Annotated in this window: 46 protein-coding genes (2 of these 46 only partly in view); 23 read left to right on the forward strand and 23 right to left on the reverse strand. The window is 69.2% G+C overall.

The annotated features are described in order from the left end of the window. The 6 genes from AC1Q9M_RS14285 to argH form a co-directional block, all read right to left on the reverse strand. Window positions 1–180, reverse strand: the 5' portion of a protein-coding gene (locus AC1Q9M_RS14285) for a Bug family tripartite tricarboxylate transporter substrate binding protein (protein ID WP_382321503.1). It extends 807 nt beyond the left edge of the window; 180 of the gene's 987 nt are visible here — the first part of the coding sequence; it begins with the start codon at window positions 178–180; its stop codon lies beyond the left edge, outside the window. Between the two features lie 34 nt (window positions 181–214). Next, the gene (locus AC1Q9M_RS14290; RefSeq protein WP_444687257.1) at window positions 215–1,369 is read right to left on the reverse strand and encodes a mandelate racemase/muconate lactonizing enzyme family protein; all 1,155 of its coding nucleotides are present in this window, start codon (window positions 1,367–1,369) and stop codon (window positions 215–217) included. A gap of 127 nt (window positions 1,370–1,496) precedes the next feature. Next, window positions 1,497–2,387 carry a LysR substrate-binding domain-containing protein gene (locus AC1Q9M_RS14295; protein WP_382155049.1) on the reverse strand — a complete coding sequence of 297 codons (891 nt, stop codon included), beginning with the start codon at window positions 2,385–2,387 and terminating at the stop codon, window positions 1,497–1,499. Beyond that, window positions 2,371–4,521 (reverse strand): penicillin-binding protein 1C, encoded by a 2,151-nt coding sequence (gene pbpC / locus AC1Q9M_RS14300; RefSeq protein WP_492434457.1) that lies wholly within the window; start codon window positions 4,519–4,521, stop codon window positions 2,371–2,373. The genes AC1Q9M_RS14295 and pbpC overlap by 17 nt, the downstream gene beginning before the upstream one ends. A 2-nt stretch (window positions 4,522–4,523) precedes the next feature. Continuing rightward, a complete protein-coding gene (locus AC1Q9M_RS14305; protein WP_492434363.1) occupies window positions 4,524–10,472 on the reverse strand; it encodes an alpha-2-macroglobulin family protein in 5,949 nt (1,982 codons plus the stop codon). 67 nt (window positions 10,473–10,539) lie between these two features. Further along, complete coding sequence (argH, locus tag AC1Q9M_RS14310) at window positions 10,540–11,991, reverse strand: argininosuccinate lyase (protein ID WP_492434365.1); 1,452 nt, start codon at window positions 11,989–11,991, stop codon at window positions 10,540–10,542. Between the two features lie 147 nt (window positions 11,992–12,138). Between argH and AC1Q9M_RS14315 the strand changes: the two genes are divergently transcribed. Together AC1Q9M_RS14315 and AC1Q9M_RS14320 are read left to right on the forward strand one after the other, a co-directional pair. Continuing rightward, window positions 12,139–13,200, forward strand: a complete 1,062-nt coding sequence (locus tag AC1Q9M_RS14315) for a sensor histidine kinase (protein ID WP_382155057.1) — start codon at window positions 12,139–12,141, stop codon at window positions 13,198–13,200. A 48-nt stretch (window positions 13,201–13,248) separates the two neighbouring features. Next, window positions 13,249–13,989 carry a LytR/AlgR family response regulator transcription factor gene (locus tag AC1Q9M_RS14320; RefSeq protein ID WP_291121688.1) on the forward strand — a complete coding sequence of 247 codons (741 nt, stop codon included), beginning with the start codon at window positions 13,249–13,251 and terminating at the stop codon, window positions 13,987–13,989. 305 nt (window positions 13,990–14,294) lie between these two features. On the opposite strand, the gene recJ is transcribed toward AC1Q9M_RS14320, so the two are convergent. Next, on the reverse strand, window positions 14,295–16,031 hold the full coding sequence (recJ, locus tag AC1Q9M_RS14325) for a single-stranded-DNA-specific exonuclease RecJ (RefSeq protein WP_444687254.1): 1,737 nt from the start codon (window positions 16,029–16,031) through the stop codon (window positions 14,295–14,297). After that, the gene (locus AC1Q9M_RS14330; protein WP_492434367.1) at window positions 16,028–17,023 is read right to left on the reverse strand and encodes a phosphoglycerate mutase; all 996 of its coding nucleotides are present in this window, start codon (window positions 17,021–17,023) and stop codon (window positions 16,028–16,030) included. The genes recJ and AC1Q9M_RS14330 overlap by 4 nt, the downstream gene beginning before the upstream one ends. A 52-nt stretch (window positions 17,024–17,075) precedes the next feature. On the opposite strand from AC1Q9M_RS14330, the gene AC1Q9M_RS14335 reads away from it, so the two are divergent. Then, window positions 17,076–18,332 (forward strand): lipoprotein-releasing ABC transporter permease subunit, encoded by a 1,257-nt coding sequence (locus AC1Q9M_RS14335; RefSeq protein WP_492434369.1) that lies wholly within the window; start codon window positions 17,076–17,078, stop codon window positions 18,330–18,332. Further along, a complete protein-coding gene (lolD, locus tag AC1Q9M_RS14340; protein WP_382321488.1) occupies window positions 18,325–18,999 on the forward strand; it encodes a lipoprotein-releasing ABC transporter ATP-binding protein LolD in 675 nt (224 codons plus the stop codon). Before AC1Q9M_RS14335 ends, lolD begins: the two co-directional genes overlap by 8 nt. Here the strand turns inward: lolD and AC1Q9M_RS14345 are convergent. Beyond that, complete coding sequence (locus AC1Q9M_RS14345; RefSeq protein WP_382321485.1) at window positions 18,996–19,421, reverse strand: META domain-containing protein; 426 nt, start codon at window positions 19,419–19,421, stop codon at window positions 18,996–18,998. The two genes, lolD and AC1Q9M_RS14345, sit on opposite strands and share 4 nt — an antisense overlap. Before the next feature lie 80 nt (window positions 19,422–19,501). On the opposite strand from AC1Q9M_RS14345, the gene AC1Q9M_RS14350 reads away from it, so the two are divergent. The 9 genes from AC1Q9M_RS14350 to AC1Q9M_RS14390 all read left to right on the forward strand — a co-directional run bounded on the left by AC1Q9M_RS14350 (window position 19,502) and on the right by AC1Q9M_RS14390 (window position 29,905). Continuing rightward, window positions 19,502–20,335, forward strand: coding sequence for a TatD family hydrolase (locus AC1Q9M_RS14350; protein WP_444687252.1), 834 nt, complete (start codon window positions 19,502–19,504; stop codon window positions 20,333–20,335). Continuing rightward, a complete protein-coding gene (locus tag AC1Q9M_RS14355; protein WP_382321480.1) occupies window positions 20,332–20,829 on the forward strand; it encodes a DNA-deoxyinosine glycosylase in 498 nt (165 codons plus the stop codon). Before AC1Q9M_RS14350 ends, AC1Q9M_RS14355 begins: the two co-directional genes overlap by 4 nt. Before the next feature lie 393 nt (window positions 20,830–21,222). After that, on the forward strand, window positions 21,223–22,005 hold the full coding sequence (locus AC1Q9M_RS14360; RefSeq protein ID WP_382321478.1) for a spermine/spermidine synthase domain-containing protein: 783 nt from the start codon (window positions 21,223–21,225) through the stop codon (window positions 22,003–22,005). A 7-nt stretch (window positions 22,006–22,012) separates the two neighbouring features. Then, a complete protein-coding gene (tfpB, locus tag AC1Q9M_RS14365) occupies window positions 22,013–23,830 on the forward strand; it encodes a type IV pilus assembly ATPase TfpB (RefSeq protein ID WP_492434373.1) in 1,818 nt (605 codons plus the stop codon). Between the two features lie 25 nt (window positions 23,831–23,855). Continuing rightward, the gene (locus AC1Q9M_RS14370; RefSeq protein ID WP_382321476.1) at window positions 23,856–24,362 is read left to right on the forward strand and encodes a hypothetical protein; all 507 of its coding nucleotides are present in this window, start codon (window positions 23,856–23,858) and stop codon (window positions 24,360–24,362) included. Window positions 24,363–24,383: 21 nt separating this feature from the next. After that, entirely contained in the window at window positions 24,384–25,949 is a 1,566-nt protein-coding gene (locus AC1Q9M_RS14375) for a tripartite tricarboxylate transporter permease (RefSeq protein ID WP_492434375.1), read from the forward strand. Between the two features lie 72 nt (window positions 25,950–26,021). Further along, window positions 26,022–26,960: a DMT family transporter gene (locus AC1Q9M_RS14380; RefSeq protein ID WP_382328351.1), complete on the forward strand. Its 939-nt coding sequence runs from the start codon at window positions 26,022–26,024 to the stop codon at window positions 26,958–26,960. A 15-nt stretch (window positions 26,961–26,975) separates the two neighbouring features. After that, window positions 26,976–27,773 carry an SDR family oxidoreductase gene (locus AC1Q9M_RS14385; RefSeq protein ID WP_444687247.1) on the forward strand — a complete coding sequence of 266 codons (798 nt, stop codon included), beginning with the start codon at window positions 26,976–26,978 and terminating at the stop codon, window positions 27,771–27,773. A 203-nt stretch (window positions 27,774–27,976) separates the two neighbouring features. Continuing rightward, window positions 27,977–29,905, forward strand: a complete 1,929-nt coding sequence (locus AC1Q9M_RS14390) for a methyl-accepting chemotaxis protein (RefSeq protein ID WP_382321474.1) — start codon at window positions 27,977–27,979, stop codon at window positions 29,903–29,905. Here AC1Q9M_RS14390 and AC1Q9M_RS14395 read toward each other — a convergent pair whose 3' ends face one another. Next, window positions 29,906–30,847, reverse strand: a complete 942-nt coding sequence (locus AC1Q9M_RS14395; RefSeq protein ID WP_444687246.1) for a DMT family transporter — start codon at window positions 30,845–30,847, stop codon at window positions 29,906–29,908. 121 nt (window positions 30,848–30,968) lie between these two features. On the opposite strand from AC1Q9M_RS14395, the gene AC1Q9M_RS14400 reads away from it, so the two are divergent. After that, entirely contained in the window at window positions 30,969–31,964 is a 996-nt protein-coding gene (locus AC1Q9M_RS14400) for a quinone oxidoreductase family protein (protein ID WP_382321472.1), read from the forward strand. 27 nt (window positions 31,965–31,991) lie between these two features. On the opposite strand, the gene AC1Q9M_RS14405 is transcribed toward AC1Q9M_RS14400, so the two are convergent. From AC1Q9M_RS14405 to AC1Q9M_RS14425, 5 genes are all read right to left on the reverse strand, one after another. Then, entirely contained in the window at window positions 31,992–33,140 is a 1,149-nt protein-coding gene (locus AC1Q9M_RS14405) for an aminotransferase class V-fold PLP-dependent enzyme (RefSeq protein ID WP_382321470.1), read from the reverse strand. Between the two features lie 76 nt (window positions 33,141–33,216). Further along, complete coding sequence (locus AC1Q9M_RS14410) at window positions 33,217–34,881, reverse strand: Na/Pi cotransporter family protein (RefSeq protein WP_382155108.1); 1,665 nt, start codon at window positions 34,879–34,881, stop codon at window positions 33,217–33,219. Window positions 34,882–34,951: 70 nt separating this feature from the next. Then, entirely contained in the window at window positions 34,952–35,464 is a 513-nt protein-coding gene (lspA, locus tag AC1Q9M_RS14415; protein WP_492434378.1) for a signal peptidase II, read from the reverse strand. After that, window positions 35,464–38,325 (reverse strand): isoleucine--tRNA ligase, encoded by a 2,862-nt coding sequence (gene ileS, locus AC1Q9M_RS14420; protein WP_444687244.1) that lies wholly within the window; start codon window positions 38,323–38,325, stop codon window positions 35,464–35,466. The genes lspA and ileS overlap by 1 nt, the downstream gene beginning before the upstream one ends. A 121-nt stretch (window positions 38,326–38,446) precedes the next feature. Beyond that, on the reverse strand, window positions 38,447–39,511 hold the full coding sequence (locus AC1Q9M_RS14425; protein WP_444687243.1) for a bifunctional riboflavin kinase/FAD synthetase: 1,065 nt from the start codon (window positions 39,509–39,511) through the stop codon (window positions 38,447–38,449). A gap of 204 nt (window positions 39,512–39,715) precedes the next feature. On the opposite strand from AC1Q9M_RS14425, the gene AC1Q9M_RS14430 reads away from it, so the two are divergent. After that, window positions 39,716–40,273 (forward strand): HNH endonuclease, encoded by a 558-nt coding sequence (locus AC1Q9M_RS14430; protein WP_382155149.1) that lies wholly within the window; start codon window positions 39,716–39,718, stop codon window positions 40,271–40,273. A gap of 89 nt (window positions 40,274–40,362) precedes the next feature. On the opposite strand, the gene AC1Q9M_RS14435 is transcribed toward AC1Q9M_RS14430, so the two are convergent. The 4 genes from AC1Q9M_RS14435 to AC1Q9M_RS14450 form a co-directional block, all read right to left on the reverse strand. After that, window positions 40,363–41,739, reverse strand: a complete 1,377-nt coding sequence (locus AC1Q9M_RS14435) for an alpha/beta fold hydrolase (RefSeq protein ID WP_382321463.1) — start codon at window positions 41,737–41,739, stop codon at window positions 40,363–40,365. A gap of 67 nt (window positions 41,740–41,806) precedes the next feature. Then, complete coding sequence (locus AC1Q9M_RS14440; RefSeq protein ID WP_444687241.1) at window positions 41,807–42,922, reverse strand: acyl-CoA dehydrogenase family protein; 1,116 nt, start codon at window positions 42,920–42,922, stop codon at window positions 41,807–41,809. 10 nt (window positions 42,923–42,932) lie between these two features. Next, entirely contained in the window at window positions 42,933–44,114 is a 1,182-nt protein-coding gene (locus AC1Q9M_RS14445; RefSeq protein ID WP_492434382.1) for an acyl-CoA dehydrogenase family protein, read from the reverse strand. Window positions 44,115–44,193: 79 nt separating this feature from the next. Next, window positions 44,194–44,925 (reverse strand): YceH family protein, encoded by a 732-nt coding sequence (locus AC1Q9M_RS14450; protein ID WP_492434384.1) that lies wholly within the window; start codon window positions 44,923–44,925, stop codon window positions 44,194–44,196. Window positions 44,926–44,939: 14 nt separating this feature from the next. Between AC1Q9M_RS14450 and purN the strand changes: the two genes are divergently transcribed. Further along, window positions 44,940–45,533: a phosphoribosylglycinamide formyltransferase gene (purN, locus tag AC1Q9M_RS14455; RefSeq protein ID WP_382321456.1), complete on the forward strand. Its 594-nt coding sequence runs from the start codon at window positions 44,940–44,942 to the stop codon at window positions 45,531–45,533. Here purN and AC1Q9M_RS14460 read toward each other — a convergent pair whose 3' ends face one another. Then, window positions 45,534–47,153, reverse strand: coding sequence for a peptide chain release factor 3 (locus tag AC1Q9M_RS14460; RefSeq protein WP_382155176.1), 1,620 nt, complete (start codon window positions 47,151–47,153; stop codon window positions 45,534–45,536). It abuts the gene before it with no gap. Window positions 47,154–47,187: 34 nt separating this feature from the next. Between AC1Q9M_RS14460 and AC1Q9M_RS14465 the strand changes: the two genes are divergently transcribed. Both AC1Q9M_RS14465 and AC1Q9M_RS14470 read left to right on the forward strand, forming a co-directional pair. Next, complete coding sequence (locus AC1Q9M_RS14465) at window positions 47,188–48,456, forward strand: RsmB/NOP family class I SAM-dependent RNA methyltransferase (RefSeq protein ID WP_492434386.1); 1,269 nt, start codon at window positions 47,188–47,190, stop codon at window positions 48,454–48,456. 167 nt (window positions 48,457–48,623) lie between these two features. Beyond that, entirely contained in the window at window positions 48,624–49,850 is a 1,227-nt protein-coding gene (locus tag AC1Q9M_RS14470) for a DesA family fatty acid desaturase (RefSeq protein WP_382155182.1), read from the forward strand. A gap of 148 nt (window positions 49,851–49,998) precedes the next feature. On the opposite strand, the gene rpmG is transcribed toward AC1Q9M_RS14470, so the two are convergent. From rpmG to trxB, 3 genes are all read right to left on the reverse strand, one after another. Beyond that, on the reverse strand, window positions 49,999–50,169 hold the full coding sequence (rpmG, locus tag AC1Q9M_RS14475; RefSeq protein ID WP_056269543.1) for a 50S ribosomal protein L33: 171 nt from the start codon (window positions 50,167–50,169) through the stop codon (window positions 49,999–50,001). A 12-nt stretch (window positions 50,170–50,181) separates the two neighbouring features. Next, window positions 50,182–50,415, reverse strand: a complete 234-nt coding sequence (gene rpmB, locus AC1Q9M_RS14480) for a 50S ribosomal protein L28 (protein WP_056269541.1) — start codon at window positions 50,413–50,415, stop codon at window positions 50,182–50,184. A 202-nt stretch (window positions 50,416–50,617) separates the two neighbouring features. Further along, complete coding sequence (trxB, locus tag AC1Q9M_RS14485; RefSeq protein WP_444687237.1) at window positions 50,618–51,565, reverse strand: thioredoxin-disulfide reductase; 948 nt, start codon at window positions 51,563–51,565, stop codon at window positions 50,618–50,620. A gap of 155 nt (window positions 51,566–51,720) precedes the next feature. On the opposite strand from trxB, the gene AC1Q9M_RS14490 reads away from it, so the two are divergent. The 5 genes from AC1Q9M_RS14490 to AC1Q9M_RS14510 all read left to right on the forward strand — a co-directional run. After that, window positions 51,721–52,395 (forward strand): Crp/Fnr family transcriptional regulator, encoded by a 675-nt coding sequence (locus AC1Q9M_RS14490; protein WP_382321449.1) that lies wholly within the window; start codon window positions 51,721–51,723, stop codon window positions 52,393–52,395. A gap of 80 nt (window positions 52,396–52,475) precedes the next feature. Beyond that, window positions 52,476–54,833 carry a DNA translocase FtsK gene (locus AC1Q9M_RS14495; RefSeq protein ID WP_444687236.1) on the forward strand — a complete coding sequence of 786 codons (2,358 nt, stop codon included), beginning with the start codon at window positions 52,476–52,478 and terminating at the stop codon, window positions 54,831–54,833. Window positions 54,834–54,883: 50 nt separating this feature from the next. Next, window positions 54,884–55,519, forward strand: coding sequence for an outer membrane lipoprotein periplasmic chaperone LolA (lolA, locus tag AC1Q9M_RS14500; protein WP_382163881.1), 636 nt, complete (start codon window positions 54,884–54,886; stop codon window positions 55,517–55,519). Between the two features lie 10 nt (window positions 55,520–55,529). Then, window positions 55,530–56,822: a replication-associated recombination protein A gene (locus AC1Q9M_RS14505; protein WP_382321445.1), complete on the forward strand. Its 1,293-nt coding sequence runs from the start codon at window positions 55,530–55,532 to the stop codon at window positions 56,820–56,822. Between the two features lie 233 nt (window positions 56,823–57,055). After that, window positions 57,056–57,217 carry the start of a branched-chain amino acid ABC transporter permease gene (locus AC1Q9M_RS14510; protein ID WP_382155195.1) on the forward strand. The gene runs 768 nt beyond the window's last position, so the window shows 162 of its 930 coding nt (coding positions 1–162); its start codon is at window positions 57,056–57,058; the stop codon falls past the right edge of the window.

Below are 57,217 nucleotides of genomic sequence, written 5' to 3' on the forward strand. Positions count from 1 at the left end.
GCGCGGCGCGATCAGCCGCGCCATGGCATCGACGCCGCCGCCCGCCGAGTAGCCGACCAGCAGGCGCACCGGCTTGCTGGGCCAGGCCTGCGCCCAGGCGCTGGTGCCGAGGGTCGCGGCCAGGGCCAGGACCAGCGCGGAGCGCCGGCCCAGGGAGAAGCGGTTGTTGAGGTTCTGCATGTCTTGTCTCCGTTTTTATCGTGGGGAATCTTTTTCAGGCCTTGCCGGCACCGCGCGAGCCCGGGCGCCTGGCGAGTTCCGCCAGCCGCTCGGGGTTGGGCTTGAAGCCCAGGCCCGGTGTCTCGGGCAGGCGCAGCACGCCGCGCTCGGGTTTGGGCAGGTCGTCGAAGACCAGCTCGCAGCACTGCACGGCCACCGAGTGGTATTCCACCAGCGAGCCGTTGGCCAGGCCGGCGTGCAGGTGCATGTTGTGGTGCGGCCAGGCGCCGCCGTTGGCGAAGCGCGTGTTGAAGGCCGCTGCCATGCCCGCGATGCGGCTGCACTGCGTGAAGCCGCCGCTGATGCAGGCGTTGGGCTGCACCACGTCCACCGCCTGCGCGACCAGCATGTCGCGAAAGCGCGAGGCCAGGCCTTCGTTCTGTCCGGCGGCCAGCGGGATGGACGTCTTGGCGCGCAGGCGCGCGAGGTTGGGAATGTCGTTCTGCGACACCGGCTCCTCGAAGAAGCTGATGTCGTAGGGCTCCACCTTCCTGGCCAGCGACAGCGCGTGGAAGTAGTCCAGGCTGCAGTTGGCGTCGATGTAGATCTGCACGTCCGGCCCCACCGCCTCGCGCACCGCGCGGATGCGCTGCACGTCTTCGGCGATCACCTGGTCCAGCGGGCGGGGCTCGTCGCGCCGCTGCAGCGCGTGGTGGCCCACCGTCATCTTCAGGCGCGAGAAGCCCCGGCCCACCCACTCGCGCGCAGCGGCGGCGAGCTCGTCGCGGTCGAAGAAGTTGAAGCCGAAGGTGGCGTACACCGGCACCTCGGCGCGCGCGCCGCCGAGCAGGCGCCAGCAGGGCTCGCCCAGCGCCTGGCCCTTGATGTCCCACAGCGCGAGGTCGATGGCGGCGATGGCGTGGCTGGCGTAACCCGACTGGCCGCGCGGCGTGAGCAGCCAGTAGAGGCGCTCCCAGACCTGCTCGTGGCGCATCGGATCCATGCCCACCAGGTGGTGCGCGGCGATGTCGTTGACGATGCTGCCGATCACCTCTTCCTCGGTGATGGCGGTCATGCCGGTGCCGATGAGGCCGGTGTCGGTTTCGATGGTGACGAGGCAGACCGAGAGGCTGGTGGTCTGGCTGCGGCTGGGGGATTGCACGGTGACGGGCAGGTTCAGCGGCGTGGCGCTGACGCGGGCGATTTTCATGAAGTCTCCGGCGCGGCCGGGGCGGCGGCGCTTGTGTTGTGGGGTCTGGGGGCCAGTGTAGGAACGGCCCCGCGTGGGCCGCAATGGCGTGCGGCAAAGGCCGCTTTCGCGTTTCGCGAAAGCCCGATCAGCGGGAGGTCAGTGCGCGGATCAGCGTGAGCGCGGCCGGTGCCGGCGGCGCGTCGGTGCGGGTGGCGATGTGGTGGGTGCGCCGCGCCCAGGGGTCGGACAGCGGCACCGCCGCCAGCGGCAGGTGCGCCAGCTGGGGCGCGATCGCCTCCAGCGGCAGCACGCCCACGCCCAGGCCGGCGGCCACCATGCGGCACACGGCGTCGAAGCCGCGCATGCGCATGCGCACGTGCAGCGGCTGGCCCGCGTCGGCGGCCGAGGCGAGCAGGCGGTTGGACAGGGCGGTGCCGTCGGTGAGCGTGATGAAGGGCTCGTCCAGCGCGTCGGCCAGCCGCAGCCGGCGGCGCGTCGCCAGGCGGTGCGAGCGCGGCGTGAGCAGCACCAGGGTGTCGCTGAAGAAGGGCGTGAAGGCCAGGCCGGCGGGCGGCACGGGCAGGTCCACCACGCCGAAGTCGGCGCGGCCTTCGATCAGCGCGAGCGGGATCTCGGGGCTGCCGCGCTCCTCCAGGTCGATGCGGATCAGCGGGTGCGCCTTCATGAACTGCGCCAGCCGCTGCGGCAGCACCTCGAGCAGGGCCGAGGTGTTGGCCAGCACGCGCACATGGCCTTGCAGGCCCTCGCTGTAGCCGCGCAGGTGCTGGGCCAGCCGGTCGGCGTCGGTCAGCAGCGCGCGGCTGCGCTGCACCAGCATCTGGCCCGCCGGCGTGAGCTGCACGCCGCGCGACGAGCGCTCGAACACGCGGAAGCCCAGCGACTCCTCGAGCGCCGTGATGCGCGAGCTGGCGGCGGCCACCGCCAGCTGCAGGCGTTCGCTGGCGGCGCTGATGGAGCCGAGGTCGGCCGCCGCCACCACGACGCGCAGGGTGCTCAGGTCAATGGCTTCTTGCATGCTCTTTCACTCCCGCGCCGCGCACCTCGAAACGCACCTCGTCCAGCACCGTGCCGCGCGCATCGGTGAGTTGCATCACATGCCGGCCCGGCCAGGGCAGCCACTGCAGCCGGGTGCCCTGGCCCAGGGGCTTGCCGTCCAGGCGCCAGCGGCCGCCCGCGCCACTGGCCACGAAGCTCAGGCGCTGGCGGTTGGGCGGGATGTCCGGGTCCAGGGCGACGATGGTGCCCGGAGCCGGGCTGCGGATGCGCAGCGCGCTGCCCGGCGCCCTCGCCGGGGCCGGCGTGTCCATCGCGAAGCGGGCCTGCTCGGTGCCGGCGAGGAACCATTCGCTGCGCGCCGCTTCCAGCGGCCGCGCGCCATCCGTGCCTTCGAACGAGGCGCGCGCCTGCACCAGGCCGGCCGGTGGCCGCGGCGCGCGGCTGGGCGTGTGGGCGTGCAGGTGCTGCATGACGGTGGCCCAGACGGGTGCCGCGCCGCTGGTGCCACTCACATCCCACATCGGCGCGCCGCTGGCGTTGCCCACCCACACGCCGACGGTGAAGCGCTCGGACCAGCCCACCGCCCAGTTGTCGCGCATGTCCTTGCTGGTGCCGGTCTTCACGGCGGCCCAGAAGCGCGTGGCCAGGATGCTGTCCGTGCCGAAGGTGCGCGCGCGCGCGTTGCTGTCGCTCAGGATGTCGCCCACGATGAAGGCGGCGCGCGGGTCGATGGCCGGCGCGGCCTGCGGCGGCGAACCCACGGGGCCGTGGCGCCCGCCGTTGGCCAGCGTGCGGAAGGCGTTCGTCAGCGCGAGCAGCGGCACCTCGGCGCTGCCAAGGGCCAGGCTGTAGCCGTAGTAGCCGGCGGGCTCGCGCAGGGGCAGGCCGAGCGCGCCAAGCTGGTGGTGAAACGCGTCGGGCGAGACCATGACCAGCGCGCGCACCGCCGGCACGTTGAGCGACGAGGCCAGCGCGGTGCGCGCGGACACCCAGCCTTTGAAGCGGCGGTCGTAGTTCTGCGGGATGTAGAGGCCGCTGGTGGTGGGGATGGCGGCGGGCGAGTCCTCCAGCAGGGACGCGGCCGTCATGCGCCGCTCGGCGATGGCCTGGGCGTAGAGGAAGGGCTTGAGCGTGGAGCCGGGCTGGCGCGGCGCCGTCACGCCGTCCACCTCCGACGCGGCGCTCAGCTCGCCCGAGGAGCCGACCCAGGCCAGCACCTCGCCGCTGGCGTTGTCGAGCACGACCAGCGCACCGTCCTGCACGTGGCGGCCCTTGAGCTCGCGCAGGTGGCGCTGCAGCGTCTGCACGGCGAAGCGCTGCAGCGGGGCGGACACGGTGGAGCGCACCGTCTGCGCGGGCCCGGCCGCCAGCACGCGCCGGGCGTGGTGGGGCGCGATGCCTTCGCTGGCGGTGAATTCGCGGCCTTGCAGGGCAATGGTGGTCAGGATCTTCATTTCGCCGCAGTCCACCGGCGTGCCGGCCTGCATGAGCTGGAGCACGCCGCAGGCGCGCTGCGCGACCTGCGCGGGTTTCGCGTTGGGTGCGCGCACCAGGGCGGCGGCCACGGCGGCTTCGCGCTCGTCCAGACCGTGGGCGGCCTTGCCGAACAGCGTGCGCGAGAGCGCATCGATGCCGACCAGTTCGCCCCGGAACGGCACGAGGTTGAGGTAGGCCTCCAGGATCTGGTCCTTGCGCCAGCGCCGCTCCAGCTGCTGCGCGGCCACCGCCTGGCCGAGCTTCTGCGTCAGGCGGCGGCCGCCCGCGCCGCGCTGCAGCTCGCCATCGGGCTCGTCGAGCAGGGCCGCCAGCTGCATGGTGATGGTCGAGGCGCCGCGCGTGCGGCTGTTCCAGAGGTTGCCCCAGGCCGCGGCCGAGACGGCGCGCCAGTCCACGCCGCTGTGTTCGTGGAAGCGCTTGTCCTCGCTGAGCACCAGGGCCGTGCGCAGCGCGGGCGACACGTCGGCCAGCGCGATCCACTCGCCCCGGCGCACCTGGTGGTCGATGCGCACGCGCTGCAGCAGCTCGCCCTGGCGATCGAGCACCCGCGCCTCGGACGAGCGCCAGCCGGCGTGCACCTCGGCGAAGCTTGGCAAGGCCTGTGCCGGCAGCGCCAGGCCCAGGCCGAGCGCGGTCGCCGCGAGCGCGTGGCGCAGGTTCACCGCACGGCCTCCACCTTCACGCGGGCGTTCGGCGTTTCGCCGAACATCTCGGGCGCGTACATCGCCTCCACGCGGCTGGGCGGCAGCGAGAACTCGCCGACGTTGTTCAGGCGCACGGTGTATTCCATCTTGAACACGCCCTTGGGCACGTACTCGTAATAGCTGCGGTAGGCCTCGAAGCTGCGTTCCTCGAAGGCCGGCCAGGCGTTGCCGGTCGGGCTCTTCTGGCCCGAGGTCGCGATCTGCGAATCGCGGCCCAGCCCGCCGCCGAGGATGGTCGCGCCGCCCGGGATCGGGTCGGTGACCACCACCCAGGTCATGTCGGCGGAGGCGTTGACCTCCAGCGCCACGCGCCACACGTCGCCGCGCGTGTGCGTGCCGCTCACGGCCTGTTCCACCGGCGTGATGCTCTTCTTGATCGTGTAGCCCGCGCTGAACGGCGCCTTGAGCGGGACGGCGGCGAGGGACTGCAGCGTGAGCCAGGGCTTGCCGCTGCCCTGGTGGGCCACGCTCAGGGTGCCCTTGCCACCGTCGGCCAACCAGGGCAGGAAACCGGTGTTGTTCTTCAGGTTGCCCGGGCCGGCGGGGGCGCCGAACCAGGTCGTCTGGTTCGGTGCGCCGAGTGCATCGGTGGTTTTCACCCGATCGACCTTGGCCCAGTCGATCGCGGCGGCACCCGTGCCCAGGGTGGCGCGCGTCGTGCCCGCGACGGGGGTGGCCTCGAACCTGGCCGAGAACTTCTCCAGCGCCAGGCCGCCCCAGAGGTTGGCGGTCGTCGTGTGCCAGGCGCCGCTTTGCTGGCGGCCGATGAAGCCGCTGGCCAGCCGGCCCATGTCGTCCTGCCAGGCCGGGTCGTTCATGACGGTGAGCATCAGGCGCGCGGTGTTCACGTCGCCGTTGGCCATGAGCCACCACCAGTAGTCGTCCTGCTCGGTGCTGAACACCAGCTTCGTGCCCTGGAAGCTCAGGCGCGCGCGCAGCACCTGCATGGCCTCGGCCAGGCGCTGCTCGCGCTGCGGCACGTCGCTCACGCGCTGGAGGATGTTGACCCAGTCGATCACCGCGCTGGTGGGCCACTGGTTGGGCGCGAGGGTGACGCTGCCCAGCATGCGGCCGCGCGCCTTGCCGTAGCGCGAGAGGGCCTCGATGGCGGCGAGTTTGCGCACGTCCAGGTCCTTGCGCGGGCTCCAGAACTCGCGCGAGATGCGGCCTTCGACAAACGCGATCAGGCCGCGCTCCATCGGCGCGCGGACCTCGTCCGGCAGGCCGAAGGCCGGGTCGATGGTGGCCGCCTCGTGCGTGGCCGCCAGCAGGTAGGCCGTGAGGATGTCGCTGCCGCGGTTGGCATCGCCTTCGCGCGGCGGGAAGTAGTTGGCCAGGCCGTCGGCGTCGAGGTAGTTGGGCAGCTGCGCCACCACGCCCTGCCAGAGCCTGGCGTCGCGCAGGCCCACGGCCTTGCTGGTCTTCTGCTCCAGGCAGACGAAGGGGTAGTTGGCGAACCAGTCGCGCACGCCGGGCAGGCCTTCGGCCAGCTTGGGCTGCAGCGCGAGCTTCAGGCCGCCCCGGCCCGGCAGCGCGCCGGCTGGCGGCGCCACGTCGAGGTGGAACGCGCCATCGACCTGCACCAGCGTGGCCTGTTGCACCGCCAGCGGCACGGCGGGCACGATGCGCTGCCGGGCCTTGAGCGCGTCCTTCGCGCCACCCAGCGTGTCCTTCGCTTCGATCTCCCACAGGATGGCCTCGGCGCGCGTCTGCGTGAGCTGTGCGGGCGCGGTCACCGTCCAGGCGACCTCGCGCGCCTCACCGGCCGGGATGTCCACCGTCTGCGGCGCGAGCTCGAGCAGCGTGGCGCGCGGCGACACGGCCACCTTCATCGCCTTCTGGGTGGTGTTGCGCAGGGTGAGCTGCGCGCGGAACTGGTCGTCCTCGCGCACCAGCGGCGGCAGGCCGCTGATGATCTGCAGGTCCTGCGTGGCGCGCACGCTGGTCTGACCGGTGCCGAAGAGGCCGGTGCCCAGGTCGGCCACGGCGACGATCTGGAAGGTGGTGAGCGCGTCGTTGAGCGGCACCGTGACGACGGCCTGGCCCTTCGCGTCCAGCGTCACCCTGGGGTTCCAGAGCAGCAGGGTGTCGAGCAGTTCGCGCGCGCCGCTCTTGCCGCCGCCGCCACCGGCCGGCACCGCCTTGCGGCCGTAGTGCCGCCGGCCGATGATCTCCATCTGCGCGGTGGACGTCTCCACGCCCCAGGCGCGTTGCTGCAGCATGGCGTCGAGCAGGTTCCAGCTGCGGTTGGGCATGAGTTCCAGCAGGGCCTGGTCCACCGCCGCGAGCGCCACTTCCGCGTTTGCCGCCGGCTGGCCGTTGGGCAGTTTCGCGCTGATGGTCACCTTCGCCTGACCGCGCACCGGGTAGGTCTCCTGGTCGGCCTTGACGCTCACATCGAGCTGGTGCGCCCGCGTGCCGACGCGGATCTCGGCCAGGCCCAGGCGGAACGCCGGCTTGCTCAGGTCCACCAGCGCGGTCGGCGCCACGTACTCGCGGCCCTCGTACCAGAACGAGGTCCACCACTCGCGCGGGGCTTTGTAGCCCCAGGTGAAGAACGAGTACCACGGCACCTCGCGCAGCCGACCGCGCAGGGCCAGCACGCTCACGTACACGTTGGGGCCCCAGCCTTCCTGGATCTTCAGTTGCACCGTCGGGTCCTGCCCGTTGAGCTGGACCACCTGCGATTCGAGGATGCCTTCGCGCTCCACCGTCAGCAGCGCGGTGGCGAAGCGGAACGGCATGCGCACCTGGAACTTCGCGGTCTCGCCGGGCTGGTAGCTCTTTTTCTCGGGCAGCAGGTCGATGCGGTCGTGGTTCTCGCCGCCGAACCAGAGCTCGCCCTGGCGCGTGACCCACACCGAGCTGGCGGCCTGGATGCTCAGGCCCGCCGCGTCCTGCGCGGTCACGATGAGTTCCACCTCGCCCGGTTCGCCGAGCTTGGTTTCGCACAGCAGCAGGCCGCGCGCGTCGCTCTGGCCGCTGCAGACCGTACCGAGGTCCTTGGTCTGCGTCTGGTTGTCGTAGGTGTAGAAGCCGCCCACCATGCGCTTGCGGCTGGTGGTGGTGATGTGGGCCACGGCCTTCACGCTCAGCGCGACCTTGGCCGCGGGCTTGCCCGCCAGGTCCAGCGCCAGCGCCTGGAACTTGATTTTCTGGCTGGCCGACACCCAGCCTTCGGTCTTGATGCCCGCCACCACGTTCGCCGGCCACACGGTGGACACGCTGCGCAGCGTCTGCACCTCGCCGTTCGGGTCGGCGTAGGTGGCCTCCAGCAGCAGTTCCTGCGGCTGAGGGGCGGTGGGCACCTGCTCGATGGTGAGCGCGCCCGCGCCGTTGCGGTCCAGCGTGACGGGCAGTTTGTCCGCGATGACGCGCTGGTCCTGCGAGGCGGCGGCTTCTTCCTCGCCGTCTTCATGCCCCGGCGCGCCGTCCGCGCGGGGCGGCTGGAAGCTGAAGCCGTCGAAGTCGCGGAAGCTCAGGGCCTTGTCGCGCACCAGGGCCGAAACGCGCACCGGCAGGTTGGCCGCGCCGCCGCCCGAGACGTAGCTGACCTGCAGCTGGGTCGGCACGGTCTTCACGTTGACCAGCGCCTGGTTCGCCTGCGGCGCGATGCGGCCTTCGAGCACCGGCAGCCGGAACTCCTCCACGCGGAATTCACCGCTGCTGTACTGGCGCTGGCGCTCGTCGGCGCTCTTGAGCACGACCTCGTAGTTGCCCAGCTTGGCACCGGCCGGCACGGCAAAGCTGTTCTCCGCGCTCTGGCCGCCCGTGGCCGTCTTGCGCCAGGCCACGGGCTGCGTGAACTGCTGGCCGCTGCCGGTGTGCGTGATCACCAGGGTGTCGGGCAGGGTTTCCGGCAGGCCGAAGCCCTGGCTGGTTTCGGTGCGGATCAGGTGCTTCATCGACACCGTCTCGCCGGCGCGCAGCAGCGTGCGGTCGAACACCGTGTGGGCGCGCGCGTCCGGGCGCGGGTCGCGGCTGGTCGGCACGTTGAAGCGCCAGGGCTCGATGCCCCGGTACCAGTCGCTCCAGGTGAAGGCCATGTCCTCCGTGGCGCCGTCCTTGAGCCGCGCGCTGACGAAATAGGCCTGCGTGCTTTCACCGTCCCCGCTGTTGCAGCGCGGTGCTTGCGGCGGCACGCCCTTGAGCTCGGCCACACCCTGGGCGTTGGTGGTGGCCGTGGCCACTTCCTTGCCGGCGCAGTCGGACACGCGCACCAGGGCGCCCGCGGCGGGTTTGCCCTTGTCCAGCGTCGTCACCCAGGCCAGCGCGTTTTCGCGGCCCAGCTTGAAGTGCACGCCCAGGTTGGTCACCAAGGCGGAGGTGCGCACGTACATCGTGCGCGAGCCGCCATAGCGTGCGTCCAGCAGGGCGCCACCCAGGGCAGGCGAGGCGATCTCCACGACGTGGAAGCCCGGCGTGAGTGGGATGCCGACCACCTCGAAGGGGCGCGGGTCGCTGGCGGCGGGTTGGGGCAGGCTCATCGCCTTCACGCCGGCCTGGCCCTTGAGCAGCGACACGGCGCGCGACTCGACCCAGCGCTTGTCCCGGTCTTCCAGCACCTTGGGCAGCGGGCCCACCGTGTCGGCCTGCGCCTGTTTGCGCGAGACGTTGAACTGGTCGTAGCGCTGCAGCTTGCGGAACCAGGCAATGATCTCCGCGTCGGTTTTGGGCTGCAGGTCGTTCACCTGGCCGGGGCTGAGGCCTTGCACCTGCAGCGCGGCCTCGACGTTGCGCAGGGTCACGGGCAGCAGCGGGGTGCCGCCGGGTTCGGCGAAACGTTCGACGATGCCGAAGGGCGAGGCGGCGAACTTGGCCAACGGGGGCATGGCGCCCGTGGCCACCGGCAGCGGAAAGCTGTCGGCATTGACCGGTGTGCGGCCGGCGTCGTCCTTGAAGTTCTTCGGCAGTTCGATGGTGAACGCGGCCTGCTCGGCGAAGGGCGGCTTGAACGTCAGCTCGGTGACCACGCTGTCGCCGTCGGCGTTCTCTTCTTCGAACACCGGCTTGTGCGTCTGCTGGGCCGACTTCAGGCGGATGCCCTCGGCCTGCTTGCGCGGCACGGGCGCGCTGAAGTTGAGCGTCATCGGCCGGATCGGCAGGCAGGCGGCCTGAGCGTTCTCGCGCTCGCAGCTGAAGCCGACCGTCAGGGCCTCGCGCACCTGGAAGTCGAAGCGCTTCTCCACGGTGTTCGCAATGCCCGAGGGTGTGGCCACGCCCTTGCCGTACACGAGGGAGACCTTGGTGTCGGGCGTGAAGCGGCGGTTGCACGAGAGCGTCACATAACGCTGCGGCTCCTTGTCCGCCAGCTTGTCCCAGCCGTTGGCTTTCAGCAGCTCGCCGCGGTCCTTGCCTTCGATGAGCCGGATCGGCACCCGCTCGCCCAGGCCCTCGACCGCGCACCACACCTGGGACTGCAGGCTGGCCGCCGTCGCCGCGCCGTTGAGCCGCAGCACGAAATACTGTTCTTCGTCGATGCGCGACGAGGGGCCCGGGCGCACCTGCTGCACGAACGGGCCGCCGGTGTTGAAGCCGGTGCGGGTCACGGGCAGTTCCAAGCCCTTGGGCGACTTGAAGCCGCTTTTCACCTGCACTGTGCAGTTCACGCCGGGCGGCAGGTCGTTCTCGAACTCGAAGGCCCATTCGCGGTCGCTGGTCCAGCGGCCGTTGCCCCGGGTGGCCTGGGCGTCGCTGCAACTGAGCGACACGGGAGCGGGGGCTTTGGCGTCGCCGAAGTTGACGGCGCTGTCGTTGAACTTGACGACCACCTGGCGCACCCGGGCCACTTCGCCCTGGGGTGAAACGCTGGTGATCTGCAGCGCGGACGCGGGCAGGGCGATGGCCAGCCACGCGGTGGCGGCAAAGCGGAGCGGGATGTTGTTTTTCAAGGCTTCCTCCATGGCAGACGCCAAGGGTAGCTGAAAGCCCGCCGCCGCCCGTGTGCCCGCCGTGGCGGGCCGAGGGGTTTCAGCCCAGGCGCTTGCGGTGGCGCGCGATCTGCGCCAGCACCTGGACCGGCGCGGTACCGCCCAGGGTGTTGCGCGCGTTCAGGCTGCCGCGCAGGCTCAGGCACTCGTACACGTCTTTCTCGATCGAGGCGTTGAAGCCTTGCAGCACGGTCAGCGGCAGCTCGGACAGGTCGCAGTTGTGCGAGACGGCGGCCTTGACGGCGTGCGCCACCGTTTCGTGCGCGTCGCGGAAGGGCAGGCCCTTCTTCACCAGGTAGTCGGCCAGGTCGGTCGCCGTGGCGTAGCCCTTCTTGGCGGCTTCTTCCATCGCCACGGCGTTGACGGTGATGCCGCCTTCCTTGGTGCCCGTGGCCGGGTTCAGCTGGCCGCCCACCATCTCGCCGAAGATGCGCAGCGTGTCCTTGAGCGTGTCCACGGTGTCGAACAGCGGCTCCTTGTCTTCCTGGTTGTCCTTGTTGTAGGCCAGCGGCTGGCCCTTCATGAGCGTGATCAGTCCCATGAGGTGGCCGACCACGCGGCCGGTCTTGCCGCGCGCGAGCTCGGGCACGTCGGGGTTCTTCTTCTGCGGCATGATGGAACTGCCGGTCGTGAAGCGGTCGGCGATCTTCACGAAGCCGAAGTTCTGGCTCATCCAGAGAATGAGTTCCTCGCTGAAGCGGCTGATGTGCACCATGCACAGGCTGGCCGCGGCGGTGAACTCGATCGCGAAGTCGCGGTCGCTCACGCCGTCCAGGCTGTTCTGGCACACCTGCGGCTCGCCGCGCTCGTCCACCATGCCCAGGGTGCGCGCCACGCGCTCGCGGTCCAGCGGGTAGGTGGTGCCGGCCAGCGCGGCGCTGCCCAGCGGCAGGCGGTTGGTGCGGCGGCGCACGTCGGCGAAACGCTCGGCATCGCGCGAGAACATTTCCACGTAGGCCAGCAGGTGGTGCGCGAAGCTCACCGGCTGCGCCACCTGCAGGTGGGTGAAGCCGGGCAGGATCACGTCCACGTTCTTCTCGGCCACCGCCACCAGCGCGGTCTGCAGCTCGTCGAGCAGCGGGACGATGAGGTCGATCTCGCCGCGCAGCCACAGGCGCACGTCGGTGGCGACCTGGTCGTTGCGGCTGCGGCCGGTGTGCAGGCGCTTGCCGGCGTCGCCCACGAGCTGGGTCAGGCGGGCCTCGATGTTGAGGTGCACGTCCTCCAGGTCGAGCTTCCACTCGAACTCGCCGGACTCGATCTCGGCCGTGATCTGGGCCATGCCGCGCTGGATGGCCTCGAGGTCGGCGGCACCGATGATGGCCTGGTGCGCCAGCATCTCGGCGTGGGCGAGGCTGCCGGTGATGTCGGCTTGCCACAGGCGTTTGTCAAAGAAGACGCTGGCGGTGTAGCGCTTGACCAACTCGCTCATGGGCTCCGAGAATAGGGCGGACCAGGCTTCGGATTTTTTGTCGAGTTGGTTGGTGGACATGGTGTTACCAGCGGCTGGATGGAAAAAGGAAGGAGCGCGAGTGCGCCAGGGATGGGGCTTGGGGCAGTGGGCCCTGGGCCGGTTGGCGGCGCGGCAGACCCCTGTAGAGGCCCTCACGGGGCCGACCCGAAGACGGATGTGCTTCCCATGAAAGATTCCAGAATTTTATCGAGCTTCCAGGAACTGGCGCATGCCGCGGGTGCGCGCCCGATCGCGGACATGCCCGAGGACCTGCGCGCGCGGGTGCAGGTGTTCGACACCTGCCAGGTCGGCACGGTGCTGCGCGCGGTGCTGTTCGTGCAGGCCATCGTGGCGGTGGCGGCCCTGTTCGGCGCCCAGACCTTCATTGCCTGGGTCACGCAACTGGCCATCTACACCGGCGCGGCCTTGCCCGCCGTGCTGGCCTGGCTGCTGACCGTGTGCGGCCTCAAACGCCAGCTGGGCCTGCTGCCGATTCCGGGCCAATGGGCGGCGGCGGTCGGGTTTGGCGCGCTTTCGGGGCTCTACGGTTGCGGCCTGCTGGTCTGGATGGGCCTGGTGGAGCCCTCGCCCTGGCTGGCCAGCGCGGCCTCGGGCGCGCTGGTGTCGGCGGTGCTGGTGGCGGCGCTGATGTGGCGTTCCAAGGCGCGCGGACCGGCCGGCGCCACGGCCCGCCTGGCCGAGCTGCAGGCGCGCATCCGGCCGCATTTCCTGTTCAACACGCTCAACAGCGCGATCGCGCTGGTGCGCGAGGAGCCGGCCAAGGCCGAAAACTTGCTTGAAGACCTGAGCGAGCTGTTCCGCCACGCGCTGGCCGACGCCAAGGAGGCCGTGCCGCTGTGGCAGGAGCTGGAGCTGGCCGAGCACTACCTGGCCATCGAGCAGGTGCGCTTCGGCGAGCGGCTGAAGGTGGAGTGGAGCGTGGACGACACGGCGTCCAAGGCCAAATTGCCTCCCCTCATCCTGCAGCCGCTGGTGGAGAATGCGGTCAAGCACGGGGTGGAGCCCAGTGCCAGCGGGGCGGTGGTGCGCATCAGCACCCAGCGCCGGGGCAGTGTGGTGGTGATCAAGGTCACCAACACCGTGCCGGCAGGCAGTGGGCGGCGGGGCAATGGTCTGGCATTGGACAATGTGCGCCAGCGCCTGACGCTGTTGCATGATGTACAAGGGCGCTTTCAGAGCGCCTTGGTGAATGGCGTGTTTCAGGTGAGACTTGAAATACCGGTATAAGCGGGGTTTGAATGAACCCCCGAACCGGATCTGGCAACGGAGCGTGACATGGCACTGAAGGTACTGATCGTTGACGATGAAGCGCTGGCGCGATCCCGGCTGCGCACGCTGTTGGGCGAATGCACCGAGCCACGGGCCGATGTGGTGGGTGAGGCGTCGAACGCGGTGCAGGCGATGGAGCAGATCCAGCGCACGGGTTGTGACCTGGTGATGCTGGACATCCACATGCCGGGCGTGGACGGCATGGCGCTGGCGAGCACGCTGCGCCAGATGGCGGCGCCGCCGGCGATTGTGTTCGTGACGGCGTATGCCGAGCATGCGGTGCATGCGTTCGAGCTGGAGGCGGTGGATTACCTGACCAAGCCGGTGCGGCGCGAGCGTCTGCAGCAGGCGTTGCAGAAGGTGATGAAGCAGCGCAGCGCGGGCGAGGGTGTGCAGGACGGGGGTTTGCCCGAGAGCCTGATCATTCAGGAGCGGGGCCGCAGCGAGCGGGTGGCCCTGGCCGATGTGATCTACCTCAAGGCCGAGTTGAAATACATCACCGTGCGCACGGCGGACAAGGAACACATCTTCGACGGCGCTTTGAGCGATCTGGAACAACGCTATGCCCACCTGTTCGTGCGGGTGCACCGCAATGCGCTGGTGTCGCGCCGGGCGGTTCGCGCGGTTGAGAAGCACAACGATCCGGTCGAGGGCGAGGGCTGGATGGTGCGGCTCGATGGGGTCGAGGAACGCCTGGCCGTTTCTCGCCGTCAACTGGCGGCGGTTCGTGAAGCGCTCATGAGCTGAGCTTCTTTCGTTGGCGTTGCTCCGGTCGCCAGCGGCTGGGGTGATCGCCTCCGCGAATGTCCCCCGAACCGGCTTCGCCGGTTCTCCTCCTTTACTTCGCTGCGGCGATCACCCCAGCCACCGGCGACCTCCCCGGCGAGCGGAGCGGTGGATGTCTGCTCTCTTTGACGTCACTGGCGCGAGGGTGTGGGCGCTCTGCGCAGCGGGGTAAAGGAGGAGCCCCGGCGAAGCCGGGGCGGGGGACACCCGCGGAGCAGAGCGCCCACACCCTCGCGGCCCGCGAGGTACAACGAACCAAGGGAGCCTCAGACCTCCGCCGCCTCCACCAGAAACCGGACCCGCCGCTGCCCCTGCCACTCATCCGCATCCAACCGGAAAGCGATCTTCACCCGCTGTGGCAGCGGCTCCGTGTGGCCGAACCAGATGCCGTCCACCGGTTCACCCTGGTGCTTGAGCTTCAACGCCAGGTGCTTCTCGCCCACGAGACGCTGCGACACCACCACCACCTCCTCGCAGAACACCGGTGGCGCGAACCCCTGACCCCACACCTCCTGGTGCAACGTGTCCACCAGATCCGCGCGACGGTACTTCGTGTCCAGCGGGCCGTCCGCCTCCATGCGGCGCTGCAACGTCGCGGCGTCCAGCCACTCGTGCGCCACCTGCTGCAAGGCCGCCTCGAACGTCTCCAGCTGCTCCTCATCGATCGTGCAGCCCGCCGCCATCGCATGGCCACCAAACCGCAACAACACCCCCGGATGCCGCTTGGCCACCAGGTCGAGCGCATCGCGCAGATGAAAACCCGCGATCGAGCGCCCCGAGCCCTTGAGCTCGTGCTCCTTGCCCTCGGCACCGCTGGCCGCGAACACGAAGGTGGGGCGGTGCAGCTTGTCCTTCAGCCGCGAGGCCACGATGCCGACCACACCCTCGTGGAAGTCGGGGTCGAACACCACCAGCGCCGGCGGCGGCTCCTCGGATTCGTCGAACATCTCCTCGGCCATCTGCAAGGCCTGCTCGCGCATGTCGCCCTCGATCGCCTTGCGCTCGCGGTTGATGCCGTCCAGCGTGCGCGCCAGTTCGTCGGCGCGCAGCGCGTCCTCGGTGGTCAGGCACTCGATGCCCAGCGTCATGTCGGCCAGGCGGCCCGCCGCGTTCAGGCGTGGGCCCAGGGCGAAGCCGAAGTCGAAACCGGTGGCGGCGGCCGGCTTGCGCGCGGCGGCGTTGAACAGCGCCGTCATGCCCGGCGGCATCGCACCCGCGCGCACCCGCTTCAAGCCCTGCGCCACCAGGCGGCGGTTGTTGGCGTCGAGCTTGACCACGTCGGCCACGGTCCCCAGCGCCACCAGCGGCAGCAGGGTGTCGATCTTGGGCTGGTTCTGCGCGGTGAACACACCGCGCTCGCGCAGCTCGGCCCGCAGCGCCAGCAGCACGTAGAACATCACGCCCACCCCCGCGATCGACTTGCTCTCGAAGGCGCAGCCCGGCTGGTTGGGGTTGACGATGATGCAGTCCACCGGCAGGGCGATCTCGCCGTCCTTCAGCGCGGGCAGGTGGTGGTCGGTCACGATCACGTCCAGGCCCAGCTCGCGCGCGGCGCGCACACCGTCCACGCTGGCGATGCCGTTGTCCACCGTCACCAGCACGTCGGCGCCCTGGGCCTTCACGCGCTTCGCGATCGAGGGCGTGAGGCCATAGCCGTCCGTCACGCGGTCGGGCACCAGGTAGTTCACGCGGTCGAAACCCAGGGGCGCGCCCAGCAGGCGCAGGCCGCGCAGGCCGACCGCGCAGGCGGTGGCACCGTCGCAGTCGTAGTCGGCCACGATGCAGATGGATTTGCCTGCGGCCATCGCGTCGGCCAAGGCGCGCGCGGCCTCCTGGGCACCGAGCATCGAGGACGGCGGCAGCAGGCGCGCGAGCGCGTCGTCGAGCTCGTCCTTGCTGGTGATGCCGCGCGCGGCGAACAGGCGCGCCAGCAGGGGATGCAGGCCGCTTTGCTCCAGCGCCCAGGCGGCACGGGGAGGCACGTCGCGGGTGATGATCTTCATAGGGTGTCCAGGGTCTTCCAGGCCGGGGTGGGGCCCAGCAGGTTCTTGATGAGGCGGCCGAGGCGTGCGCCGGCGCCTCGGGGGGCGTTCGTGAAGCGCTGTGCGGCGCGTTCGCCGCACAGGGTGAGGGTGACCGCTTCGCCGCGTTGCGCGCGTTCGCGCCATTCGGCGATGGGGCCGGCATCGAGCGCGGCCCAGGCCTGCCGCCACGCGGCCCAGTCGGCCTGCAGCGCGGCGCGGCGCAACGCATCGGGCTGGGCCGGTGGGGGCTGCGGCGTGATGGGGCGGTCCAGCGCGCCGGCCCCGCTGACCCAGAACCCGTTGACCGGGTGCAGCCGCGCGGCCTCGCGCGCATCGTGCACGGCGTGGGTGTAGAACAGCATCTGCGCCTCGCTCTGCAGGCGCTTGAGCAGCAGGCCCCCGGCCGGGTTGGCCGTGCTTTCGGCCATCCAGGCCTCCACCGAGCGGCCGCTCACGCGGTCCAGGCTGGCGCAGGCGATGCCGCGCAGCGGCTCCCCGCGCGCGTGCCAGCGCGTGGCCGACTGGTAGGTGAGGGTGATGCCGTCTTCAGCGCAATAGGGCGCCAGGGCGTCGAACAGCGCGCGCGAGTGGTCGTCGCTCAGGCCCAATTGATCACCGGGCAACAGCGTCACCTGTTCCATGCCGACCTGAAAGTGGCAGGGCGTGAACCAGGCCTGGGGCGTGTCGGGTTGCGCGTCTTCCATCGCGGCCCAGGGAATCAGGCCGTCGCCGAAGGGGCAGCCGTCGGCGCGCACCAGGCCCAGCGCCTGCGCCAAGGCGCGTTCGTGCGGCGGGCTCAGGCTGTGGTCGTCGCCCGCGTCGGCGTAGACAGGCACCAGTTCGGCCAGCAGCGCGGTGAGCTGGGGCAAGGGCAAACCCGGGAGCGCGGTGCGGCAGGCGGGGTCGCTCGCGCTGGCGAAAGGAACCAGCAGGTGCAGGCGAGGCTCAGAGGCCGGGTAGGGGGCGGGCATGCCGTGATTGTCGGGGATGCCACAATGCCCGCTGCATCCCACCACCAACTGCATGCAAACCCCTTACGAACTCATCCTGGGCTGGCGCTACACCCGCGCCGGCCGCGCCACCCGGCGCAACGGTTTCATCTCCTTCATCTCGGGTGTGTCCATGCTGGGCATCGCGCTGGGCGTGGCCGCGCTCATCATCGTGCTCTCGGTGATGAACGGCTTCCAGAAGGAGGTGCGCGACCGCATGCTGGGCGTGCTCTCGCACATCGAGGTGTTCGAGCCCAGCGGCCAGGCGATCCCCAACCTGGCCGACACGCTGGCCCGCATCGAGCGCCATCCCGAGGTGGTGGGCGCCGCGCCGTTCGTGGGCGCGCAGGCGCTGATCGCGCGCGGCGAGGACATGAAGGGCGCATTGGTGCGCGGCATCGACCCCGCGCTCGAACCCAAGGTGACCGGCCTGGCGGCGGAACTGGCCGACACCATGCTGCCGCGCCTGGTGCCCGGCGAGTTCGGCGTCATCCTCGGCGGTGAGCTGGCGCGCAGCCTGGGTGTGATCGCGGGCGACAGCGTCACGCTGATCGCGCCCAACGGCCAGGTGACGCCGGCCGGCGTGGTGCCGCGCATCCGCCAGATGACGGTGGTGGGCACCTTCGATTCGGGCCACTTCGAGTACGACTCGGCCCTGGCCCTGCTGCACCAGGACGACGCCGCGCGCATCTTCCGCGTGGAGGGCCCGACCGGCGTGCGCGTGAAGATCAAGAACCTGCACCAGGCGCGCGAGGTGGCCCTGTCCATCGCCTCCGACCTCGACCCCGGCCTGCTGGTGCGCGACTGGACGCGCCAGAACCGCACCTGGTTCGCCGCCGTGCAGCTCGAGAAACGCATGATGTTCATCATCCTCACGCTGATCGTGGCCGTGGCCGCGTTCAACCTCGTGTCCACGCTGGTGATGACGGTGACCGACAAGCGCGCCGACATCGCCATCCTGCGCACGCTGGGCGCGAGCCCGCAGAGCATCATGGGCGTGTTCATGGTGCAGGGCGCCATGGTGGGCATCATCGGCACCGGCGCGGGTCTGCTGCTCGGCCTGGGCGTGGCCTTCAACATCGACACCCTGGTGCCCGCGCTCGAACGCCTGCTGGGCGCGAGTTTCCTGCCGCAGGACATCTACCTCATCAGCCGCATGCCCAGCGACCCGCAGCAGACCGACATCCTGCCGGTCGCGCTGATTTCGCTGGTGCTGGCCTTCCTGGCCACGATCTACCCGAGCTGGCGCGCCAGCCGCGTGAACCCCGCCGAGGCCTTGCGCTATGAGTGACACCGTTCTCCAGGCCCAGGGCCTCACCAAGCGCTTCCACGAAGGCCGGCTCGACGTCACCGTGCTCAAGGGCGTGGACCTCGCGGTGCGCGCGGGCGAAACCGTGGCCATCGTCGGCGCCTCGGGCTCGGGCAAGAGCACCTTGCTGCACCTGCTCGGCGGGCTGGACGCGCCCACCAGCGGCAGCGTGCAGCTGATGGGGCAGACCCTCTCGGGCCTGAGCGCCACGCAACAAGGCACGCTGCGCAACCGGCACCTGGGCTTCGTCTACCAGTTCCACCACCTGCTGCCCGAATTCAGCGCGCGCGACAACGTGGCGATGCCGCTGTGGATCCGCCGCCTGCCGCGCGCCGAGGCGGCGCAGCAGGCCGAGCAGATGCTCGCGCGCGTGGGCCTGGGCGAGCGCCTGCACCACCGGCCGGCCGAGCTGTCGGGTGGCGAGCGCCAGCGCGTGGCGATCGCGCGCGCGCTGGTGACGCAACCGGCCTGCGTGCTGGCCGACGAACCCACCGGCAACCTGGACCGCAGCACCGCCGAGGGCGTGTTCCAGCTCATGCTGGAACTGGCCCGCGACCAGGGCACGGCCTTTATCGTCGTCACGCACGACGAGGCGCTGGCTGCGCGTTGTGCACGCGTGCTGCGGTTGACCGCAGGCGTTCTGACTTAGGGCTTGGTTCTGCTAAAGCGCAGGGGTTTGTCGAGGCCCTGCACGTGCATCAGCATCGTCCGTCCCTGCACCTCCAGTCGCTGGGCCTTCTGCAGCGCGTCCAGGTAGCGCGTTTCCTGGTCGTTCACCGCTTCGGGGCAGGCCATGCGCGTGCCGCCGAGCTGGCCGATGGCCACGCGGTCCTGCATCAGGGTGTACGAGCCGAAGAAGCGGTTGCACGAGCTGTTGCCGGCCACGCGCCCGGCTTCGGGGAAGGCGAGCGTGGCCTGCACGCGGTCCAGCACGCCGCGCCCGCCCAGGTCTTCCAACAGCCATTCGCTGCCCACCAGCGGGGCGGGCGCGGGGACGCCGGGCAGGGCGCAGGCGCTGAGGGCCAGCAGGGCGGGCACGGCGAGCGAGGCGAGGCGGGTGGTGTGTGACATGGTGATTTCCTTTCTTGCTGGCATTCTTGTGAGCGGGCCGGTGCGCTGGCGCTTGCCGGCACAATGGCCGTTATACCGCCATGTGGATCGACACACACTGCCATCTGGATGCGCCCGAGTTCGGCGCCGACCACGCTCTCGCGATCAGCCTGCGTGAACTCGCGGCCGCGCGCGGCGTGGGCCGGTGCGTCATTCCCGCTGTGGCGCGCTTCAATTTCGACACCGTGCGCCTGCTCGCGCACCGCCTGGGCGACGCCTATGCGCTGGGCATCCACCCGCTGTGCGTGCCCAAGGCGACGGAAGACGACCTCACGGTCCTGGACGCGGCGCTCACCGATCACCGCGACGATCCCCGCCTCGTCGCGGTGGGTGAGATCGGCCTGGATTTTTTCGTGCCCGAACTCTGCACGCCCGAGATGCGCGAGCGGCAGACCGCCTTCTACCGCGCGCAGCTTCGGCTGGCGCGAAAGCACGGCCTGCCGGTGATCGTGCACGTGCGCCGCAGTGCCGACCTGTTGCTCAAGCATTTGCGTGAACTGCCGGTGGCCGGCATCGCGCACGCCTTCAACGGCAGCGAACAGCAGGCGCAGGCCTTCATCGATCTGGGTTTCAAGCTGGGCTTCGGTGGCGCGAGCACCTTCGAGCCCGCGCGGCAGCTGCGCCGGCTCGCGGCCGAATTGCCCTTGTCGGCGTTGGTGATGGAGACCGATGCGCCGGACATTCCGCCGCAGTGGCTGTACGTGACGGCGGCCGAGCGCGAGGCCGGGCGCGCGCAGGGCCTCAACAGCCCGGCGGAGCTGCCGCGCATCGGGGCGGTGGTGGCGGGTTTGCGGGGCATGCCGGTGGAGGATCTGATGGTGGCGAGCACCGCGAATGCCCTGGTGGCGTTGCCGCGCTTGGGGGCTTTGGCATGAGCCGGTTGCAGGGTCTGGCACCGGTGTTGAGCGCGAACACGCGGGTGTTGGTGCTGGGCAGTTTTCCGGGGGTGGCGTCGTTGCGGGCGCAGCAGTATTACGGCCATCCACAGAACCATTTCTGGAAGATCCTGGGGGCTTTGTGGGCCTTGCCTTTGCCTGCGATGGATTACGCGGGGCGGGTGGCGGCGTTGCGCGAGCACGGGCTGGGGGTGTGGGATGTGTACGGTGCCTGCGAGCGTGAGGGGAGTCTGGACGCCAACATCCTGAATGCGGAGTTGAACGATTTTTCGATGGTGCTGCGTGAGTGCCCGATGCTGGAGGCGATCGCCCACAACGGGGGCGAGAGTTTCCGGCATTCGCGGCACACGGAGAAGCTGGGGGTGCCGGTGTACCGGTTGCCTTCCACGAGTCCGGCGAATGCGAGTTGGAGTTTTGATCGCAAGCTGGCGGCTTGGGCCGAGGTGCTGCGTCGGCATGGGGTGGGGGGGTGAGTTCCTTGTTGGGTTGAGACCTCGCGGGCTCGGAGCGATAGGGCGCTCTGCTCCGCGGGTGTCCCCCGGCGGCTGGTGCCGCCTCCTCCTTTACCCCGCTGCGCAGAACGCCCTATCACTCCGAGCTACCCATTTGCAGGCACTCGACTCTCCCGCATACCAACCCTGCGGTTCACCGGGGGTGGCCGACGCAGCGAAGTAAAGGAGGAGGGGCGGCGAAGCCGCCCCGGGGGACATGAGCGGAGTCGGCCACCCCCGGTGAACCGCAGGGCGCCGCCGGAGAAAAACCCAACCCGACACTGTGTTCATAATCGTCCTCCCAAGGCCAGACACCCAGATGCAGCACTCCCCCCACCCCTCCGAACATTCCCCGCGTGACAGCGAGGGCAAGGCATGAAGGCCGGCGCCAATGCCGCCGCGCGCGCACGGCGCGCGGTCCAGACCCTGCCGGACGTGACCATCTCCGAAGACAGCGAAGTGCGCTTCCTGCACCTGGGCACCGAATGGATCCAGGGCTCGATGCTGCTGGAGTCGCCGTTCGACATCGAACTCGACTACGTCCAGCGCATGATGGCCTGGCTGCTCTTCGTCGATCCGGACTCGGTGCCCAAACGCCGCGCACTGCAGCTGGGCCTGGGCTCCGCCGCGCTCACCAAGTTCTGCTTCAAGAAACTGCGCATGGACACCACCGCGATCGAGATCAACCCGCAGGTGGTCGCGGTGTGCCGGCAGTGGTTCAAACTGCCCGCCGACGGGCCGCGCCTGCGCGTGCTGCTCGCCGACGCCGGTGAAGAGATCCGCCGCGCCGACCACGTCGGCGCCTACGACGCGCTGCAGGTGGACCTCTACGACCACGAAGCCGCCGCCCCCGTGCTCGACAGCCCCGACTTCTACGCCGATTGCCGCGCCGCGCTCACCGACGACGGCTGCCTCACCGTCAACCTCTTCGGCCGCGACGCGAGCTACGAGCGCTCGCTGCAAAGCATCTGCGCCGCCTTCGTGTCCGACGCGGTCTGGGCCTTCAAGCCCACGCGCGAAGGCAACACCGTGGTGCTGGCCCAACGCACCGCCGAGCGGCCCACCCGCATGGCCCTGCTGGCGCGCGCGGAAGCGGTGCAGGCGCGCTGGGGTTTACCCGCTGTGAAGTGGCTGCGCCTGTTCAAACCGGTATCCTGATCGACGCATGAAGACCTCGCCGACGCCACCGCAGCAGCAACAGAAGACATTCGATGGCCCGCTCGACTGGCGCAGCCTCGTGGGCTGGCTGCGCGAGGACGGCATCATCTCCGCCGAGGAGGCCGAGCGCACCACCACGCGCTGCGCCTCGGCGCACAGTTCGCAGCACCCGCTGCAGCGCCTGGCGGTGGTGGGCATGTCGCGCAAGGCCGACCAGCACGTGCTCGACGTGGAGATGCTCACGCAATGGCTGGCCCAACGCAGCGGCCTAGAGTACATGCGCATCGACCCGCTGAAGGTGGATGTGGGTAAGGTGGCCGACGTGATGAGCGCCGCCTACGCCGAACGCCACAAGGTGCTGCCGGTGCTGGTGAGCCCGAACGAGGTGGTGGTGGCCACGGCCGAGCCCTTCATCCGCGACTGGGTGCCCGAGGTGGAGCGCCAGACCCGGCGCAGCGTGCGCCTGGTGCTCTCCAGCCCGCAGTCCATCAAGAGCTTCACCGGGGAGTTCTTCGCGCTGGCCAAGTCGGTGCGCGCGGCCAACAAGAGCGGCGCGCCGGGCGGCTTCGGCAGCTTCGAACAGCTGGTGGAGCTGGGCAAGGCGAACAAGCAGCTCGACGCCAACGACCAGGGCGTGGTGCAGGTGGTGGACTGGCTCTGGCAATACGCCTTCGACCAGCGCGCCAGCGACATCCACCTCGAACCCCGGCGCGAGCAGGGTGTGATCCGCTTCCGCATCGACGGCGTGCTGCACCCCGTCTACCAGATGCCCATCGGCGTGATGAACGCGATGACCGCGCGCATCAAGCTGCTGGGCCGCATGGACGTGGTCGAGCGGCGCCGCCCACAGGACGGCCGCATCAAGACCCTGCGCCCGGGCGTGGGCGGCGCGCGCGGCGACGAGGTGGAAATGCGCCTGTCCACCCTGCCCACCGCGTTCGGCGAAAAGCTGGTCATGCGCATCTTCGACCCCGAGTCGACCGTGAAGGACCTCAGCGCCCTGGGCTTCGCCGCGCACGACGCCCAGCGCTGGGAAAGCCTGACCCGGCAACCGCACGGCATCGTGCTGGTGACCGGCCCCACCGGCTCGGGCAAGACCACCACGCTGTACGCCACGCTCAAGCGCCTGGCCACGGAAGAGGTCAACGTGAGCACGGTGGAAGACCCGATCGAGATGATCGAGCCGGCTTTCAACCAGACCCAGGTGCAACCTCACCTAGACCTCGATTTCGCGCAGGGCCTGCGCTCGCTGATGCGGCAGGACCCGGACATCATCATGGTCGGCGAGGTGCGCGACCTGGCCACCGCCGAGATGGCGGTGCAGGCCGCGCTCACCGGCCACCTGGTGTTCACCACGCTGCACACCAACGACGCGCCCTCGGCCATCATGCGGCTGATGGAGCTGGGCATTCCGCCCTACCTGATCAACGCCACCGTGCTGGGCGTGCTCGCCCAGCGCCTGGTGCGCACGATGTGCCCGGCCTGCCGCAAGCCACAGGACCAGGACGAGACCGCGGCCTCGCGGGCGACGCTGACCGAGCTGGTCAAGCCCTGGCAGGTCAGCGGCAGCTACCGGCCCTACCAGCCGGTGGGCTGCGTGGACTGCCGCATGACCGGCTTCCGAGGCCGCATGGGCCTGTACGAACTGCTGGTGGTCACCGAGGCCTTCAAGGACAAGGTCAGCCGCGAGCCCGTGCTCGACGCGCTGCGCCGGCAGGCCGTGCAGGATGGCATGCGGCCGCTGCGCCTGGCGGGCGCGGCGCGCGTGGCCGAGGGCCTGACCACCATGGACGAGGTGCTGGCCTGCACGCCGCCCGTGCAGTGAGCCGTCCGCGCGGTCACCACGACGCATGATCAAGAACCTGCAGGACTTTCTGGCCGGGCTGCTGTTCCTGGCCCTGGGCGTGGGTTTCGGCTGGGCCGCCTCGCGCCATGCGCTGGGCTCGGCGGCGCAGATGGGCCCGGGGTATGTGCCCCTGCTGCTGGGCCTCGTGCTGGGGCTGCTGGGCCTGCTCATCCTGTTCAAGGCGCTGACCTTCGAGGCCCTGGGCGGCGGGCGCGTGCGGCACTGGGGCTGGGGCCCCTTGCTGCGCCTGCTCGGTGGTCTCTTGTGGCTGGCCTTGTGCAGCGGGCCGGCGCAGTGGCCCTGGATCGGGGCCTGGTTCACTGGCTGGCCCACGCTGGGCCTGGCGGCGGGGGTGTCGGGTCTGGTGCTGGCGGTGGTGCCGGGTGAGCCCGGTGGCGCCAGCGGGCGCGTGTGGCTGTGGGCCATCGCGCTGGCGGCGGTGGTGTGTGCGCTGTGGATCGGCCCCCTGGGGCTGGATCTGCCGCTGTGGCCCACGCGCGCCTTGCGCTGAATACCGCGGGGACGCACGGGCATGGTGGACTTTTCCTGGTGGGATTCGCTGGCGCAGGGCCTGGCCGCGGTGTGGGGCTGGCAGGCGCTGGGCCTGATCGCGCTCGGTGTGCTGGTGGGCAGCGTGTTCGGCGTGCTGCCGGGCCTGGGGCCGGTGGCCGCCATCGCGCTGCTGCTGCCGGCCACGCTGGGCCTGCCCTCGCTGCCCGCGCTGCTGGTGCTCGCGGGCGTCTACTACGGCGCGCAGTACGGGGGCTCGCTGCCGGCCATCGTGCTCGACCAGCCTGGCGAGGCCTCGTCGGTGATGACCAGCCACGACGGGCATCCGATGGCCTTGCAGGGCCGGGCGGGCGTGGCGCTGTCCATGGCGACGATCAGTTCGTTCGCCGCCGGTTGCCTGGCCATCGCGCTGGTGGTCCTGCTCGCGCCGGCGGTGGTGTCACTGGGCCTGCAGTTCGGCGCGGCCGAGCGTTTCCTGCTGCTGGTCGTCGGGCTAGTGGGCGCGACGGTGCTGGCCTCGGGCTCGTTCCTCAAGGCGCTGGCCATGACGGTGCTGGGCCTGTTGCTCGGCCTGATGGGCTGGGACGTGCACACCGGCACCGCGCGCTTCGTGCCCGAAGGCCTGGAGCCCTGGATGGGGCGCCACCACGGTCTGACCGAAGGCGTGGGCTTCATCGCGCTGGCGCTGGGCTTTTTCGTGGTCGCGCCGGTGGCGGCCGAACTGGCGGGCCTCTCCGCCCTGGCGCCTGCGGCGCCTGTGCGCGAAACGCCCCCGGGCACACCGGTGGTCTCGGGCATGGCGACGCGGCCCACGCGCGAGGAACTCAAGGACGCGCTGCCGGCCCTGCTGCGCGGCACCGGCCTGGGTGCGGTGCTCGGCGTGGTGCCGGGCGGCGGCGCGTTGCTGTCCTCGCTGGCGGCGTACCGGCTGGAGGTCGTGGTCTCGCGCCACCGCACGCCGCCGCTGGGCCAGGGCAACCTGCGCGGCGTGGCCGCGCCCGAGGCCGCCAACAACGCGGGCGCGCAGACCGCCTACCTGCCCATGCTGGCCCTGGGTCTGCCGCCCAACACCGTGATGGCGCTGCTGCTGGGTGCGCTCGGCCTGCACGCCATCGAGCCCGGTCCCTCGGTCATGGGCGTGCAGCCTTCGATGTTCTGGGGCCTGCTGGTGTCCATGTGGGTGGGCAACCTGCTGTTGCTGCTGCTCAACCTGCCGCTGGCGCGCTGGTGGGCGCCTGTGCTGCTGGGCGTGTTGCGCGTGCCGCGCCGCGCGCTGCTGGCCGGTCTGCTGGTGGCCGCCGGCCTGGGCGCGCTGGCGCTCGGCCCGCACGGCTGGGGCGTGTGGCTGGTCATCGGGCTGGGCCTGCTGGGCTTCGTGCTGCAGCGCCTGGGCTGCGAGGGCGTGGCGCTGTTGCTGGGCTTCGTGCTCGCCCCGGGCCTGGAAGAGCAACTGCGCCGCACGCTGCGGCTCTCGCGCGGCGACTGGTTCGTGTTCCTGGAGCGGCCGGTCTCCGCCCTGCTGCTGATGGTGGCCATCCTGCTGCTGCTGGTCGTGGTGCTGCAGCCGCGCCGGCGCGCGCCGGACTGACGCAGCCTGCCATCGCCAAAGACGAAGCCCCGCGCGCCACGGGCCCTTCGCCGCGCCCGGATAATCGGCTGGATGCCCGCCGCGCCTTCCGCTTCCCACCCCTCGCCCCACCTCGCCACCGGCCTGTTGCTGGCCAGCGCGGGCTCCATTGCCTTCAGCGGCAAGGCCATCATCGTCAAGCTGGCCTACCGCCATGGGGTCGATGCGGTCACGCTCATCATGTACCGCATGCTGTTCGCGCTGCCGCTGTTCCTGGCGCTGGCCTGGTGGGCCAGCCACCGGCCCGGCGGCGAGAAACCGGCGCCGCTCACGCGGCGCGACTGGCTGGGCGTGCTCGGCCTGGGCTTCACCGGTTATTACCTCGCGAGTTTCCTGGACTTCTGGGGCCTGCAGTACATCAGCGCGAGCCTGGAGCGCCTGATCCTGTACCTCAACCCCACGCTGGTGCTGTTGCTGGGCTGGGTGGTCTACAAGCGGCGCGTCACCGGCCTGCAGGCCATCGCCATGGCCGTGAGCTATGCCGGCGTGATGCTGGTGTTCGGCCACGAGGCCGGCTTTCAGGGGCCGGATGCGGTGCTGGGCACGGTGCTGGTGTTCGGCAGCGCCGTGAGCTACGCCATCTACCTCGTGTACAGCGGCGAACTCGTCAAGCGGCTGGGCTCGATGCGCCTGGTGGGCCTGGCCACCAGCGTGGCCTGCGTGCTGTGCCTGCTGCAGTTCGTGCTGCTGCGGCCGATGAGCGCGGCCGCCGTGGCGCCCGAGGTGATCTGGCTCTCGCTGCTCAACGCCACGCTGTGCACCTTCGCGCCGGTGGTGATGGTGATGATGGCGATCGAGCGCATCGGCGCCGGCCTGTCGGCGCAGACCGGGATGATCGGCCCCATGTCCACCATCGTGATGGGCGTGCTGATCCTCGACGAACCTTTCAACCGCTGGATCGTCGCGGGCACGGTGCTGGTGCTCGGCGGTGTCTTCCTGGTGACGCGCTTCGGCTCGGCGCCGAAAAAATAACCTCTGGAGATTCACATGGATTTGGGCATCAAGGGCAAATGGGCGCTGGTGTGCGGCGCGAGCAAGGGCCTGGGCCTGGGCTGCGCGCAGGCGCTCGTGGCCGAGGGCGTCAACGTGGTGCTGGTCGCGCGCGGCGCGGCCGACCTCGACGCGGCGGTGAGCGCGCTGCGCGCTGCGGCACCCGGCGTCAATGTGCTGGGCGTGGCGGCCGACATCACCACGACCGAAGGCCGCGCGGCCGCGCTGTCGGTGGCGGGCGGGCCGGGCAAGGCCTTCGACATCCTGGTCAACAACGCGGGCGGTCCGCCGCCGGGCGATTTCCGCTCGTGGGAGCGCGACGACTGGATCCAGGCGCTGGACGCCAACATGCTCACGCCGATCGAACTCATCAAGGCCGTGGTGGACGGCATGGCGCAGCGTGGCTTCGGCCGCATCGTCAACATCACCTCGGGCGCGGTGAAGGCCCCGATCGGCATCCTGGGCCTGTCCAACGGCGCGCGCAGCGGCCTCACGGGTTTCGTGGCCGGTGCCGCGCGCAGCCCGCTGGCCGCGCAGGGCGTGACCATCAACAACCTGCTGCCGGGCGCGTTCGAGACCGACCGGCTCAAGACCACCATGGCCGGTGCCGCCAGCAAGGCGGGCCAGCCGCTGGACGCCGTGATGGACGCGCGCCGCAGCACCATCCCGGCCAAGCGCTTTGGCCACCCGCAGGAGTTCGGCGCGATCTGCGCCTTCCTGTGCAGCGTGCACGCGGGCTACATGACGGGCCAGAACGTGCTGGCCGACGGCGGCGCCTACCCAGGCACGTTCTGAGGCCGCGCGGCACCCCTGCACCAGGCTTGTGCGGGGGGGTCGAAAAGCGGTGGAAAACGCACCGCCGAGGCGCATTTTCCGCACCACTTCCATGCGGTTTTTCCGAATGAAAACCGCTTCGGAAAAGTCGTGCGTTGATGCCTCAACTTGTGGGGGTGCCCGTCGATAGTTGGACCACGTTCAACCCTCCTCGATCGCCCCTCATGCCGTCCCTGATCCGAAACCTGCGCCTGGTCCACAAGCTCGTCCTGCTCGGACTCATCGCCGCCTTGCTGGTGGCCGTCCCCCTGACGGCCTATGTGCGCGACGCGCTGGGTGGACTCGCCGCCATCGAGGCCGAGCGCCAGGGCCTGGCGCCTTCGCGCTCGCTGCTGGAGGTGGTGCGCCTGGCGCAGATCCACCGCGGCATGACGGCCACCGTGCTGGGCGGCAAGGCCGATGCCGAGCCCCAGCGCCAGACCCGCGCGGCCGAGGTGCAGCAGGCGGTGCAGCGCTTCGAGGCGCTGCTGGCCAGCGACGTGGACGACGCGCGCATCCGCCGCGACTGGCGGGGCATCGTGGAGCAGTGGCAGTCGCTGTCGCAGGCGGTGGCCGCGCGCGGTGTCACGGGGCCGGAGAGCTTCGCGCGCCACACCGCGATGATCGCGGGCCTGATCGAACTCAACGACCGCGTGTCGGACCACTTCGGCCTGACCTCCGACCCGGACAAGTCCACCTACTTCCTGATCATCGGCACGCTGCAGCAGATGCCGCGCCTGACCGAGATGCTGGGCCAGGCGCGGGCGCGTGGGTCCGCGCTGCTGGTGCGCCAGTCGGCCACGCCGGAAGAGAAGGCGCAGATCGCCAGCCTGGTCGAGCGCGCGCGCGTCGGTGTGCGCGAGCTCGACATCAGCCTGGAGAAGGCGTTCGAACACGACCCCACGCTCAAGACCCGCCTGGCCGCCTCGCATGCGCAGGCGCGCAGCGAATTCGAAGGCGCGCTCAAGCTGGCGCGCGAGCAGATCGTCGAGGCGCCGGTGCTGCAGTACGCCTCGGCCGACTACTTCAAGGCCACGACCACCGCGATCGACGGCATGTACGGCCTGAGCGACCGCGCGACGAAGGAACTGGGTGTGGAGATCGAAAGTCGTTACACCGAACAGCGCGGCGAACTGGGCTGGGTGCTGGGCACCATCGCGGCGCTGCTGGGCGCGGGCGTGGCCTTCGCGATCGTCATCGGCCGCTCGATCACGCGCCCGGCCGAGCTGGCCCGCACGGTGGCGGCCCGCGTGGCCGCCGGCGACCTGAGCCAGGCCGTGCCATCGGGTGGTGGCGACGAGATGGGCCAGTTGCTCCGGGCCATGTCGACCATGCAGGCCGAGCTCACCCGCGTGGTGGGCAGCGTGCGCGGCAACGCCGAGGGCGTGGCCGCGGCCAGCTCGCAGATCGCCCAGGGCAACCACGACCTGTCGGCGCGCACCGAGCAGCAGGCCTCGGCGCTGGAGGAAACCGCCGCCTCGATGGAAGAGCTGAGCTCCACCGTGAAGCTCAACGCCGAGAACGCGCAGCAGGCCAACCGGCTGGCGATCAGCGCCTCCGAAGTGGCCACGCAGGGCGGTGACGCCGTGAGCCGGGTGGTCGACATGATGAAGGGCATCAACGACAGCTCGCGCCAGATCGCCGACATCATCAGCGTGATCGACGGCATCGCCTTCCAGACCAACATCCTCGCGCTCAACGCCGCGGTGGAGGCCGCGCGTGCGGGCGAGCAGGGCCGGGGCTTCGCGGTGGTGGCGGCCGAGGTGCGCAGCCTGGCGCAGCGCAGCGCCGCCGCGGCCAAGGAGATCAAGGGCCTGATCGAAGTGAGCGTGGACCGCGTGGAGCAGGGCACGGCGCTGGTGGACCAGGCCGGCAGCACCATGAGCGAGGTGGTGGGTTCGATCCGCCGCGTGACCGACATCGTGGGCGAGATCAGCGCGGCCAGCCGCGAGCAGAGCGACGGCGTGTCGCAGGTCGGCGAGGCGGTGACGCAGATGGACCAGGCCACGCAGCAGAACGCCGCGCTGGTGGAGGAAAGCGCCGCGGCGGCGCAGAGCCTGAAGTCGCAGGCCGATCAGCTGGTGCAGGCGGTGGCGGCGTTCAGACTCGCCTGATCACTTTCTCGACGAGACCAGGATGCCGCCCACGATCAGCACGAAACCGAGCGCGTGGTAGAGCCGGGGCGGCTCGCCCAGCAGGGTGGCCGAGAGCAGGGCGGCGAACAGCGGCGTGAGGTTGTTGAAGAACGCGGCCAGGGCCGGGCCTACGCGCGCCACGCCCGCGCCCCAGCAGCGGTAGGCCACCAGCGAAGGGCCCACGGCCACGTACACCAGCGCGGCGGCCAGCGGCCAGCCCCACTGGATGGGGTGCTGCCCTTCGGCCAGCGGGGGCAGCGTGAGCCACTCGCCCGCGGCGAACAGGCCCGACCACAGCACGCCCATGACGATCTGCGCGAGCAGGAAGGCGGCCCAGTCGGCCTTGATGTGGGCAGGCTCCGTGCCGGGCTTGGGGCGCACCAGCAGCCAGCTGTACCAGGCCCAGAGCAATGAGGCCAGCAGCATCCAGCCGTCGCCCGGCACCAGCTTCACCGCCAGCAGGTGGTCGAGCTCGCCGTGCGAGAGCACCACCGCCACGCCGGACAGCGAGAGCAGGGCACCCAGGGCCGCGCGCCGGGAGATGGCCACACCATAGAAGATCCGGCCCAGCAGCAGCATCCACACCGGCATGCTGGCCGCGACGAGCGTCACGTTCATCGGGGTGGAGGTCTTCAGGGCCACGTACTGGAAGGCGTTGTAGCAGCCCACGCCCAGCAGGCCCAGCAGGGCGAAGCGCCGCCAGTGCGGCCACAGGCCGTCGGGGCCCGGGCGCAGAACCCGGCCGGCGAACGGCAGCAACAGCAGGAAGGCCAGGGTCCAGCGCAGGAAGTTCAGCGTGACCGGCGGCACCACACCCTGCATCATGCGGCCGACCACCGCATTGCCCGCCCACATCAAGGGCGGAATGACGAGCAGCAGAAGGGTGGTGGGGCTGAGACGGGCACTGGCGTTCTGGGACATGGCCCGCACTGTACCCGCGAGCCCATGACCGGCGAGGGCCTGGGGGTGATGCGAAGCGGCATCGGCAGGGCGGGCGTTTCGTGGCAGCATGGCCGCTTTCGAACCCCGAGGAGAAACCGAGATGAGCGAACAGACCAGCCGCGCCGTGCGCATCCATGCCGTGGGCGGCCCCGAACAACTGGTGATCGACACCGTGAGCGTGGGCGAACCCGGGCCGGGCCAGGTGCGCATCCGGCACCACGCCATCGGCCTGAACTTCATCGACGTGTACCAGCGCACCGGCCTGTACCCCTTCCCCCTGCCGCTGGCGCTGGGCATGGAAGGCGCGGGCGTGGTCGAGGCGGTGGGCGAGGGCGTGACGCACCTGAAAGCGGGGGACCGCGCGGCCTATGCCGCCAACCCGCCCGGCAGCTACAGCGATGTGCGCGTGATGCCGGCCATGAACGTCTGCCGGCTGCCCGATGCGATCGACTTCGAGACCGGCGCGGCCATGATGCTCAAGGGCCTGACCGCGCAGTACCTGCTCAAGCGCTGCCGCCCCGTCGAGGGGCTGGAGGCGGGTGATTTCGTGCTGTTCCATGCCGCCGCCGGTGGCGTGGGCCTGATCGCGAGCCAGTGGGCGAAGTCGCTCGGCCTGCAGCTGATCGGCACCGCGGGGTCCGACGAGAAGTGCGCGCTGGCCCTGGCGCACGGCGCGGCCCACGCCATCAACTACCGCACCGAGGATTTCGCGGCGCGCGTCAAGGACATCACCAACGGCCAGGGCGTGAAGGTGGTCTACGACTCGGTGGGCAAGGACACCTTTGAAAAATCGCTGGACTGCCTGCGCCCCTTCGGCCTGATGGTGAGCTTCGGCAACGCCTCGGGCCCGGTGCCGCCGTTCGCGCCCGGCCTCCTGGCGGCCAAGGGCTCGCTCTACGTGACGCGCCAGACCCTGTTCGCCCACATCACCAGCCGCGAGCGCACCCAGGCCATGGCCGACGACCTGTTCGCGGTGGTGGAGGGTGGCAAGGTGAAGGTGCGCATCGACCAGCGCTTCGAGTTGACCGATGTGCAGGCCGCGCACAAGAGCCTGGAGGCGCGCGCCACCACCGGCTGCACGGTGCTGCTGCCGTAAAAAAAGCGGCCTGGGCCGCTTTTTTCGTCAGGCCGGTTGCGCCACCTTGGGCGCGACCTCGGCCAGGGCCCGTTCCAGGTGCTGGAGCGTGGCCGGCACGTCGTGCCATTTGTCCAGGCCGAACAGGCCGATGCGGAAGGTCTTGAAGTCCGGGCCTTCGTCGCACTGCAGCGGCACGCCGGCCGCGGTCTGCAGGCCTTGCGCGAGGAATTTCTTGCTCGACTGGATGTCGGGGTCGGTGGTGTGGCTCACCACCACGCCCGGCGCCTGGAAGCCGGCCGCGGCCACGCTGGGGAAGCCGTGGCGCACCAGCAGCGCGCGCACCTGCGCGCCCAGCGCCACCTGCTCCTGCCGCACGCGCTCGAAGCCGTAGGCCTCGGTTTCCTTCATGGTCTCGCGCAGGCGGGTGAGCGCGTCGGTGGGCAGGGTGGTGTGGTACGCGTGGCCGCCGCCTTCGTAGGTTTCCATGATCTGCAGCCACTTCTTGAGGTCCATCGCGAAGGTGGTGCTCTGCGTGGCGTCGATGGCGCTGCGGGCGCGTTCGCTGAGCATCACCATGGCGCAGCAGGGCGAGCTGCTCCAGCCCTTCTGCGGGGCCGAGATGAGGAGGTCGACGCCGGTGGCCTTCATGTCCACCCACATCGCGCCGGAGGCGATGCAGTCGAGCACGAACAGGCCGCCCACGGCGTGCACCGCATCGGCCACGGCCTCGAGGTAGTCGTCGGGCAGGATCATGCCGGCGGCGGTTTCCACGTGCGGGGCGAACACCAGGGCCGGTTTTTCGCGCGCGATGGTGGCCACCACCTCGTCGATCGGCGCGGGCGCCCAGGGGGCCTGCGCGCCGTCGCCGGTGCGCCGTGCCTTCATCACGGTGTGGCTGGCGGGGATGCCGCCCATGTCGAAGATCTGCGTCCAGCGGTAGCTGAACCAGCCGTTGCGGATCACCAGCACATGTTTGCCGTGCGCGAACTGGCGCGCCACCGATTCCATGCCGAAGGTGCCGCTGCCGGGCACCAGCACGGCCGAGTGCGCGCCGTAGACGCGCTTGAGCATGGCCGAGATGTCGGTCATCACGCCCTGGAAACGCTTGGACATGTGGTTGAGCGCGCGATCGGTGTAGACGACCGAGAACTCGAGCAGACCGTCGGGGTCGATGTGGGGCAGCAGTCCGGGCATGTTGTCTCCTGTGTCGGGCGCAAAAACGGAGAGCCAGCGTAGCACAGCCCTCCCGGGCTTGCAGCCGTGCGGATGCTCAGAGCCGGCTGGCGTGCGACGGTGGGGTGGGTTCGCGCAGGCGGCTGGGGGCCAGCACGCCGGCGCTGTCCAGGATGGGGTAGGCGATCGAGCAGATGTGCGAGTTGATGCGTTTCAAGTCGCTGATCAGGTCCAGGTGCAGCGAGCTGGTGTCCATGCTCTGCGGGGTCATGCCGGAGAGCCGGTCCAGGTGGGTGGCGGCGTACTCGCGCTCCATGTCGCGAAAGCGCACCTTCTCTTCCACCAGCTTCTGCGCGTCGCGCACGTTGCCGTTGAGGAACACGCTCATGCCCAGGCGCAGGTTGTCGAGCAGGCGCGCGTGCAGTTCGGTGATCTCGGCCATGCCGGCCTCGGAGAAGCTGCGGCCCTTGCGGATCTTCTTGTCCTCGATGTCCAGCAGCACGCGCTCGACGGTGTCGCCGATCTGCTCCATGTTGATGGTGAAGCTGATGATGTCGGTCCAGCGCCGGCTCTCGGCCTCGCTGAGCTGCTGGCGCGAGATCTTGGTGAGGTAGTACTTGATCGAGGAGTAGAGGTTGTCGACGGTGTCGTCGAGCTTGCGCAGGTCCTGCGAGAGCTTGGCGTCGTTGTTGCGGATCACGGTGACCACGCCGCGCAGCATGGTCTCGACCACGTCGGCCTGGTGCATGGCCTCGCGCGCGGCGCAGGAGATGGCCAGCGAGGGCGTGGCCAGGGCCGAAGGGTCGAGGTGGTTGGGCCGGTCCAGCGGGCTCTTGTCCTTCTTCAGCGGCAGCAGGCGGTTGACCATGCGGGCGACCGGCTTGGTCAGGCCGATGAAGACCGCGCCGACCATCAAGTTGAAGCTCAGGTGGAACAGCACGGTGAGCGTGGCCGGGTCCTGCACCAGCGGCTGCATGACCTGCAGCCACAGGGGAATGAGCCAGATCGCGATGGCCACGCCCAGCACCTTGAACAGCAGGTTGCCCAGCGGCACCTGGCGGGTGCTGATGCCGGACTTGGCGGTGGTGATCACGGCCAGCAGCCCGCTGCCCAGGTTGGCGCCGAGCACGATGCCCAGGGCCACGTCCAGCCCGACCACCTGCAGCGCCAGGGAGGACGCCAGCAGCACCACCGCGAGGCTGGAGTAGGCCACCACGGCCAGCGCGGCGCCCAGCAGGATCTCCAGCAGCAGGTCGCTGGTGAGCGATTCCAGCATCAGCTGCACGGCGGGGTTCTGCGTCAGCACGCTGGTGGCGGCCGAGATCAGCCGCAGGGCCAGCAGCATCAAGCCCAGGCCGATCAGCACGCGGCCGAAGTCGCCCACCGGCGTGCCCTGGCGCGAGATGAACAGCGTGACGCCCAGGAAGATGAACAGCGGCGAGAGCCAGGACAGGTCGAAGGAGAACACCACCGCCATCAGGCTGGTGCCGATGTCGGCGCCCAACATCACCGCCAGTGCGGCGGGCAGCGCGATCAGGCCGCGGCCCACGAAGGAGGCGGTGATCAGCGCGGTGGCGGTGCTGGATTGCACCAGGGCGGTCACGCCCAGGCCGGAGAGGGCGGCGGTGAAGCGGTTGCCCATGCTCGCGGCGAGGAACTGCCGCAGGTTGCTGCCGAAGACGCGCAGCACGCCGGCCCGCACCAGGTGGGTGCCCCAAACCAGCAAGGCAATGGCCGCGAGAAGGTCCAGCAGATGTTTCATGAACCTCAAAACTATACGCCCCGGGGCGAAGCCCCGTGCGCGGTGCGGACTCGCGGGGCCGCGCGGGGGGTCAGCGGCGGCGGCGCACGCGCAGGATCTCGTCCAGGATCAGGGCCGCGGCACCGACCGAAATCGCGATGTCCGCGAGGTTGAACGAGGGGAAATGCCCGCCCGGGAACAGGCCGGCCAGGAAGGACCAGTGGAAGTCGAGAAAGTCCACCACGTAGCCGTGCCACAGGCGGTCGATCACGTTGCCCAGGGCGCCGCCCAGGATGCACGACAGCGCGAACGCGAACAGCTTCTGGCCCGGGTGCGAGCGCAGCATCCAGACGATGAAGACCGCCGCGCCCACGCCCACGGCGGTGAAGAACCAGCGCTGCCAGCCCCCGGCGCCTGCCAGGAACGAAAACGCCGCGCCCGTGTTGTGCACGCGCACGAGGTTGAAGAAGCTGGTGACGTGCGTGCTGTCGCCCAGCTGGTACACCGCCAGGATCCATTGCTTGGTGAGCTGGTCGGCCACCAGCAGGGCGGCCGCCAGGCCGAGCCAGGGCCAGAGGTGGCTGTTGGGGCTGTTGTTCGGCATCAGGCCACCGTGCGCGGCTCGCCCGCGCCGAACAGGTTGCTGGTGCAGCGGCCGCACAGCGTGGGGTGGGCGGCGTCCGTGCCCACGTCGTCGCGGTAGTGCCAGCAGCGCTCGCACTTGGTGGCACTGGACGGCACGACCTGCACCGACAGCTCGTCGCCGGCCAGCAGTTCCACGGCCGAGACGATCAGCGCGAACCTCAGGTCGTCGCCCAGCGAGGCCAGCAGCGCATGGTCATCGGCCGGGGCGGTGAGGCGCACGTTGGCTTGCAGCGAGGAGCCCACCTGGCCGGCGGTGCGCACGGTCTCGATCTCCTTGTTCACCAGGTTGCGCACTTCGCACAGGCGCGTCCACTTGGCCAGCAGCGCCTCGTCGGCGTTGGGCAGCTGGGCGTAGGTCTCGAAGAAGATCGAGCCCTGGTTCTGCGCACCCGCGAGCACCGGCCAGGCCTCTTCGGCGGTGAAGCTCATGAACGGCGCCATCCAGCGCAGCATGGCGTGGGTGATCTGGTGCAGCGCGGTCTGGGCGCTGCGCCGCGCCAGGCTCTTGGGGGCGGTGGTGTAGAGCCGGTCCTTGAGCACGTCGAGGTAGAACGCGCCCAGGTCTTCCGAACAGTACACCTGCAGCTTGGCCACCACGGGGTGGAACTCGTACACGTCGTAGTGCGCCAGCACCTCGGCCTGGAACTGCGCCGCGCGCGCGAGCGCGTAGCGGTCGATCTCCAGCATCTGGTCCAGCGGCACGGCGTCGGTGGCCGGGTCGAAGTCGCTCACGTTGGCGAGCAGGAAGCGCAGCGTGTTGCGGATGCGGCGGTAGGCGTCGACCACGCGGGCGAGGATCTTGTCGTCGCCGGCGATGTCGCCCGAGTAGTCGCTCGCGGCCACCCACAGGCGGATGATCTCGGCGCCCAGCTTCTTGGTCACCTCCTGCGGATCGATGCCGTTGCCGAGCGACTTGCTCATCTTGCGGCCCTGGCTGTCCACGGTGAAGCCGTGGGTGAGCAGGCCGCGGTAGGGCGCGCGGTCGTGCAGGGCGCAGCCCAGCAGCAGCGAGGAATGGAACCAGCCCCGGTGCTGGTCGTGGCCTTCGAGGTACAGATCGGCCTCGGGGCCTTGCGAGTGGAAGGCGCCATTGACGTAGGCCTTGGCGTGGCTGCCGCGCAGCACGTGCTGGAAGGTCGAGCCGGAGTCGAACCAGACCTCCAGGATGTCCTGGCTCTTGGTGTAGTTCGGCGCGTCCTGCGCGCCCAGGATGTCCTCGGCCGTCACGCGGCTCCAGGCCTCGATGCCGCCCTTCTCGACGATGTCGGCCGCCTGGTCGAGGATCTCCATGGTGCGCGGGTGCAGCTCACCCGAGTCCTTGTGCAGGAAGAAGGGGATGGGCACGCCCCAGCTGCGCTGGCGCGAGATGCACCAGTCGGGCCGGTTGGCGATCATGTCGTGCAGGCGCGCCTTGCCGTTCTCCGGGAAGAAGTGGGTGTGCTCGATCGCGTCCAGCGCGGTCTGGCGCAGGGTGCGCGGCGCCTTGTCCTTGGTGAACACGCCCTCGCCCTCGTCCATGCGGATGAACCACTGCGCGGCGGCGCGGTAGATCACCGGCGTCTTGTGGCGCCAGCAGTGCGGGTAGCTGTGGGTGATGGGCTGCGTCGCCATGAGGCGGCCGGCGTTCTTCAGCGCCTCCAGGATGGCCGGCACGGCCTTCCAGATGTGCTGGCCGCCGAACAGCGGGAAGTCGGCCGCGTAGGTGCCGTTGCCCTGCACCGGGTTGAGGATGTCGTCGTAGGCCAGGCCGTGCGACACGCAGGAGTTGAAGTCATCCACGCCGTAGGCCGGGGCCGAGTGCACGATGCCGGTGCCGTCGCTGTCGCTCACGTAGTCGGCCAGGTACAGCGGCGAGAGGCGGCGGTAGCCGGCGTCCACGTCGTACAGGGGGTGGCGGAAGCTCAGGTCGCGCAGGGCCTCGCCGGGGGCGGTGGCGATCACCTGGCCTTCGAGCTGGAAGCGCTCCAGGCATTTCTCGACCAGCGACTCGGCCAGCAGCAGCACGCCGCGCGGCGTGTCGACCAGCGCGTAGCCCAGGGCCGGGTGGGCGTTGAGCGCCTGGTTGGCCGGGATGGTCCAGGCGGTGGTGGTCCAGATGACGGCGAAGCCGGTCTTGCCGGCCGGCAGCGCGGCCAGGCCGAAGGCCTTGGCGAGCGCGGCCGGGTCGTTGGCTTCGAAGGCCACGTCCAGCGTGTCGCTCTTCTTGTCGGCGTACTCGATCTCGAACTCGGCCAGCGAGGAGCCGCAGTCGAAGCACCAGTACACGGGCTTGAGGCCCCGGTAGACGAAACCGCGCTCGATCACGCGCTTGAAGGCGCGGATCTCGCCCGCCTCGTTGGCCGGGTCCATGGTGCGGTAGGGGCGCTCCCAGTCACCGAGGATGCCCAGGCGCTTGAAGTCTTCGCGCTGCAGGCCGATCTGCTCGGTGGCATAGGCGCGGCTCTTGGCCTGCATGTCGTCGCGGCTGAGGTTGCGGCCGTGTTTTTTCTCGATCGCGTTCTCGATCGGCAGGCCGTGGCAGTCCCAGCCGGGGATGTACTGGGCGTCGAAGCCGGCCAGCTGGCGGCTTTTGACGATCATGTCCTTGAGCACCTTGTTGACGGCGTGGCCCATGTGGATCTGGCCGTTGGCGTAGGGCGGGCCGTCGTGCAGCACGAACAGCGCCGCGCCTTCGCGGGCGTCGCGCAGGCGCTTGTAGAGGCCTTCCTGGTTCCAGCTGTTCACCCAGCCCGGCTCGCGCTTGGGCAGGTCGCCGCGCATGGGGAAGGGGGTGTCGGGCAGGTTGAGGGTGCTGCGGTAGTCGGTGGGGGTGTCGGACATGACGGGAATTCCATGGTGGCTTCGACAAGCTCAGCCCGAACCGGGGGAGTGCGAGGGGACTGGAGACAGAAACCGTTCGCCCTGAGCCTGTCGAAGGGCAGCGACCGGACAGACAGGTCGTCTAAATTCGGTCGCGGGTGGTCTGCCGATGGGTCTGGGTGTGCAGCGACGCAAAGAACGCGCGTGCGTCGTCGCAGTCCCGTGCGATGCCCTGGGTCAGGGCGTCGAGGCTGTCGTACTTCAGCTCGTCATGCAGTTTGTGCAGCAGTTCCACGCGCACGATTTTACCGTAGGCCTCTCCGTCGGGCAGGCTGGCGGCCAAGGCGGGCGGCCAGTCGAGGCAATGGGTCTCCAGCAGCACCCGCCCGCCGTTGACGTCGTCCGGGTCCAGCGAGGGCCTCACCCCCAGGTTGGCCACGCCCGGCAGGGGGGGCGAATCGGCGTGTGGGCCCAGGCCATGCACGTGCACCGCGAAGATGCCGCTGGCCGCCGGTTTCCAGTGCGAAAAGCGCAGGTTGAGGGTGCGAAAGCCGTCGCCGCGCCCGGGGCTGCTCTCGGCCAGCTGGCGGCCGAGCTTGCGCCCGTGCACCACGTGGCCGCTGATGCTGTAGGGCCGGCCCAGCAGGGCGGCCACGTCGTCCATGCGGCCGGCGCCCAGGGCCTCGCGCACGGCGGAGCTGGACACACGCAGGCCGTGCACCTCGTAGCTTTGCATGCGCGCCACGTCGAAACCCAGGCGACCGCCGGCGGCATCGAGCATGGCGTAGTCGCCGGCCCGTTTGGATCCGAAGCGGAAGTCGTCGCCCACCAGCACGTACTGCACGCCGAACGCGCCCACCAGCGTGTCCTCGATGAAGGCCTCGGGCGCCTGGTTGGCCAGCCGGGCATTGAACGGCAGGATCACGCATTCGTGCACGCCGCAGCGGTCCAGCTCCTGCAGCTTGTCGCGCAACGTGGCGATGCGCGCGGGCGCCAGTTCCGGCTTGTGGTGCAGGGCGGCGAAGTAGTCGCGCGGGTGCGGTTCGAAAGTCATCACGCAGCTGGGCACGCCGCGGTGCCGCGCTTCGTTGTTGAGCAGCGCGAGCATGGCCTGGTGGCCCCGGTGCACGCCGTCGAAGTTGCCGATGGTCAATGCGCAGCCCGGGGAGCCGGGGGGGCGGGAGCGCAGGCCGCGATAGATTTTCATGCCGTGAGAGGTGGTCAGAGGCTGGGTCGAAAGGGCATTTGAGGGCGAAAGCCATGGCTTCCAGGCCTGCCGTCACGGCCGATTCTTCAAAGCTTGCTATATTGGCACACGATGATATGCGCCCGCAGGCCTTGCCTGCGGCCGAAGGGCGGCTTGCCCAGGGCCGCCCCTCCCCGGTGACATGTTCGTTGGAAGGAGCCCGTCTTGAAGGTCTTGAAGCTCTCCGCGCAGGGGCTGCCACAGTCGTGGATCAGCCTGGAGGAAGCCGTGTTGCATTACGCGGCGGATGAGGTGCGCTGGGAAATGGGGGCCGAGGTCGCGGTGTTCCACGGCGGGCACAACGCGGTGACCGGGCGCCAGTCCATCATCACGGTCAACTCCATCATCGGCACCCAGGGCGTGCCGCGCATCAACCCCTTCGACCTGCGGCCCACGCTGACCAACAGCAAGCTGTTCGCGCGCGACCGCAACGTGTGCGCCTACTGCGGCGAGAGCTGCCACGACGAGGTGTGCACGCGAGAGCACATCGTGCCGCTGGGGCAGAACGGTCGCGACACCTGGATGAACGTGGTGACGGCCTGCAAGTCCTGCAACCACCGCAAGGGCAACCGCACGCCCGAACAGGCCCACATGGGGCTGCTGTACACGCCCTACGTGCCCAGCCTGTGGGAAGACTTCATCCTGCGCAACCGCCGCATTCTGGCGGACCAGATGGAGTTCCTGATGTCGCACCTGCCCAAGACCTCGCGGCTGCACGCCTAGGGATGGGCGTGGTCCGGCGCCGGGCCGCCCCAAGCCGGGCCAGCCCCCTTGGGGGCAGCGACCCGCGAAGCGGTGGAGCGTGGGGGTGGTCAGTGCGTCAGTTCCAGCACCACGAGGTGGTTCTCGCCCGCTGGCCAGGTCCGGCCGGTGAGCTTCTCACCGTTGAATTCGGCCGCGATGGGCCGCGCGCCTTCCGTGGCGAGGGCCAGTTTCGAGCTGGACACGCCCGCGCCCGCGGGCGGCACACCGGGCAGGGCCTTGCCATCGAACGACATCGTGTCGCGCGCGGCATCGAAGTAGCCGCGCGGCCGGGTGAAGGTGACGATGGACTTCGCGCCGCGGTCGGCGGCCGCGATGCGCTCGGCGCGCAGGTGGATCAGTTCGCTGCCACGCGGGAAGGGGCTGCGGTAGATGTGTGTGGTGGCGTAGCCCGGCGCGCTGATGACGAACTCGTGGGCCACGCCAGGCTGGGCGGTGAACGGGCCCCAGAGGCCATCGGCGCCCACGGTCTTGCTGTGCACGGCCGCGCCCCGGCGCTCGCCCGTCGCGGGGTCGGTGGCGTACACCGTGAGCTGCGCGCCCGGCACGGGCAGGTTGTTGGTCTCGTTGCCCGAGGCCGGGTCGGTTGGCGACACGCCCAGGCCGGTGACCTTGCCGTTGAGCACCACCGGCGTCTGGGCGGTGATGGCCAGCGTGCGTGGCGCCTGGCCGGTGATGAAGCGGTGCATGGCATCGAACGCCGCGGGTGAGAAGGACGTCTCGCGGTGGTCCACGCGGGGCAGCACCACGTTGTGGGCACCCTTGAGCGCGGGCCCGTCGAAACCGACGTTGGTGGGCGTGCCCCGGGCGCCGATCCACACGCCGTCGGGCTGGGCGAACTTGTCGTTGTTGTCGGATCGCAGGGTCATCCACTTCACTGGGCCGGCCACTTCGTCGCCGGCGGCGTTCTTGGGCGCGTTCAGCGCGCTCAGGAAGGGGCCGGTGCCAGCGAATTCGTTGGCCTCCCGGAATCCCTTGATGGCCCAGACGCCGTGGTTGGGTGTGCCGCCCAGCACCGCGTGGCTCACGGTCTTGTCGCCGCCGCCATTCTGGATGTAGTTGCGCACCGCGTAGCCGCCGCGCGAATTGGCCACCAGCACCACCTGCGGCGCGCCGGTGGCCCTCAGGACCTTGTCCACCTCGGCCTTGAGGAAAGCCATGTGCTCGGCCGTGGACGAGCGCCCCGGCTGGGCCTTGCCGTCGTCGTCGCGCGCGAGCGGGTAGGGCAGGTCGATCGCGTGCAGGCGCTCGCGCGGCCAGCCGTTGGACTCGAAGCGCCACAGGGTGGTCTGCCAGATCGAGGCGGAGTCGCCGTTGCCGTGCACGAACACGATGGGTGGCTGCCCCGCACCCCGGGGTGCGCTGGCACAGGCCGCCAGCAACAGGCTGCTGGCGATGGTGGCGAAAATGGTTCGGCGGGTGGGCATCGGGTCTCTCCTGTTGAAGGGGTGGCCAAAAACACCGCGGCCCGCTGGGTGCGGGCCGCTGGGGGGATCAGGCGAACACGCCGGCCGTGTCCTGCATCCGGGCGGAGACCTCGCCCAGGTGGTGCAGGGTGTCGCCGTAGGTCATTTCCAGCTGCGTGAGCTTCTTGAAGTAGTGGCTCACGATGTACTCGTCGGTCACGCCGATGCCGCCGTGCAGCTGCACCGCCTGTTGTCCGACGAAGCGCATGGCCGTGCCCAGCTGCACCTTGGCCCGCGCCATGGCCGCGCGGCGCTCTGGCGCCGGGGCGTTGAGCTTGAGGCTGGCGTAGTAGCTCATGGAGCGCGCCAGCTCCAGCTGCATCTTCATGTCGGCCACGCGGTGGCGCAGCGCCTGGAAGCTGGCGATGGCCACGCCGAACTGCTTGCGCGTGTTCATGTACTCGACGGTGATGGCCACGGTCTTGTCCATCACGCCCACGGCTTCGGCGCAGGCGGCGGCGATGCCGATGTCCACGGCGTGTTCCAGCGCGGTCAGGCCATCGGTGGTGATCAGTTGGGCCGGGGCGTCCTTGAGCGTGAGGTCACCCGCACGGCCGCCGTCCTGCGTGCCGTAGCCGCGCGTGGCCACGCCAGCGGCGGTGCGCTCCACCAGGAACAGGGCGAGCTTGCCGCCGGCCACGGCGGGCACGACGAAGGCGTCGGCCTGGTCGGCGGCGGGCACCACGTTCTTGCTGCCCGAGACCGTCCAGCCGCTGCCGGCCTGGGTGGCGGTGGTGGCGCACACGTCGAGCTTGTAGCGGGCCTTGCGCTCCTGGTGCGCGAGCACCACCAGCGCTTCGCCCGAGGCCATGCGCGGCAACCACGCGGCCTTGAGGTCGGCCGGCGCGTAACCGCCCAGCACGCCGGAGGTGATGAGGGTCTGGGCCAGGGGTTCGAGCACGATGCCGCGCCCCAGCTCTTCCATGACCACCATGCCTTCGATGGGGCCCATGCCCAGGCCGCCGTCGTCCTCGCTCACGTAAAGGCCGGCCAGGCCGAGCTCGGCCAATTCACCGTAGGCGGCGCGGTCGAAGCCGCCCGCGGCCACGATGCCGTTGCGGCGCTCGAAGGTGTAGCCCTTGTCGACCCATTTGCGCACGGCGTCGCGCAGTTGCTGTTGGTCGTCGCTGAAATCAAAGTCCATGTTTTTCTCCTCAGCCCAGAACGGTTTGCGCGACGATGTTGCGCTGCACTTCGTTGCTGCCGCCGTAGATGGTGGTCTTGCGCATGTTGAAGTAGGTGGACGCCAGCGGCGCGTTGGCGTTGACGCCGCCGGGGAAGTCGCCCTGCCAGCCGGCTTCCATGGCCTCCTCGATGAAGGGCAGGCTGTAGGGGCCGGCCGCCAGCATCATGAGTTCGCTGTAGCGTTGCTGGATCTCGCTGCCCTTGATCTTGAGCAGACCGGCGATGTCGAGCGAGTTCTTGCCCGATTTCTCGGCCGAGAGCACGCGCAGCACCAGCATCTCCAGCGCCACCACGTCGACTTCGAGCAGCGCGATCTGGTCGCGGAAGCGCAGGTCGTCCCAGACGCCTTCGGTCTTGGCGATGCGCTTCAGGCGCTCGAGCTCGCGCTTGGCGCGGTTCACGTCGGCGATGTTGGTGCGTTCGTGGCTGAGCAGGTGCTTGGCGTAGGTCCAGCCCTTGTTCTCCTCGCCGATCAGGTTCTCCGCCGGCACCTCGACGTTGTCGAACCAGACTTCGTTCACCTCGCTCTCGCCGTCCAGCAGCTTGATGGGTCGCACGGTGACGCCGGGAGACTTCATGTCGATCAGCAGGAAGGAGATGCCGGTCTGCGGCTTGCCCTCGGTGCTGGTGCGCACCAGGCAGAAGATCCACTCGCCGTACTGGCCCAGCGTGGTCCAGGTCTTCTGGCCATTGACGATGTACTTGTCGCCCTGGCGCTCGGCGCGGGTCTTGACCGAGGCCAGGTCCGAGCCCGAGCCGGGTTCGCTGTAGCCCTGGCTCCACCACACCTCGCCGCTGGCGATGCCGGGCAGGAAACGCTGCTGCTGTTCCTTGTTGCCGAAGGCCATGATCACCGGCGCCACCATCACGGGGCCGAAGGGCACCACGCGCGGCGCGCCGGCCAGGGCGCATTCTTCCTCGAACAGGTGCTTCTGCACCGCGGTCCAGCCCGGGCCGCCGAACTCCTTGGGCCAGCCCCAGCCCAGCCAGCCCTTCTTGCCGAGAATCTTGGCCCAGCGCTGCATGTCGTCGCGCGTCAGGCGCAGCGCGTTGTGCACTTTGTGGGCGATCTCGGCGGGCAGGTTGGCCTTGACCCAGCCCCGGATGTCTTCGCGAAACGCCTGTTCTTCGGGCGTGAATGCCAAATCCATGGAATGTCTCCTGGTGGCCGCCACAGGATGTGTGCCGGCAAATTGAACAACGCCGGCCAGTTTCGCACGACCGTTCGTTTTATGGCTGTCCGGGCTGCGACAAGCCGAGCTGCTCGTTCAGATTCTGAAGCTGGTCCTGCAACTGGGCCACGGTGTTTTCCAGCGTGGCCACCCGGCGGGTGAGGGCGATCAGTTCGTCTTCGGTGGCCGCGCTGCCCTGGGTGGACGGCGCCGCCGCGACGGCGCTGGTGTCCACCGGGCCGCAGAGCAGGTGGGCCCAGCGCTGCTCCCGGGCGCCGGGTGCGCGCGGCAGCTTCACCACCAGCGGGCCGCCTTTCTCGGCGCTGCGGTCCTGCAGTTCCTCCAGGAAGCCGTCGACCGAGGCGATGTCCAGGAACTTGTACCAGCGCTCGGTGTTCAGGCGCAGCTCACCGGCGGTCTGCGGGCCGCGCAGCATCAACATGCCCAGCAGCACGGCGGATTGTTCGGGCACGCCCACGGCGCGCGCGAAATTGTGTTCGTAGCGGGTGACCCGGCTGCCGCTGCCCTCCATCACCATGTGCAGGCTGCGCAGCTCGTCCAGCGCCTCCAGCACCAGGGCGTCGGCCAGGTTCATCACCGGGTCGCGGCTGGACTTCTGGTTGCAGCCCGTCACCAGGGCGTTGAGCGTCATGGGGTAGCTGTCGGGCACGGTGCGCGCCTTCTCCATGAGGGTGCCGAGCACGCGCGCCTCGGCGGGCGAGAGCGGGCGTTGCTGGAAATCGTGGCCGCGCGGGCGGCCGGCTGAAGGGGTTTGCAGGTCTGAGGTCATTACACTTCCCGGCCATGTCTGGCGTGAACAAAAACATCGTGATTCTCATCTCCGGCAGCGGCTCCAACATGGCCGCCATCGTGGAGACCGCCCGGACGCAACGCTGGCAGGCCCGGTTCGGCGCGCGCGTGGCGGCCGTGGTGAGCAACAAGGCCGCCGCCCAGGGCCTGGCCTGGGCGAAGGAACAGGGCATCGCCACCGCCGCGCTGGACCACACCGCCTACGCCAGCCGCGAGGCCTTCGACGCCGCGCTGATGGCCGAGATCGACCGCCACGGCCCCGCGCTGGTGGTGCTGGCGGGCTTCATGCGCATTCTCACCCCGGGCTTCGTGCAGCACTACGAAGGTCGGCTGGTCAACATCCACCCCAGCCTGTTGCCCGCCTTTCCGGGGCTCAAGACGCACCAGCGCGCGATCGAGATGGGTTGCCGCTTCGCGGGTGCCACGGTGCACCGCGTGACCAGCGAGCTCGACCACGGCGAGATCCTGGCGCAGGCGGTGGTGCCGGTGCTGCCGGGCGACACGCCCGAGGCGCTGGCGGCGCGGGTGCTCACGCAGGAGCATGTGATCTACCCCCGCGCGGTGGAGCGGCTGCTGGCCGCCGCCTGATCAGACGCCCTTGGCGAACACCAGCCCCGCGTGCTCGCGCATGGCGTGGAACTTGATCTTCGGCCAGTTGGCCTCCACGGCGCGCAGGGTGGCCGAGTGGTCCACCAGCAGCGTGGGCGCGTCCACCGCGTCCAGCGCCACGCGGTGGCTGTTGGCGTCGATGAAGCGCTTGAGTTCGACCTCGCCACCGTCCTCGGGTGCGCAGGTCACCCAGCGCGCCACCTGGTAGGGGCTGTTCATGATGCGGGCTTTCACGCCGTACTCGTGCTCCAGGCGGTGCGCGACCACCTCGAACTGCAGCTGACCCACCGCACCCAGCAGCAGCACCGAACCCGCCACGGGGCGGAACACCTGGATGGCACCCTCTTCGCCGAGCTGGGTCAGGCCGGCGCGCAGCTGCTTGCTGCGCAACGGATCGGCCACTTCCACGCTGCGGATGATTTCCGGCGCGAAGAAGGGCAGGCCGGTGAACTGCAGGCTTTCGCCCTCGGTGAGGGTGTCGCCCAGTTGCAGCACGCCGTGGTTGGGGATGCCGATGATGTCGCCGGCAAAGGCTTCGTCGAGCAGTTCGCGGCGCTGTGACAGGAAGCTCACCACGGTGTTGGGCCGCAGGTCCTTGCCCGAGCGCACCACCTTGAGTTTCATGCCGCGCTCGAAATGGCCGCTGGCCACGCGCACGAAAGCGATGCGGTCGCGGTGCGCCGGGTCCATGTTGGCCTGGATCTTGAAGACCACGCCGCTGAACTTGGTCTCCTCGGGTTTCACCACGCGCTGGATCGCGGGCCGTTCGCCCGGGGGCGGCGCCAGATCGACCAGGGCGTCGAGCACCTCGCGCACGCCGAAGTTGTTCACCGCCGAGCCGAACAGCATGGGCGTCTGCTGGCCGGCGAGGAACTTGGCCTCCTCGAACGCGGGCGAGGCGCCGGCCACCAGCTCCAGCTCGTCGCGCGCCTGCGCGAACTCGGCGCCGAAGCGCTGCAGGCTCTCGGGGTTGTCCAGGCCGGCCAGCACGTCCTCGTCGCCACCGCGGCGATCTTCACCGGCGGCGAATACACGCATCTGGTCGGTGCGGCGGTCGAACACGCCCCGGAAGGTCTTGCCCATGCCCACCGGCCAGGTGAAGGGCACGACCGTCATGCCCAGCTCGCGCTCGATCTCGTCCATCAGGTCCAGCGGGGCCTGCACCTCGCGGTCCATCTTGTTGACGAAGGTCAGGATGGGCGTGTTGCGCGCGCGGCAGACCTGCAGCAGGCGGCGGGTCTGGGGCTCCACGCCGTTGCCGGCGTCGATCACCATCAGCGCCGCGTCCACGGCCGTGAGCACGCGGTAGGTGTCTTCCGAGAAGTCTTGGTGCCCGGGGGTGTCCAGCAGGTTGATCACGCAGTCGCGGTACTCCATCTGCATCACCGACGAAGCGACCGAGATGCCCCGCTGCTTTTCGATTTCCATCCAGTCGCTGGTGGCGTGGCGCGCGGCCTTGCGCGCCTTCACGCTGCCCGCGATGTTGATCGCGCCCGAGAACAGCAGCAGCTTCTCGGTGAGGGTGGTCTTGCCCGCGTCGGGGTGGGAGATGATGGCGAAAGTGCGCCGGCGGCGCACCTGGTTCGGGATGTCGGACATAGCCTCTGATTATCCCCGGTGGACAATACGGCTTATGCACCCCAAAGCCCTTCTGGACGAAAGCGCCAGCCTGATCGAGCAGGTCTTCAAGTTCGAGCACCCCGCCGACGCGGTCGTCGCGCGCCATTTCCGTGAAAACCGTTCCCTGGGCCCACGCGAGCGGGCCACGCTGTCCGACACCGTCTACACCATCCTGCGCGAACGCCTCAAGCTGGAGTGGCTGGCCCGCTCCGGCAGCGGCTCCAAATGGCGCCGGCTGGCGATCCTGGCCTTTCCGGGCGACCGCGACTTCGTCAAGAGCGCCCTGACGGACGCCGAAAAAAGCTGGCTCGACCATTGCGACGCCGTCACCGACGCCGACCTGATGGCGCCGCACCGCCACAACCTGCCCGAGTGGCTGGCCACCGCCCTGCGCGAGCAGGTGGGCGACGAATTCGACGCGCTGGTCGCCAGCCTGAACCAGCCCGCGCCCCTGGACCTGCGGGTGAACGTGCTCAAGGCCAAGCGCGACGCCGCCCTGGCCGGCCTGCAGAAGGCCGGGCTCACGGGGGCGGCCACGCCGTATTCGCCCCTGGGCATCCGCCTGCAGGGCAAGCCCTCGCTGGCCAAACTGCCGGCCTTCGTGCAGGGCGAGGTGGAGGTGCAGGACGAAGGCTCTCAGCTGCTGGCCTTGCTGCTGGACGCCAAGCGCGGCGAGATGGTGGTCGATTTCTGCGCCGGTGCCGGGGGCAAGACCCTGGCCATCGGCGCCGCCATGCGCAACAGCGGCCGGCTCTACGCCTTCGACACCTCCGGCCACCGGCTCGACGCGCTCAAGCCCCGGCTGGCGCGCAGTGGCCTGTCCAACGTGCACCCAGTGGCGATCGCCCACGAGCGGGACGACCGCATCAAACGCCTGGCCGGCAAGATCGACCGCGTGCTCGTCGACGCGCCCTGCTCAGGCCTGGGCACCCTGCGGCGCAGCCCGGACCTGAAATGGCGCCAGACGCCGCAGACCGTGGCCGCCCAGGCCGATCTGCAGCAGGCCATCCTGCACAGCGCCGCCCGCCTGCTCAAGCCCGGCGGCCGGCTGGTGTACGCGACCTGCAGCCTGCTCCAGGCCGAAAACGAGGCCGTGTGCGCGGCATTCGAACCGGCCCACCCGGACTTCGAACCGGTGCCGGTGGTCAGCCTGCTGGAGGGGGTGCACGTTTCCGGGGCATCCACCCTGTGCGCGGGCGAAAATGGAAAATGGCTGCGTTTATGGCCGCATCGGCACGCAACAGACGGCTTTTTCGCTGCCGTTTGGCGGAAAAAGGCTTGAATTGTGTTCAAGTCGCCTGAAATAAAGGCTTAAGTTTTCATCCCTGGCCGTCCATGGGTTGGTGATTTGCACCCCCGGCCTTAAAATCCAAGCTTCGCTGGCCCACACCGCCCATGGGCTTGGCGCCCCTCCATGTCCGTGACCCAGGGCGGTCTTTTAGGAACTCCATGTTTTCTTCCGATTCCGGAATCTTCTCTGCTGTCTGGGATGGCCTGATCCAGTTTCTGGCCAGCGGCCTGACGGGCGCCGCCTGGTGGCAGGTGCTTATCGTGGCCCTGGTGTTCACGCACATCACGATCGCCAGCGTCACCATCTACCTACACCGCCATTCCGCACACCGGTCGCTGGATCTGCACCCGATCGCGTCGCACTTCTTCCGCTTCTGGCTCTGGATGACCACCGGCATGGTCACCAAGGAGTGGACGGCCATCCACCGCAAGCACCACGCCAAATGCGAACACGAAGGTGATCCGCACAGCCCGCACATCTTCGGCATCAAGAAGGTCTTCTACGAGGGCGCCGAACTCTACCGGGCCGAGGCCAAGAATGCCGAGACCATGGAGCGCTACGGCCACAACACGCCGAACGACTGGATTGAAAAGCACCTCTACACCGGCCGCTCGCGCCTGGGCGTGAGCCTGATGCTGATCATCAACGTGGCGCTGTTCGGGGTCCTGGGCCTGTCGGTCTGGGCGCTGCAGATGGCCTGGATTCCCATCACCGCCGCCGGCATCATCAACGGCATCGGCCACTGGTGGGGTTACCGCAATTTCGAAGCCGCCGACGGCAGCACCAACGTGTCACCCTGGGGCATCCTCATTGGCGGCGAAGAGCTGCACAACAACCACCACACCTACCCGACCTCGGCCAAGCTGTCGGTCAAGCCCTACGAATTCGACATCGGCTGGATGTACATCACCATGCTGAAGTCCGTGGGCCTGGCCTCGGTGAAGAAGGTGCCGCCGAAGATGGCCTATGGCGCCGTGCGCCCGGTGGCCGACGAGAAGACGCTGGAGGCGATCATCGCCAACCGCTACGAAGTGATGGCCGGTTATGCGCGCGAAATGCGCGCCGCCTGCAAGCACGAACTCGAGGCCCTGAAGCAGCGCCGCGGCGACGCCACCGTGCTGCAGGCCGCGCGCCGCTGGCTGCACCGCGACGACGACAAGGTGCCCGCCAACGTCAAACCGCAGTTGGCCCAGGTGCGCGCCGAGCACCCGGTGCTCGACAAGATGGTGACCATGCGCGAAGAACTGCGTGCCTTGTGGTCGAGCACGAACTCCACGCGCGAACAGCTCGCCGTGGACCTGCAGGCCTGGTGCCGCCGCGCCGAGGAAAGTGGCATCGCCGCACTGCGCGACTTCTCGATCCGCCTGCGTTCCGCCCACGCCTGATTGGCCCACCCCTGCGCCGCGCCTGCGGCGCGTCACCCCCTCAAGGGGGCGGCGCTGACGGACCGGCAAACCCGGATCCGTGGCGCCCTGGAAGGAATAAAAAAACCCGCTGTTTTCACAGCGGGTTTTTTGTTGGGAATCGGCTCGATTACTTGAGCTTGATTTCCTTGTAGTCCACGTGCTTGCGAGCCTTGGGATCAAATTTCTTGATCAGCATCTTCTCGGGCGTGGTCTTCTTGTTCTTGGTGGTGGTGTAGAAGTGGCCGGTTCCAGCGGTGGATTCCAGCTTGATCTTCTCGCGTGCGCCTTTGGTTGCCATGTTCGGTTCTCCTTAAGCTTGACCGCGTGCGCGCAGGTCGGCGAGCACGGCGTCAATGCCGTTTTTGTCGATCAGGCGCAGGGCGGCACCGGAGACGCGCAGACGCACCCAGCGGTTTTCGCTCTCGACCCAGAAACGGCGGTATTGCAGGTTCGGCAGGAACCGGCGCTTGGTTTTGTTGTTGGCGTGGGAAACGTTGTTCCCGACCATGGGCTTCTTGCCCGTGACGTCGCAGACGCGTGCCATGAGGACACTCCGATCATTTCAAACAGCTGCGGACCGCGAACCGGAGGTGTCTCCGTGTCGGCCCCTCAGCCTCACCTCGCCAGGAAAGGGTGGCGGTAACCCGAATCTGCTTCGTGCCCGGGCAAGCCGGTAAATCTCAGCAAAGCCCGCAATTATAGCCAACTGGCGGCCAAGCCGCCAGGGCCGGCCGTCAGCCCCGCGCTCAGGCGGCGTTCTGCTCCAGGAAACGCTGGGCGTCGAGGGCGGCCATGCAGCCGGTGCCGGCGCTGGTGATGGCCTGGCGGTACACGTGGTCCTGCACGTCGCCGGCGGCGAACACGCCGGGCACGCTGGTCATGGTGGCCATGCCCTGCAGGCCCGAACGGGTGGTGATGTAGCCGTCCTTCATGTCCAGCTGGCCCTTGAAGATGTCGGTGTTGGGCTGGTGGCCGATGGCGATGAAGCAGCCTTTGACATCTAGGTCTTCGGTCGCACCGGTCTTCACGCTTTTCAGGCGAACGCCGGTCACGCCGGTCGGGTCGCCCAGCACCTCGTCCAGCGTGCTGTGCAGTTTGAGCTCGATCTTGCCGGCGGCGACCTTGTCCATCAGCTTGTCGATCAGGATGGCTTCGGCCTTGAAGGTGTCGCGGCGGTGGACCAGCGTGACCTTGCTGGCGATGTTGGACAGGTACAGCGCCTCTTCCACGGCCGTGTTGCCGCCGCCGACCACGCTGACTTCCTGGCCACGGTAGAAGAAGCCGTCGCAGGTGGCGCAACCCGACACGCCCTTGCCCATGAAGGCTTCCTCGGAGGGCAGGCCGAGGTACTTGGCCGACGCGCCGGTGGCGATGATGAGCGCATCGCAGCTGTATTCACCGCTGTCGCCCTTGAGCACGAAGGGGCGCTTGGAGAAGTCGACCGCGTTGATGTGGTCGAAGATGATCTCGGTCTTGAAGCGCTCGGCGTGCGCCAGGAAACGCTGCATCAGGTCGGGGCCCTGCACGCCTTCGGCATCGGCGGGCCAGTTGTCCACATCGGTCGTGGTCATGAGCTGGCCGCCCTGGGCGATGCCGGTGATGAGCACGGGGTTGAGGTTGGCGCGCGCGGCGTAGACGGCCGCGGTGTAGCCGGCAGGGCCTGAACCCAGGATGAGGACTTTCGCGTGTTTCATGTTGAGCGCCCCATCGAATTTGGGGCCAAGTGGTTTAGAGTCGGTGGTTATATGGGCGCGTTCGGGGGCAAATCCAGTGCCGCGTGGCGCCCAATGTGTGCGAATCATTGTATGAAAGAGCGCCGCGCGCGCCGTCCCAACCAAGGAATACACGCATGTCTCTCCTGTCCAATCTCGACCTGATCCGCCGGGTTCCCTTGTTTTCCACCTTGACCCAGGCCCAGGCCGAATCGGTGGCCGATTCGGTGGTCAAGCGGCGCTTCAAGCGGGGGGAGTGCATCGTCGAGCAGGGCAAGAAGTCCAACTGCCTGGCCATCGTGCTGACCGGGCGGGCGCGGGTGGTCACCACCGACACCCGGGGACGTGAGGTGATCCTGGCCACCATGAACCCGGGCGACTACGTGGGCGAGATGAGCCTGATCGACAACCAGCCGCATTCGGCCACCGTGCGCGCCGAGGTGCAGACCGACGTGCTGATCCTGGGGCGCACCGAATTCGCGCGCTGCCTGCCGGAAAACACCTCCATGGCCTACGCGGTCATGCGCGGCCTGGTGCAGCGCCTGCGCCACGCGGACCGCAAGATCGAGTCACTCGCGCTGATGGACGTGTATGGGCGTGTCGCCCGAGCCCTGCTGGAGTTCGCCCAGCCCGACAAGGACGGCATCCTGACCATCAAGGACCGGGTCTCGCGCCAGGACGTGGCCAAGATGATCGGGGCTTCCCGCGAGATGGTCAGCCGCGTCATGAAGGACCTGGAAGACCGGGGTTTCATCGAGGTGACCGAAGAGGGCAGCACCGTCATCAAGGAGCGCCTCAACTCGCTCGGTTGAGGGCTCTTTCGCACCCGGCCGGCATCGCCCGGTCGGTGGCTGTCATGGGGTAAGCTTGTCGCTGGATTTCAGCGAGGCCTATGACTTATTCACTCAACACCCTCAACGCCGACCGCGGTTCCGCGGCGCCGGCGGGTGTGTCCCGGTTTGCCCAGGAAATCGGCCTGGTGCTGGGCGCTGCGGCGCTCGCGTTCTGGCTGCTGGCACTGCTCAGCCACTCCCTGGCCGATCCCGCGTGGAGCACCACGGGCACCTCCACCGAGGTGAGCAACTGGGGTGGCCGCCTGGGCGCCATGCTGTCGGACTGGAGCTACTACCTGCTCGGCTTTTCGGTCTGGTGGCTGTTTCTTGCCGGGGTGCGGGCGTGGTTGTCCACCCTGGCGCGCTGGATCCGCGGCGCCCAAGGCACGGGCGATGAAGCCGTGGCCGGCGATCGCCTCTGGCACCGCCCCTGGGCGCGCCGCGCGCTGTTCTGGCTGGCCTTGGTCGTCCTGATGGCGGCCAGCACGGTGCTGGAATGGAGTCGCCTCTATCGGTTGGAGGCCTTGTTGCCCGACCACGCCGGCGGCGTGCTGGGCCATGCGCTGGGGCCTGTGGCGATGCGCTGGCTGGGCTTCACCGGTTCGGCGCTGGCCATGCTGGCGGTGCTGCTGGTGTGTCTGCCCACCGTCTTCCGCTTCTCCTGGGGCCACTGGGCCGAGGAAGTCGGGCACACGCTGGATGGCTGGTTCGAGGCCCGGCGCGAGAAGCGCGAGGCGGTGGAAGACCAGCGCATCGGCGAGAAGGCCGCGCGCGAGCGCGAAGAGGTGGTGAAGGTCGAGCGCGTCGAGATCGAGGAACACCACCCGGTGCCTGTGGTGATCGAACCCACGCTGGTCGATGTGCCCAAGAGCGAGCGCGTGGCCAAGGAGCGCCAGAAGCCGCTGTTCACCGAGCTGCCCGACAGCAAGCTGCCGCAGGTGGACCTGCTCGACAGCGCCCCCTTGCACCAGGCCGGGGTGGACAGCCAGACGCTGGAGATGACCAGCCGGCTGATCGAGAAGAAGCTCAAGGACTTCGGCGTGGAGGTGCGTGTGGTGGCGGCCGCCCCTGGCCCCGTGATCACGCGCTACGAGATCGAGCCCGCCACCGGCGTGAAGGGTTCACAGATCGTCAACCTGGGCCGTGACCTGGCCCGTTCGCTGTCGCTGGTGTCGATCCGCGTGATCGAGACCATCCCCGGCAAGAACCTGATGGCGCTGGAACTGCCCAACGCCAAGCGCCAGACCATCAAGCTCAGCGAGATCCTGGGTTCACAGGTGTACAACGATGCCAAGTCCATGTTGACCATGGGCCTGGGCAAGGACATCGGGGGGCAGCCCGTGGTGGCCGACCTCGCCAAGATGCCGCACTGCCTCGTGGCCGGTACCACCGGTTCGGGCAAGTCGGTGGGCATCAACGCGATGATCCTGTCGCTGCTCTACAAGGCCGACGCGCGCGACGTGCGCCTGCTGTTGATCGATCCCAAGATGCTGGAGATGAGCGTCTACGAGGGCATTCCGCACCTGCTCGCGCCGGTCGTGACGGACATGAAGCACGCGGCCAACGGCCTGAACTGGTGCGTGGCCGAGATGGAGAAGCGCTACAAGCTCATGAGCAAGATGGGCGTGCGCAACCTCGCGGGCTTCAACACCAAGATCGACGAGGCCACGGCGCGCGGCGAGATCATCGGCAACCCGTTCAGCCTCACGCCGGAGCAGCCTGAGCCGCTGGAGCGCCTGCCCTACATCGTGGTCGTGATCGACGAACTCGCCGACCTGATGATGGTGGTGGGCAAGAAGATCGAGGAGCTGATCGCCCGCCTGGCGCAGAAGGCGCGCGCGGCCGGCATCCACCTGATCCTGGCGACCCAGCGCCCGAGCGTGGACGTGATCACCGGCCTGATCAAGGCCAACATCCCGACGCGCCTGTCGTTCCAGGTCAGCAGCAAGATCGACAGCCGCACCATCCTCGACCAGATGGGCGCCGAAAGCCTGCTGGGCATGGGCGACATGCTGTACATGCCCTCCGGCACGGGTTTCCCGATCCGCGTGCACGGCGCCTTCGTCAGCGACGACGAGGTGCACCGCGTGGTGGCCTACCTGAAAGAGCAGGGCGGCGAACCCAACTACATCGACGGCGTGCTCGAAGGCAGCATGGGCGACGGCGAAGGGGGCGACCTGTTCGGCGAAGGCGGTGGCGAGGGTGGCAGTGGCGAGAAGGATGCGCTGTACGACCAGGCCGTCGAGATCGTGCTCAAGGACCGCAAGGCCAGCATCTCCTATGTGCAGCGCAAGCTGAAGATTGGTTACAACCGCGCGGCGCGTCTGCTGGAGGACATGGAGAACGCGGGGCTGGTCAGCGCGCTCACCTCCAGCGGGCAGCGCGACATCCTGGTGCCCTCGCGCGGCGGGGAATGAAGCCCGCCGACATGCAACCAAGTCGGCGCAACCGGGTCCTACCGTCCATGATCAAGCAACTCCTCACTTCCTGCGCGTTGTCGCTGGCCGCGCTCGCCGCCCACGCCGACGGCCTGCAAGACCTCGAAAGATTCCTGCGTGAAGTGGACAGCGGCAAGGCCGGCTTCACCCAGGTCGTGACCTCGCCCAAGCGCGCCAACGAAACCGTGGCGCGCAGCAAGACCTCCAGCGGCACGTTCGAATTCCTGCGGCCCAACCGCTTCCGCTTCGTGTACGCCAAGCCGTTCGAGCAGACCATCGTGGCCGACGGCCAGACCCTGTGGCTCTACGACGTGGACCTGAACCAGGTGACATCGCGTTCGCAGAAGGAAGCCTTGGGCAGCACGCCTGCCGCGCTGATCGCGGCCGGGACCGATCTCAAAGGGCTCTCGGACGCGTTCGAACTCAAGCCGGCCGCCGCCCGCGATGGCCTGGAGTGGCTGGAGGCCCGCCCGAAGGACCGCAACGGCCAGCTGCAAGTGGTGCGCGTGGGCTTTCGCCAGGGGCAGCTGTCGGTGCTGGACATCGAGGACAGCCTGGGCCAGCGCTCGGTGCTCACGTTCAACAGCTGGCAGGCCAATGCGCCGCTGAAGGCGGGGGACTTCAAGTTCCAGCCGCCACCGGGTGCCGCTGTCGTCAAACCCTGATCGTTTCGCCGTGTCGACCGCCAGTACCCATGTGCCCCTGGCCGAGCGCCTGCGCCCGCGCACGCTGGCCGAGGTGATCGGCCAGCAGCACATGCTGGGCGAGGGCATGGCCTTGCGCCTGGCCTTCGAATCGGGCCAGCCGCACAGCTGCATTCTCTGGGGCCCACCGGGCGTGGGCAAGACCACCATTGCCCGCCTGATGGCCGACGCGTTCGACGCGCAGTTCCTCACCATCAGCGCGGTGCTGGGCGGCGTCAAGGACATCCGCGAGGCCGTGGAGCGGGCCGAGGTGGCGCGCAGCGGCCTCTCGCCCCAGCGCACCATCCTGTTCGTGGACGAGGTGCACCGCTTCAACAAGAGCCAGCAGGACGCCTTCCTGCCGCACGTGGAAAGCGGCCTGTTCACCTTCATTGGTGCCACCACCGAAAACCCCTCGTTCGAGGTCAATTCGGCGCTGCTCTCGCGGGCGGCCGTCTACGTGCTGCGGCCCTTGTCGGAAGACGATCTGCGCCAGATCGTGGTCAAGGCCCAGGCGATCGACGCGGTGCCGGCCATCGAATCGACCGCCGTGGACCGACTCATCGCCTACGCCGATGGGGATGCGCGCCGCCTGCTCAACACGCTGGAGACCCTGGCGGTGGCGGCCGGGCGGGAAAAACTCGCCGAGGTGAGCGATGCCTGGCTGCTCAAGGTGCTGGGCGAGCGCATGCGCCGCTACGACAAGGGCGGCGAACAGTTCTACGACACCATCAGCGCCCTGCACAAAAGCGTGCGCGGTTCCGACCCCGATGCCGCCCTGTACTGGTTCGCGCGCATGCTCGACGGGGGCGCCGAACCCCGGTACATGGCCCGCCGCTTCATCCGCATGGCCAGCGAGGACATCGGCCTGGCCGATCCCCGCGCCTTGCGCCTGGCCCTGGACGCCGCCGAGGTGTACGAACGCCTGGGCAGTCCCGAGGGCGAGCTGGCCCTGGCCGAGTGCGTGGTGTACCTGGCGGTGGCGCCCAAGTCCAACGCGGTCTACAAAGCCTTCAACGAAGCCAAGGCCTTTGTGAAGAAGGACGGCACCCGCCCCGTGCCCATGCACCTGCGCAACGCGCCGACCAAGCTCATGAAGTCGCTGGACTACGGCAAGGGCTACCGCTACGCGCACGACGAAGAGGGCGGTTTTGCGGCCGGTGAACGCTATCTGCCCGATGGCATGGCCGACCCGGGCTTCTACCGCCCGGTCGAGCGTGGGCTGGAGTTGCGCATCGCCGATAAGCTGCGCGAGCTCAAGAAACTCAACAATCAAAAAGACTAATGCACTGCCAATCGCGCTGATGCGGTCTGGGGAGTTGCACCTAAAACCAGGGTAAACCCGCGTCCGCTAAGGGCTTACACGCATGTGGGCTCCAAAAGCCCCTCATTACAATCCGTCCACCAACCCGCAGTCGGTCCTGTTTCAAGGTCATGTCTGGCGGGTTTTTTGCTAGGTTGAAACGGGCCGGCGCCACAAGCGCTTCCCGGCCTGTCACAAAACACGGAGAAACATTCATGGAAGTTTTGCTGCAGCAGATCATCAACGGTCTGGTGTTGGGCAGTATGTATGCGCTGGTGGCACTGGGGTACACCATGGTGTACGGCATCATCGGACTGATCAACTTTGCGCACGGCGACGTGCTGATGGTGGGGGCCCTCACCAGCTGGACGGTCATC

This window comes from Hydrogenophaga sp. GW823-FHT04C09, from assembly GCF_058796355.1.

Coding starts and splice junctions, on each gene's coding strand:
- AC1Q9M_RS14290 (WP_444687257.1), bottom strand. CDS start 1,369: ATGAAAATCGCCCGCGTCAGCGCCACGCCGCTGAACCTGCCCGTCACC.
- AC1Q9M_RS14295 (WP_382155049.1), bottom strand. CDS start 2,387: ATGCAAGAAGCCATTGACCTGAGCACCCTGCGCGTCGTGGTGGCGGCG.
- AC1Q9M_RS14305 (WP_492434363.1), bottom strand. CDS start 10,472: ATGGAGGAAGCCTTGAAAAACAACATCCCGCTCCGCTTTGCCGCCACC.
- argH (WP_492434365.1), bottom strand. CDS start 11,991: ATGTCCACCAACCAACTCGACAAAAAATCCGAAGCCTGGTCCGCCCTA.
- AC1Q9M_RS14315 (WP_382155057.1), top strand. CDS start 12,139: ATGAAAGATTCCAGAATTTTATCGAGCTTCCAGGAACTGGCGCATGCC.
- AC1Q9M_RS14320 (WP_291121688.1), top strand. CDS start 13,249: ATGGCACTGAAGGTACTGATCGTTGACGATGAAGCGCTGGCGCGATCC.
- recJ (WP_444687254.1), bottom strand. CDS start 16,031: ATGAAGATCATCACCCGCGACGTGCCTCCCCGTGCCGCCTGGGCGCTG.
- AC1Q9M_RS14330 (WP_492434367.1), bottom strand. CDS start 17,023: ATGCCCGCCCCCTACCCGGCCTCTGAGCCTCGCCTGCACCTGCTGGTT.
- AC1Q9M_RS14335 (WP_492434369.1), top strand. CDS start 17,076: ATGCAAACCCCTTACGAACTCATCCTGGGCTGGCGCTACACCCGCGCC.
- lolD (WP_382321488.1), top strand. CDS start 18,325: ATGAGTGACACCGTTCTCCAGGCCCAGGGCCTCACCAAGCGCTTCCAC.
- AC1Q9M_RS14345 (WP_382321485.1), bottom strand. CDS start 19,421: ATGTCACACACCACCCGCCTCGCCTCGCTCGCCGTGCCCGCCCTGCTG.
- AC1Q9M_RS14350 (WP_444687252.1), top strand. CDS start 19,502: ATGTGGATCGACACACACTGCCATCTGGATGCGCCCGAGTTCGGCGCC.
- AC1Q9M_RS14355 (WP_382321480.1), top strand. CDS start 20,332: ATGAGCCGGTTGCAGGGTCTGGCACCGGTGTTGAGCGCGAACACGCGG.
- AC1Q9M_RS14360 (WP_382321478.1), top strand. CDS start 21,223: ATGAAGGCCGGCGCCAATGCCGCCGCGCGCGCACGGCGCGCGGTCCAG.
- tfpB (WP_492434373.1), top strand. CDS start 22,013: ATGAAGACCTCGCCGACGCCACCGCAGCAGCAACAGAAGACATTCGAT.
- AC1Q9M_RS14370 (WP_382321476.1), top strand. CDS start 23,856: ATGATCAAGAACCTGCAGGACTTTCTGGCCGGGCTGCTGTTCCTGGCC.
- AC1Q9M_RS14375 (WP_492434375.1), top strand. CDS start 24,384: ATGGTGGACTTTTCCTGGTGGGATTCGCTGGCGCAGGGCCTGGCCGCG.
- AC1Q9M_RS14380 (WP_382328351.1), top strand. CDS start 26,022: ATGCCCGCCGCGCCTTCCGCTTCCCACCCCTCGCCCCACCTCGCCACC.
- AC1Q9M_RS14385 (WP_444687247.1), top strand. CDS start 26,976: ATGGATTTGGGCATCAAGGGCAAATGGGCGCTGGTGTGCGGCGCGAGC.
- AC1Q9M_RS14390 (WP_382321474.1), top strand. CDS start 27,977: ATGCCGTCCCTGATCCGAAACCTGCGCCTGGTCCACAAGCTCGTCCTG.
- AC1Q9M_RS14395 (WP_444687246.1), bottom strand. CDS start 30,847: ATGTCCCAGAACGCCAGTGCCCGTCTCAGCCCCACCACCCTTCTGCTG.
- AC1Q9M_RS14400 (WP_382321472.1), top strand. CDS start 30,969: ATGAGCGAACAGACCAGCCGCGCCGTGCGCATCCATGCCGTGGGCGGC.
- AC1Q9M_RS14405 (WP_382321470.1), bottom strand. CDS start 33,140: ATGCCCGGACTGCTGCCCCACATCGACCCCGACGGTCTGCTCGAGTTC.
- AC1Q9M_RS14410 (WP_382155108.1), bottom strand. CDS start 34,881: ATGAAACATCTGCTGGACCTTCTCGCGGCCATTGCCTTGCTGGTTTGG.
- lspA (WP_492434378.1), bottom strand. CDS start 35,464: ATGCCGAACAACAGCCCCAACAGCCACCTCTGGCCCTGGCTCGGCCTG.
- ileS (WP_444687244.1), bottom strand. CDS start 38,325: ATGTCCGACACCCCCACCGACTACCGCAGCACCCTCAACCTGCCCGAC.
- AC1Q9M_RS14425 (WP_444687243.1), bottom strand. CDS start 39,511: ATGAAAATCTATCGCGGCCTGCGCTCCCGCCCCCCCGGCTCCCCGGGC.
- AC1Q9M_RS14435 (WP_382321463.1), bottom strand. CDS start 41,739: ATGCCCACCCGCCGAACCATTTTCGCCACCATCGCCAGCAGCCTGTTG.
- AC1Q9M_RS14440 (WP_444687241.1), bottom strand. CDS start 42,922: ATGGACTTTGATTTCAGCGACGACCAACAGCAACTGCGCGACGCCGTG.
- AC1Q9M_RS14445 (WP_492434382.1), bottom strand. CDS start 44,114: ATGGATTTGGCATTCACGCCCGAAGAACAGGCGTTTCGCGAAGACATC.
- AC1Q9M_RS14450 (WP_492434384.1), bottom strand. CDS start 44,925: ATGACCTCAGACCTGCAAACCCCTTCAGCCGGCCGCCCGCGCGGCCAC.
- purN (WP_382321456.1), top strand. CDS start 44,940: ATGTCTGGCGTGAACAAAAACATCGTGATTCTCATCTCCGGCAGCGGC.
- AC1Q9M_RS14460 (WP_382155176.1), bottom strand. CDS start 47,153: ATGTCCGACATCCCGAACCAGGTGCGCCGCCGGCGCACTTTCGCCATC.
- AC1Q9M_RS14465 (WP_492434386.1), top strand. CDS start 47,188: ATGCACCCCAAAGCCCTTCTGGACGAAAGCGCCAGCCTGATCGAGCAG.
- AC1Q9M_RS14470 (WP_382155182.1), top strand. CDS start 48,624: ATGTTTTCTTCCGATTCCGGAATCTTCTCTGCTGTCTGGGATGGCCTG.
- rpmG (WP_056269543.1), bottom strand. CDS start 50,169: ATGGCAACCAAAGGCGCACGCGAGAAGATCAAGCTGGAATCCACCGCT.
- rpmB (WP_056269541.1), bottom strand. CDS start 50,415: ATGGCACGCGTCTGCGACGTCACGGGCAAGAAGCCCATGGTCGGGAAC.
- trxB (WP_444687237.1), bottom strand. CDS start 51,565: ATGAAACACGCGAAAGTCCTCATCCTGGGTTCAGGCCCTGCCGGCTAC.
- AC1Q9M_RS14490 (WP_382321449.1), top strand. CDS start 51,721: ATGTCTCTCCTGTCCAATCTCGACCTGATCCGCCGGGTTCCCTTGTTT.
- AC1Q9M_RS14495 (WP_444687236.1), top strand. CDS start 52,476: ATGACTTATTCACTCAACACCCTCAACGCCGACCGCGGTTCCGCGGCG.